Here is a 56,000-nt window from a genome sequence, read left to right as displayed (position 1 = left end):
GATGCAAAAGCCCCTCGCGGGGCTTTTGCATGCGGAATATGCTTACCTTAGCACCTGTCGTGGGTCGATGGGTTTCCCCCCCTGACGTAAGTCAAACAGCAGATCATAACGCTGTGTCGCGTTACTTTGTCCTACATCACACAGCTCATCACCTGTACTCACCTGGTCCCCTACGCGGACGAGAATCCGCTCGCAGAGCGCGTAAACGGTTTGCAAGTTATCGGCATGGTGCACAATCACGACATCGCCGAGCTGCCGCATGCTATCTGCAAAGCGTACTTCACCAGGAGCAACGGCCCTAGCACGAGCGCCTGCCTGAGTTGCCAACAACATGGGCTGTAGTGTGCCGCGGCTGTCGGCACCAAACTGACGAACCACACGATAATCCTCTAAAGGCCACGGCCATCGGCGTGCCGAAGCTGGCAAACTAGCGCTTGGCGCAGGGGCAGGCGTTGGTGCATTACGGTTATTGGCGCTACTAGCGGCTGAACTACTGCTTGATGATGCCGTTCTAGCGGTACTGCTAAGCGGTACGCTAATGATTTGCCCGACACGCAATGCCGTGGGGGAAGTGCCTTGGTTAGCACTCTGGATTCGCCCCGTTGTGGTGTTAAAGTGCCTGGCAATACCTGAGAAGGTATCACCGGGCCGGATTTGATAGCGATAAGGGCCGCCAGAAGGCGCTCGCTCCTGCTGGGTTGGGATCAATAGGCGCTGACCAACGGCTAAACGGCGAGAGTCAACCCCCGGGTTGAAGCGCTCTAGCCGTTCAAGTGGTACGTCAGCCCGTGCCGCGAGCTGCCCTAGCGTATCGCCACGTCTAACCTCTACCCAGTTGCCGCCAATAGCGCTGGCGCTGCTAGCGGCGGGCACCCGCTGGCTAGAGGAGGGGGCAGAGCTGGCGCAGCCAGTTAGCACGCTGGCCAATACACAAATGGTGAGCCAGTGGCTTAGTCGTGGTCGCTGAGGCGATCTAGCAAGGTATCTTTTTCCTGCCAGAGTGAGTTGATCCATGCGTGGAAGCGTTCCTTATGCTGCGGTTCGTCATGGTAGTTGGCAGTTTGCATCCATTCAGGAATGGCTAGCTGCCGGGCTTCAAGCGTAATGGGGGCTTCTTTACCGCATAAAAAACCCATAAACGTGGGTGATGGGTTGGTATAGCTAATAGTGACGTCAAGAATACCATCCAACTGATCACCCAGCAGGCTAAGTACTTGGGCAATTCCTCCTGCTTTAGGGCGAAGCAGATGCTGGAATGGACTTTGCTGCGACTCGCGTTTGGCGACGGTAAAGCGGGTTCCCTCGACAAAATTAAAAATAGCGATAGGGGCATGGCGAGCTTGGCGGCACATGCGCTCAGTGGATTCCCGGTCAACTGTGGCTAGCTTGGGGTTATTGGCGATCTGCTCACGGCTAAAGCGACGCATAAAGGGAAACTCAAGCGCCCAGAAGGCGAGACCAACAATCGGGATCCAGATAAGCTGGTGTTTGAGAAAAAAGCGCGGCATAGGAATGCGTCGGTGCAGTGCCATAAGCAGAATAAAGATATCGGTCCAACTGCGATGGTTGGAGATTACCAGCCACCACTGCTCAGGGCTTAATGTATCTGGCACGTTGATCGAGACATTAGGTTTTAACCAGTGCCGCATCCACCACAAATTGACGCCAATCCAGTTTAGTGCGACGGCACATAGCCCTTTAAGCAGCCACTCTTTTTGCCGCCGCCCAGGGACGATGACTTTGAGCAGCGTCAGAATAATCAGGGGGACACCCCAAACCAGCGTGTTCAACGTCAGCAGCAAGATGCTAACGCCCCCTTTAATAATTGGCATACCACAATCCTCACAGCAATTCGTCTGCGTGCTAAAGGCCTTTTAAACACGCGCTTAGCGATAAATGCTAATAGATCAGCGCCACGCTGCCCAGCATAACCGTATTAAAGCGTTATGCATCAATCGGTAGGGAAGGTGCTTTAACACTCTCAAGCAACACGCTACGCAGCGCATGCGCCGCCACGGAAAGCTCTTCCTGGGTCAGGATCCCCACTCGGCAAGCGATGCTTGGCTCGACAAGTGGTACGCAGCGCGCACCCAGCTCATGCATTTGCTGAATGCACATGGAAGGCACAGCGCTGACCCCTAGGCCTTCCGCGACCATTCGTCCGACGCTAGAGAGCTGGTGGCTTTCAAAGGCGACAGGGAGGTCTATATGGCGCTTTTCAAGCTCTTGCTCCAGTAAACGCCGTACCATGGAAGGGCGTTGTAGCGTGATAAAGTCATTCTCAAGCAGCTGCGTCCAGGGCAGTGTGTCGTGGTAAGCCAGGGGCGAGGTAGGAGGAACCACGGCGACAAACTGATCCTCAAACAAAGGTGTAAAACTTAAGCTTCCCTGGCCCTCCGGCGAGAAGGCAATGCCAATCTCTACCTGTCGGGAGCGCACCATATCCGTGACTTCTTCATTGATCACATCGTGCACCGTGACGTTGATTTTGGGGTACTGTTGTCGAAACTTAACCAGTGCACTGGGTAATAGATTGCAGGCAAAAGACGGCATGGCCGCAACGCTGAGTCGCCCTAGCTGTAACGTAAACCGCTGGCGCAGGCGTTCCTCGGTGTTATCCCACTGCGCCAGCAGATGTTTGGCAAGCGGGAGCAGCGACTCCCCCTCTGGGGTTAGTCGCACGCTACGGGTGCTACGGATAAGCAGTTTGCCGCCTAGCGAATCTTCTAACCCTTTGATGGCAAGGCTTAGGGCGGGCTGTGAAAGGTGCAGGCGCTCACATGCCTGGGTAAAGCTTAGGGTCTGTGCCACGGCTAAAAATGCACGAAGCTGCTTGACGGTCATGGCGTCTCTTTATAAGTTATTAAAATAAATTGATAAGAAAAACAAACTTAACAAATATATCATCTAGGACAACACTGGCAATACTGTTCTGATCGTCATACTCACTATGTATGGCGCGACATTCCAACAAACGCTTCTTGCACACTATTCTCGACAAACGCTCTCAACACCGATACGTACTCAACAACAATGTGAGGCATAACAATGGCAGGATTCGACAAGCGTGTAGCTTCTTACGAAGAAGCAATGGAAGGCATTGAAAGCGGCATGACCGTCCTCGCAGGTGGCTTTGGTCTGTGTGGTATTCCAGAAAATCTGATCGCAGAAATCAAACGTCGTGGTGTGAAAGACCTTACTGTTGTCTCTAACAACTGTGGCGTCGATGGTTTTGGCTTAGGCCTTCTGCTCGAAGATCGGCAAATAAGCAAAATCTTCGCCTCCTACGTAGGCGAAAACGCGCTGTTTGAGCAGCAAATGCTGAATAATGAAATTGAGGTGGTACTGACCCCTCAAGGAACGCTGGCAGAAAAAATGCGTGCTGGCGGAGCGGGCATTCCCGCCTTCTACACGGCTACAGGTTATGGCACCCCGATTGCAGAAGGCAAAGAAGAGCGTGTGTTCGATGGCCGCCACTATATTTTAGAAGAAGCCATTAAAGGCGATTTTGCGATTGTGAAAGGCTGGAAAGCCGACCGCTATGGCAACGTGATTTATCGCCATACTGCACAGAACTTTAACCCTATGGCCGCCACGGCAGGCAAGATCACCGTTGTAGAAGTTGAGGAGATTGTTGAACCAGGCGAACTGGAGCCAAGCCAGATTCATACGCCGGGTATCTACGTGGATCGTATTATCCAAAGCACATTCGAGAAGCGTATTGAGAAGCGCACGGTGCGCAGCTAAGCGCAACAACGCCAACAATCAACTAACTGCTAAGACAAGAGGTGGCACCATGGCTTTAACTCGCGAACAGATGGCACAGCGCGTTGCCCGTGAACTGCAGGATGGTTTTTACGTCAATTTAGGCATTGGTATTCCTACCCTGGTAGCTAACTATATCCCAGATGGTATAGATGTCATGCTCCAGTCTGAAAATGGCTTGCTGGGCATGGGGCGCTTCCCCACTGAGGAAGAAGTGGACCCCGATATGATTAACGCGGGCAAACAGACCGTTACCGCTCGTCCTGGCGCTGCCATTTTCTCATCCGCTGAGTCGTTTGCCATGATTCGTGGCGGACATGTGGACTTAACCGTACTGGGTGCGTTCGAGGTTGATCAGGAGGGCAATATCGCCTCTTGGATGGTCCCCGGTAAGCTCATCAAGGGTATGGGTGGAGCGATGGATCTTGTGGCTGGCGCAGAAAATATTATTTGCACCATGACCCATGCATCCAAACACGGTGAATCCAAATTGCTGGAAAAATGTAACTTGCCGCTCACTGGCGCCGGGTGCATCAATCGAGTGCTAACGGATCTGGCTTACCTGGAAATTAAAGATGGTGCCTTCATCCTCAAAGAGCGCGCGCCCGGCGTTAGCGTTGAGGAAATTGTCGAGAAAACTGCAGGCAAGCTGATCGTTCCTGACCACGTTCCAGAAATGACCTTCGACGAGTAACACTGAAAGCGAGCATGGTGAAATGGCGTGGGTCTTGGCTCACGCCATGCTTAGCTGTTTTTGGGTGAGTGCCAAGCCTCCCAAGTAATCCGGTAACAGTCAAAGCCTGAGTTAAGCGTCACCAGCGTTAAATATTCAGCAGTGGTGCTAAGAGGCCATTAATTGCTTATCACGGACAAACTGGTCGAATTCGGTAAAGCCGCCAATGTGCTGCTGGTCGACAAAGATTTGCGGTACGGTATGAATGGGTTTGCCCGCAGTTTTGGCGATATCTTCCTTGGTAACGCCTTCTGAGGGCATGTCTACATAGCGGTAGCCATCAATTTTGCCGTTACTCTCGAGGTGTTCGGCAAGATGCTTGGCACGTACACAGAATGGGCACGACATGCGCCCAAAAATGACCACAAACATGGCAACAACTCCTTTACGATACAGAAATAAGTAAGTGCTTGAATTAGGAATCAGCGCCCATTGTGGCGTAGGGCACAGGTTTTCGCCAATAGCACCACACTACGTGCCCTATAAAGCCGCACAATGAGCAATGGAACAGTAGGAGAAGCCATGCAAACCCTGGCTCCGCATGAATATGGTTATTTAGCTGAGCTTGCTAAGTGCTACCGCGATGAGCACTTAGCAGGACTTAAGCAGCAGGCGCACTTCAATCCGCGATTAGGCGTTGATGCGCTCTGTTTTCAGCATATTGAGTCGCGCATTAGCGGCGCCAGCGTGATGGCTGGCGCTTTAATTACGCCTTGTGAGCTATGGCTTGTCGCGCTGCCAGAGCAGTCTGCTTTACAAGCGCCACTTGAGTCACAGTGTGCGTTAACGCTTCCTTCAGGCCGTTACTCACTGCAACTAGAGCGTTTGCCCGCGGGTATCGAGCTTTATAAGCGAAAAATCTTAGAAGATCTAAGCGATCTTGAAACGCTTCAAGAGACAGCACGATTAGCACAGCGCATGATGGAACAGCTAATGACCCCGAACGCTGTACCGCAAGGGTAGAGTAGGCAGAAGCTACCGGCGACTCCTATACTCATGAGCGTTTATACATTCATTACCGTGCAGTTAATAAAAGGACGTCTGAATGTCATCCCAAAAAGCTTCAACCCCTCGGGTTGCCGTGGTGACTGGTACCAGCAGTGGTATCGGTGAAGCCGTTGTTAAACACTTTTACGAGCAGGGCCACCAAGTCCTGGCCGTCGATTTTAATCCTGCTGGAAAAGAGATTGCAGAAGCGGCAGGCGCGGCGTTTTACCAAGCGGATCTCACCGACGCAGATGCATGCCGTGGCGCGATTGCTGAGGCAGTGAAACGCTTTGGTAGCGTGGATATTTTGGTGAATAATGCCGGAATTCAGCATGTCGCTTCTATCGAGACTTTTCCCGAAGAGAAGTGGCGGCAAATTATCGACCTGATGCTGACCGCGCCATTCCTTCTCACCCAGGCCGCTTGGCCTTATATGCGTGAAAAGGGCTGGGGGCGAGTGGTAAATATTGCCTCAATCCATGCGCAGGTGGCATCGCCGGGTAAGGCGGCGTATATCAGCGCCAAACACGGCATGATTGGGTTAACCAAAACCGCTGCGCTGGAAGGCGGCGAACAGGGCATTACCGCCAATGCGATTTGCCCTGCGTATGTTAAAACCCCGTTAGTAGATAACCAGATTGCCGATCAGGCCAAGCTGCATGGTATGGATGAGCAAGAGGTGATCGAGAAAATCATGCTCAAAAACGCCGCGATTAAGCGCTTAATCGACCCCTCCGAAGTTGCTCAGTTGGTCGCTTACCTGACGTCAGATGCGGCGGGCGCAGTCACTGGCGCTAGCTGGAATATTGATCTCGGCTGGACAGCACACTAACCCAGCCCCCCGCCTGTTACGATGGCCAGTGGAGCTTGATAACGGGCGGGCTCAGCGGCGAACCGGGCGTTTTTGCAACTTGCGCTGTAGTGTGCGGCGGTGCATGCCTAGCGCCCGGGCCGTGGCGGAAATATTGCCATCATGCTCTTGCAGCACTTTTTGGATATGCTCCCAGGTAATCCGGTTGATGGAAGGGGGGTTATCCGCCAGCTCGATATTGGGGTCAGCGTCAGGGTGTTCAAAGGCCGCCATCACATCGTCGGCATCTGCCGGTTTACACAGGTAGTTGATCGCGCCAAGTTTGATAGCTTCTACCGCCGTAGCAATGCTGGAGTAGCCCGTGAGCACAACGATGCGACAGCTTGGTACTGCGGAGAGCAGTTCAGGCAGCAGCTTAAGGCCAGAGCTATGCTCCAGCTTTAAATCAAGCGTGGCCATGGTGGGCATAAACTGTGCCGCGATATTCAGCGCTTGGTCGGCGTCGTGAGCGACCATCACTTCAAAGCCGCGGCGGGTCAGTGCGCGGCTTAGCACGTGGCAAAACATTTCATCGTCATCGACAATCAGCAGACGTTGCTCTTGGTTCTGCATAGTACCCTCATTTGTCTAAATAGCTGCCGTCTCACCCTAGGTTGGTGCTGAGCAACGCGGCAGGGTGACCTCGGTCAGCGTTCCACCTTCTGGATGGTTATAAAGGCTAACGCCGCCGCCGAAGCGGTTAATCGTGGCGTGGGTGAGAAATAGGCCAATGCCCATGCCTTTGCTTTTAGTGGAGACAAAGGTATCGCCTAGCTGATCCGCAATTGACATCGCCACGCCTGGGCCGTGATCACGAATATCAATCACCACCTCCTCGTCTTGCCAATCCAGGCGAATAGCAATGTGCTCGGGGTTGGCATCGGCGGCGTTATTCAACAAGTTAGTCAGTGCTTGGTCTAAGGTGGCATCAACTGCCAGCCAAGGTCTGCCGCGGCGTTCAGCGACTTCAAAACGATGGCTAACATCGGGCCGAATTACGAGCCAGCGCTGTACCACGCCTGCCAGCCATACTTCCGCATCGAGTATTTCAGGTTCGGCCATGCGCCGACGGTCAGCATTGCTGACCAAGTGCTGCAGGCGCGATTTACAGATATCCACCTGCTGGCGCAGCAGCGCAATGTCTTGCCCTAGTGAGCTCTCTTGCTCCGCGTCCGCCTGCATCTCTTTCAATAGCACGGCCATCGTAGAAAGCGGCGTTCCCAGTTCATGAGCAGTACCCGCTGCTTGGGTGGCCACGGCGAGCACTTGCTCGTTGCGTAGCGCAGCCTCCCGGGTGCGGGAAAGCGCTTTATCCCGGCTGCGCAGGGCGTGGGCCATTTTATAAATAAAGAAGGTGACTAGGCCGGCAGAAAGTCCGAAGTTCAGCCACATTCCTAGGATATGTAGACTTAACGGGCCATCGCTACTGATATGTCCTAGCTGCGGTATCGGGTGGTAGTAAAACATCAGGAAGCTGTAGCCTGCCATGGCGCAGGCGGCGATGATCCACGCGTGGCGCCAAGGTAGGGTGGCTGCGGCAATAGTCACCGGCACCAAGTAGTAAGTGATAAACGGGTTGGTGGAGCCCCCTGAAAAGTAAAACAGCAGCGTGAGCCCTGCGATGTCGGCTAATAAATGCGATAAATACTCGCCATGGCTAACGGCTCTAGGCCTACCCAGCCGCCACCACGTGGCAATGTTCAACATGCCCATGGCAATGACTACGCTGACCACGGCTGTGACGGGCAATTTAAATGCTAGTAGTTCGATGCCTACAATAATGGCCATCAAAAACCCCGTCCAGGTGATCCCCCGAACGATGGTGAGCCGTACTAGATTGCGGTTAGGCGTAGAGAGCGGCAAGGGCAGAGCAGTAGGCATGAGGCGGCTTATTTACTTGATGTTTTGACGCTATGGATAACGAACTTAATAAATAGGGTCATGACAAACGTCATCCAACCCGCAGAGGCTAACAGGTTAAACAGCAGCATCTTAGGAGGGAGCCAGGCCGAGCCGAGCAACGCTTCCAACATAATGTGGAAAAACATCGCCAGTAGCAGCGGGAGCGCCAGCGTGTGAATCCACATGTCAGTGCGGCGCTTACGAATGTGGTAACGGCGCAGTAAATAGCGCATAGGTCGATGTGCCCAGCTAAACAGGACCAGCGTTGCCACCATAAATAGCATCGCCAGAGTAGGTTCGGTGCTTTGACGGTGCATTGATATAGAAATCGACCATGCGAGCCCCAGCCACGCCAATCCCTCGATGCTGGCGATAAAATCCGCATAGCGTCGTACGTTCTGCATAAACAACTGAATCCTTGATCTTACAGCGTGCCGCCATGATACGACACTTGCGCTTATCTGTGGGGGTGACGCGCAGATTTATCCTATCGCCGTATTGAGTATACTGTGGCAGCTCTCTGAACTCCCTTACCCAAGATCAGAATAGGATTTGCCGTGGACGCTATTACCATTACCCGCCCCGATGATTGGCACCTGCATTTACGTGATGACGAGGCGTTAAACGCCGTGGTGGGGCATACTGCTGCGCAAATGGGGCGCGCTATTATTATGCCTAACCTGAAACCGCCGGTGACGACGACAGAGCAGGCAATAGCATATCGCGAGCGAATCCTGGCAGCGCTACCAGAAGGTAGTGCGTTTGAGCCTTTGATGGTGCTTTATCTGACGGATACGACGCCACCTGAAGAAATTGAGCGCGCGGCAAAAAGCGGTATTGTTAAAGCCGTGAAGCTCTATCCAGCAGGGGCGACGACCAATTCTGCGTCAGGTGTGACGGATATTGCTCACTGTGACGCCACGGTTGCTATGATGGCCAAGCTAGGCATGCCGTTATTGGTGCATGGAGAAGTCACTGATCACGAGATCGATATTTTCGATCGGGAAGCGATGTTTATTGAGCGGGTGATGAAACCGCTGCTGGCGCGTCATCCTAGTTTGAAAGTGGTATTCGAGCACATTACCACTCAGCAGGCCGCTGAGTTTGTGGCCAGCGCCTCCGATAACGTAGCGGCGACTATCACCGCTCACCATTTGCTGTTCAATCGTAACAAAATGTTAGCGGGCGGCATTCGTCCTCACTACTACTGCTTGCCTATTCTCAAGCGTGAACAGCACCGCCAAGCCCTGCTGAAAGCGGCGACCAGCGGTAGCCCGAAATTCTTTTTAGGCACGGATAGTGCACCCCACGCGAAAGGCGATAAGGAGTCGAGCTGCGGCTGTGCAGGTGCCTATACCGCTCCCGCTGCCATCGAGCTATACGCGACGGCGTTCGAAGAGATGCAGGCGCTGGATAAGCTAGAAGCGTTTGCTAGCCTGAACGGCCCACGCTTCTACGGCTTGGCGCCGAATACGGATACGGTAACCCTTGAGCGCCGTCAATGGGTATTGCCCGAGAGTTACCCCTACGCATCGGGGCAAACCATTGTGCCGCTGCTGGCAGGTGAAACACTGCAATGGGCGATGCAAAAGTAACGCGCTGTATAAGTCTCAACGAAAACGGAGCCATTAAGGCTCCGTTTTCGTTAGCGCAGTTAGGCGATGACACTTACTTAGTTTCGCCCAGGGCGATGAGCATCTGATCCACCATCCGTGATGAGTGGTCGGCGGCAATATCGAGGAACTGCTCGAAAGAGAGGTGGTTGTCGCCACTGCCAGGGATGTCAGAGAGGGCGCGAATGACGACAAACGGGCAGTCATAGAGGTAGCAAGTTTGGGCAATCGCAGCGCCCTCCATTTCCACTGCCAGCATGGTGGGAAATTGGGCGCGTGTGGTGGCTACCCGCTCGGGGTCGGCCATAAAAGCATCGCCAGTGGCAATCATCCCTTCGCGTACGTTTACCTCGCCAAGTGCTGCAATCGCGCCGCGAGCGATGTCGCGCAAGCGGCTATCCGCATGATAGGCAGCAGGCATACCTGGTACTTGGCCTAGCTCATAGCCAAATACCACTGCATCGACATCGTGGTGGCGAACTTCATCGGAAATGATAACGTCGCCAATGGCTAAGTCGGTGGCAAACCCGCCAGCTGAGCCAGTATTGATGATCGCATCCGGCTGATGGCGCTCTAATAAAATCGCCGTGCCAACCGCCGCGTTCACTTTTCCAATACCCGATTGCAGAATGATTACTTCCAAGCCGTGGCGCGTACCGGTATGAAATACAAATCCGGCGTGCTCGTAGCGCTCGGCGTTATCAAGCTGCCCCGCTAAAATATTCACTTCCTGCGCCATTGCGCCAATAATTCCAATCCGTTGCACTGTCGCATTCTCCGTCGTAATTCGTGAGGTTTAATTGTTGAAACGCTCAGTGCTTAATGCTGCTGATCGTGTCGTTCGGCGGCTTCAAGAGTGTTTTCCAGCAACGTGGCAACGGTCATGGGACCAACGCCACCCGGTACGGGAGTGATATAGCTGGCGCGCTCTGCAGCTGCAGCAAAGTCGACGTCACCGACGAGGGTGCCGTCATCTTGACGGTTAATGCCGACATCAATCACCACGGCGCCTGGTTTGATCCATTCGCCCTTCACAATGCCGGGTTTACCGACGGCAACAACGACTAAATCTGCACGGCTGACATGGCCGGCTAAATCCTGGGTGAAACGGTGGCATATCGTAGTGGTGCAGCCTGCCAGCATTAGCTCAAGTGCCATCGGGCGTCCAACGATGTTAGAAGCTCCCACAATGGTGGCGTCCATGCCGCGTACCGCGATACCGCTTTGCGCCAGCATGGTCATAATGCCTTTTGGCGTACAGGGGCGTAGTGAAGGTAAGCGCTGGGCCAGGCGGCCAAGGTTGTAAGGGTGAAAACCATCGACATCTTTGTCAGGGCGGATGCGTTCCAGAATTGGCCGAGCGTCGAGGTGGGCGGGCAGGGGGAGCTGAACCAGAATGCCATCCACAGTTGCGTCGTTATTCAACTCATCGACCAATGCCTCTAACGCTTCCTGGGTGGTGTCCGCTGGCAGGGCATGTTGAAAAGAGAGAATGCCAGCCTGCTCACATGCGCGATGTTTATTGCTTACGTACACATGAGAGGCTGGATCTTCGCCGACCACAACAACGGCTAGTCCGGGTGCGCGAGCGCCAGCTTGCTGACGTGCGGTAATTTTCTCGGCAACGCGTTGACGGACATTAGCGGCGATGGCTTTACCATCGATGAGTTGGGCGGTCATGTAATGAGATCCCTATGAAGGTTGAAAAGCAAAGCAAACTGACAAGCGCTGGTGGTAGAACGCGCTTTTAAGGGGGGCAATTTTCGCATGGTAGGGCGGCAAGGCAAAGCGCCTATCGAATCAATCACTTTAAGTGTTGACTTTAAAATTAGAAATAGTAATATATGCCTCGCTTGAGACGGGACACGCAGCAACGTCTAAGGTAAGAAATCGGGATGTAGCGCAGTCTGGTAGCGCGCCTGCTTTGGGAGCAGGATGTCGGGGGTTCGAATCCCTCCATCCCGACCACGTACCTAGCACGGAAGGTGTTAATCTGCTTCTCCAAACTTTGGTTGTGGTCAAGTGCTCATCAGTATTCACTCTGGATACACTATGTGCGCCCATAGCTCAACCGGATAGAGCAACGGCCTTCTAAGCCGTAGGTTGCGGGTTCGAGTCCTGCTGGGCGTGCCAATCAAATACTTTTCAGTGTTTGTTCTCCAGTTGGGTATTCTCAAGTTTGCTTTTTGTCAGTGGTGGATGTAGCTCAGTGGTAGAGCCCCGGATTGTGGCTCCGGTGGTCGTGGGTTCGATCCCCATCATCCACCCCATTGACAAGGCAGCATTAAAAGTTTCAGGTTGTGGTGGATGTAGCTCAGTGGTAGAGCCCCGGATTGTGGCTCCGGTGGTCGTGGGTTCGATCCCCATCATCCACCCCATTAACCTGTAATTTACTCTCTTATATCTCTTCTTCTTTTACAAAGCTCTCCAGCGTCTCTGCTAGTTAAATAAGCATTTCTTTTTGGCTTTTTTAGCCATTGTCTGTTTTATACCCCTCTATCGCGGCATCACTTTAATCTGGTTACCTGCTGTACCAGCTCCTGACAAAAATCGCTGTCTGATAGCGAATCCCCAGATAAATTAATACCCCAGTGGCCTATGGTATGGTTCTCCGCGCAGCGATAACGGTCACCCAACCACGCCAACGTGTTGCGAACCATCCAGCGATCAATTCTCACCATAAAGTGATAGCGTTCGGCGGCGGGTAGAAAACTGCCGGGTGTAATGAGTATGCCGTTCTCCTCCAAACGCAGTAAAATTTCCCGATAGCCCGGCCCGTTGCCGCATACGGCGCTAATCGGTTGCGCGTAAAGTCGAAAGGCGTCGTTATCTAGGGCATTTTGTAGCCGCTGAACCCACTGCAGTTCGCCGTGACGTTCTAGCAGCAGGTGGTCGTTAGGTTGATAGCAGTGAATGCGGTTGCGACCAGCCTCTTTGGCGGTGTAGCACGCACGTGATATTGCCGCTGGCGTCGCAGGTAATAACGCCGTCGCCAATGGAAGCCAGCGTGGTACGGGCTGACGAAAACCAGCGCAGCTGCCCACAGTACCCAAAGCATATCCATGAGTGTTGTATCAAAGCTGTCGGTCATTGACGTGATCCTTGTGCTGATCTGGTGCAAGGTGAGCACTGACATAGTGCGTTGTTAGGAAATATGTCTTCTATTAATGCCGCACGGTGGCTTCTGTCGCGGAAGGTTTCTGGGGTGTTAAACGCAGTGTTAACTGAGATTAAGCAAATGTTATGCCGTGCTTAGCAAAGTCATCCTTAATTAGGCTTTTTGCGTCATAAAAGACTAAAAAAATGTCTAAAAATAGTGTTTATAACTGTGCATAAGCTATTTGATTGGTGATATTTTTCAATATGTTGCTTATGTGATTAGCAGCATGTGACTGGGCAAACAATAGAGCGAGAGGAGTGCATCATAATGGCGCGTCAAACGGTGGTTTTAGGAGCAGGCATGGTGGGTGTCAGTATTGCTTGGCAGCTGCAAAAGCGTGGCTATCAAGTAACGCTGGTAGATCGCCGCCAGCCTGGACGCGAAACCTCGTTTGGAAACGCGGGCATTATCCAGCGTGAAGCAGTTAGGCCTTATCCGTTTCCCCGTGATATGAAAACGATATTGAGTGTGCTTCCAAACCGTCGGGTCGATATCCGTTACCGGCCTGCCGGTATGGTCAATGCGGCCTCGCCACTGCTGAGTTACTGGCACCACTCTTCGTCACGGCTCTACAAAAAAATCGTGCCTGAGTACGCCTCGTTAATTCAGCTCTGTTTGGACGCCCACGCGCCGATGATTGAGGCCGCTGGTGCTGAGCATCTAGTGCGTAAGGAAGGGTGGCTTGAAATCTATCGCACGCCGGAAAAGCTCGCTAAGCGAGTTAAAGAGGCTGAAGAAGCCCGCGAGCTTTACGGCGTACAGTTCACCGTTCTTGATCGCGAAGCGCTGAGTGAGAAGGAGCCGCAGCTAGGCAATAAAATCATCGGCGCTATTCACTGGCTAGACCCCTGGACAGTCGCTGACCCGGGTGGCTTAGTGGCTGCCTATGCGGCGTCGTTTGAAGCGATGGGCGGACAACTGGTACAAGCGGACATCACTGGTATCACTCAGCAAAATGATCGCTGGAAAGTGACGACCAGTGCGGAGTCGTTTGAGGCTGAACAAGTTGTCATGGCCCTTGGCCCCTGGGCTGGCCAATGGATGAAACCGCTGGGTTACCACTTCCCCACGTTTGTGAAACGTGGCTACCACATGCACTACGCGACACAGCCAACGGCCAAATTAAACTACTGGTTGATGGACGCCGAGATCGGTTATTTGCTGGCACCGATGAATGCAGGTGTGCGGCTGACGACGGGGGCAGAGCTAGACCGCCTTGAATCTCCCGCGGATGAAGAGCAGCTGGGCGCTGCCGAAAAAGTGGCGCGGACAATTTTCCCGCTAGGTGAGCGAAAAGATAGCGCGGCGTGGAAAGGCGCACGGCCTTGCTTGCCAGATATGAAGCCCGTTATTGGCCCAGCGCCACGCCATCCTGGCCTGTGGCTAGCGTTTGGACATGGCCACCAAGGGTTCACCCTCGGTCCGGCGACAGGCCAGCTGCTGGCGGACATGATGGAAAACAAACCAACCGCCATTGATATGGCACCGTTTCGGGCAGACCGGTTTTAAATATGACGCCGCAGCCTGTTACATAATGAAAAAGTACAAACATGGCATAGGAAGGCTGGGTTTGCTAGGCTGAATGAGTCACTCAATAGATTGAGGTGCAATAATGGATGTCGCCGCAAGTAATGCAGTTAGCACGGCACTGTATATGAACCAGGCGCAAACTGCTGAGCAGGCACAAATGCAACTGTTCAAGCAAGCACTGGATATGCAGTCCGAACAAATTACCGAGGTGCTCGCCTCTGCAGATACCGGGGCACAGCCTAGCTTGGCTCAAGAAGGTAGTGTAGGCACCCAGGTAAACACCTACGCTTAACCCTTCTGTTGCTAGAGACCCCAAACGCCGACCCTGTCGGCGTTTTTTATATCTATCGGCACGGCGCCCCGCATGTGATGGTATGCCGTTGAAGGCGAGTTGCGTTACCATAGGCACACACAACGCCGAAGGTTTGGCGCTACGTTTTAAGTCATCACGTTGTACCATCTTAGAGAACTCCATGTCTGACGCCCAATTAGCGCGCGAAGCTGAGCTACGCCGTACCTTTGCGATTATTTCGCACCCTGACGCCGGTAAAACCACAATCACAGAAAAGATGCTGCTGTTTGGAAATGCCATCCAGTTGGCGGGGTCTGTGAAAAGCAAACGTAATGATCGTCATGCTACGTCTGACTGGATGAAGATGGAGCAAGAGCGGGGCATCTCGGTGACCACGTCGGTGATGCAGTTCCCCTATGGTGGGCGTATCGTCAACCTACTGGATACGCCGGGGCACGAAGACTTCTCTGAAGACACCTACCGCACGCTGACGGCGGTTGATTCCGCGCTGATGGTCATCGACGGTGCGAAAGGCGTCGAGGATCGCACCATCAAACTGATGGAAGTGTGTCGTCTGCGCACTACGCCTATCCTCACGTTTATCAACAAAATGGACCGCGATATCCGCGATCCTATTGAAGTGATGGACGAAGTAGAAACGGTATTGAACATCCAATGTGCGCCCATGACATGGCCCATTGGCATGGGGCGTCACTTTAAAGGGGTTTACCACCTCTATAATGATGTTATTCATCTCTATACCCAAGGTCAGGGTAGTCGCATACCTGATGACAAGCGTATTGAGGGGCTAGATAACCCAGAAGTTGACGCCGTGCTAGGTGAAGAGCAGGCGGAAGAGCTGCGTATGGAAGTAGACTTAGTACGGGGTGCTTCCCATGAGTTTGACTTGGAAGCCTATCGTCGTGGTGAGCTAACGCCGGTCTATTTTGGTACCGCTATGGGTAACTTCGGTGTGCGTGAAATGCTAGACGGCTTTGTCGAGCACGCGCCGGCTCCGCAGCCACGTGAAACTGATACGCGTGAAGTGACCGCCCACGATGATCGCTTCACTGGATTCGTATTTAAAATTCAGGCCAATATGGACCCGAATCACCGGGACCGTATCGCCTTCCTACGGGTGTGTTCCGGCAAGTACGAAAAGAACATGAAAATGCGCCATGTGCGCATTGGTAAAGACGTCAAAATCGCTGACGCCCTGACCTTTATGGCCTCAGACCGCTCTCAAGTGGAAGAGGCATGGCCGGGCGATATTATTGGCCTGCATAACCACGGCACTATTCAAATTGGTGATACGTTCACCGTGGGTGAAGATATGCGCTTTACCGGCATTCCTCACTTTGCGCCTGAACTTTTCAAGCGCGTGCGCCTGAAAGATCCGCTCAAGATGAAAGCGCTACAGAAAGGCCTGCAGCAGCTGTCGGAAGAGGGTGCCACCCAGGTCTTTATGCCGATGGATAACAACGACCTGATTCTAGGGGCGGTTGGTACGCTGCAGTTTGACGTTGTCGCTCACCGCTTGAAGGAAGAGTATAAGGTCGACTGTATTTATGAAGGCGTCAACGTGCAAACCGCCCGCTGGGTGTATTGCAACGATGCCAAAATGCTTGAAGAGTTTAAGCGCAAGGCCAGTACTAATCTCGCCATTGATGGCGGCGGTTACCTGACCTACATCGCGCCTACGCGGGTTAACCTGCAAATGACCCAGGAGCGCTGGCCGGATATTCGCTTCCAGTCTACCCGCGAGCATTAAACCCCTTAAAGAGAGCAATATGCTGATAGACGCCCACTGCCATTTGGATGTAGCGGAGTTCGATACGGATCGTGATGCCGTGATCGCCGCTGCCCAGGCAGTGGGCGTTTGCCGTTTTATTGTACCTGCCACGGTGCGTGCGCGTTGGCAAAAGGTATTGGCGCTGGGTGAGCGTGACGATGTCAGCATCTGCCTAGGGCTTCACCCGTACTTCATTGAGCAGCACCAGCCAGATGATTTGAAAGCGCTCGAAACCCTCATACTTCAGCAGCTTGCTGGTGCTTGCCCAGCCCGGCCAGTCGCCATTGGCGAATGCGGTATTGATGGTCGCTTTACGGATAGCCTGGACGAGCAATGGCACTACTTCGATGAGCAGTTAAACATCGCTAAACGCTGCAAGCTGCCTGTGGTGGTGCACTGCGTTAAGGCAAATGATACGGTCAGCAAGCGGCTTCGTCAGCAAGCGCTGCCAGGTGCCGGGCTCATTCACGCCTTTTCCGGTTCTTACGAGCAGGCCGTCAAGTTTTTGGACCTTGGTTATGTGCTGGGGCTGGGCGGCGCGGTGACCTATGAGCGCGCTCAAAAGTTACGCCGTGTGGTGGCAAAACTACCCGATGATGGGTTTGTGCTGGAAACCGACAGCCCCGATATGCCATTAAGCGGTTATCAGGGCCAGCGGAATGAGCCTTCTCGGGTAATGCTGGTGGCTCAGGAGGTGGCGAGGCGGCGTCGGCAATCTTTTGATACCGTGGCAGCGCTGAGCAGTGACAACGCCGCACGAGTGTTTAAGTTAACAGGCGATGAGACCAATTCCTGACCTCAAGCAAGCTGAGCCGCGATCTGCTCCGGGTCCAAGCGCTCAATGGGGTAGGGCATCTCATACAGCGTGATAGGCTGCTGTTGCCAATAAACTGCTAAATTATCTTCCATGACCTTGGTGTTCATCACCGCTAGCAACTCTACCTGCTGCTTGCCGCTAAATGCGCTGCTGACCACTTCTCCCAACGTCTTACCGTTGTCATCAAGCAGTGACTCGCCAATCTCAGGAAGGGTGGCCGCATTAATACTAGCGTGAACTAAGCGTTTTTTCACTTGGCCACGAAAGTGAGCGCGGGCGACGACTTCTTGGCCTGTATAGCACCCTTTTTTAAAGCTAATGCCGCCTAATGCTTCCCAGTTCAGCATTTGGGGGAGAAAGTGATCCTGCTGTTTAGCGGTAAGCCAAGCAAGACCGCTGCGAATATCTGCAAGCTGCCACTCGTTGTGTAAAGCATCATCACTGTTGACGAGGTCGCTGGCATCCTCTTCAAACATCAACAGCCAATGGGGTTTGCCGGGCATCCGCAACGCCGTTCCCTTTGAACTGGTAGTGTGGGTATAAGGTTGGTCGGGCAGCGTGATGTCTAGTTGATTGGCAAGCGTATCTGCAGGCTCGCTGGCGCCTGCAAACGTGACGCTGCCTACCACTGAAAGCTCTGCTTTATAGAAAGCGGCAAATTTTTTCAGATGGGTGAGCAGTCCGTCCGCAAGAGAGGCATCTAGTACCAAGCGGAAATGGTCGCTGCCGAGCCTCAATAACTGCCCATTGGCCAACATGCGCCCTTTAGGGGTACAGAAGCAGGTGAGCGGTGCGAAAGTGCCATTCGCCAATCCCACCTGTGCGCTAGCTTGGCCCTGTAAGAATTTCTCCGCATCGGCCCCTTTAATATCGAGCGCGGCATACTGGGTCAAACGTACGGCGCTGGGGGGCTGCGTGTTCGCGGTGGCCATAGTCACTCCTGGGCGTAGTTAGTGGGATGTGTCAGTAAAGCGTGCTTGTAAAAGTGTGGGCAGAATAGGCAGATTGCAAGGCCTTGGGAGCATGCTAGACTCTTTGTCCTGTATCAGGTTTGCATAGGTAATTTCCTGTATACAGTCCCATTGTATGTGAGTTGACAATTATTCAGCAAAGGACGCGGCATGGCAGTTCAATCATTAAGCTTTCAAGGCGTCACTACCGCCGAACAAGTTAACAAAATCACCACCGCACTGATGATGCTTGACGGCGTCGATAGCGCCGAAGTGGGGCGCTATGGGGCGGAAGTGGAGGGTCGTGCTAAGCGAGAAGCGCTAATTAAAGCGGTTGAAAAACTTAATCTTCGCGTCAAGGTATCGTAATGCATCCGCCTATCGTGGTGATTAGCGAACGAAATAGCGTTTTTCGTCAGCGTATCGAGGTAAGTGGTATGGAAGATCTCTATGCCGATGTACCCACTGCGATGGGGGGCGATGATAGTGCCCCGGACCCCCACGACTATTTCGATATCGCGTTGGGAACCTGTAAGGCAATTACGGTCCAAATGTACGCCAAGCGCAAACAGTGGCCACTGGAAGGCATCACCGTCAAGGTTCAACGTGACGATAGCGAAGAGCGCAAAGGCGTTTACAAGCTAGATGTGACGTTAGAATTGCATGGCATCAGCGATCCAGAACAGCGAGCAAAGCTGGAAGACATTAGCCACCGCTGTCCGATTCAGCGCCTGATGACCCAGGCAACGATAGAGATAGCGACCCATACCGCGTAGGCCTACTTCCTCAACAGGAGCAACGATGAGCAAGGAATTTCGTCTGCAGTCAAAATTTCAGCCTGCGGGCGACCAGCCTGCGGCCATACGCGGGTTGATCAGTGGTTTGGAATCCGGGCTTGCCCATCAAACGCTGCTCGGGGTCACCGGTTCAGGTAAAACCTTCACCATGGCCAATGTGGTGCAGCAACTTCAGCGGCCCACCATCGTGATGGCGCCGAACAAAACCCTGGCGGCACAGCTGTACGGCGAATTTAAATCGTTTTTCCCCGATAACGCTGTTGAGTACTTCGTCTCCTACTACGACTACTACCAGCCCGAAGCCTATGTGCCCTCGTCAGATACGTTTATTGAGAAGGATGCCTCAATCAATGACCATATTGAGCAGATGCGTCTTTCCGCTACGAAAGCGTTACTGGAGCGCCGTGATGCGCTAATCGTGGTATCTGTATCGGCGATCTACGGTTTGGGTGATCCAGACCAATACCTGAAGATGCGGCTGCACTTCACTCGTGGTGAGCTGATTGACCAACGCGCCTTCCTACGCCGCTTGGCAGAGCTGCAGTACACCCGCAACGATATGGATTTCCGTCGCGGTACTTACCGCGTGCGCGGCGACGTGATTGATATCTTCCCGGCGGATTCGGATGAGGAAGCGGTGCGCGTTGAGCTTTTCGACGACGAAATCGATTCTATCCGTTTATTTGACCCGCTCACTGGCGATGTGCGCGGGCAAGTCCCAAGGATGACGATTTACCCAAAATCCCACTACGTGACGCCTCGTGAGACCATTCTAGAAGCCATCGACTCCATCAAAGCAGAGCTCAAAGAGCGCTTGGAGTGGCTGCGTAAGCACGAGCGTTTAGTAGAGGCCCAGCGGCTTGAGCAGCGTACGCTTTACGATATTGAGATGATGCTGGAGCTGGGGTACTGCAACGGTATTGAAAACTACTCTCGCTACCTCTCTGGCCGTGCACCTGGCGAGCCACCGCCCACGTTTTTTGATTACCTGCCGGATGATGCGCTGCTGTTTATCGATGAGTCACACGTGAGCGTGCCCCAAGTAGGCGGGATGTACAAAGGCGACCGTTCGCGTAAAGAGACACTGGTCGAGTATGGTTTCCGCCTGCCGTCAGCGTTGGATAACCGCCCCATGAAGTTTGAGGAGTGGGAGGCTATATCGCCACAAACGATCTTCGTATCCGCAACACCAGGCAACTATGAAGCTGAGCACGCAAGCCAGATCGTCGAACAAGTCGTTCGGCCAACAGGGCTACTGGATCCGCAAGTTGAAGTACGCCCGGCCAGCACGCAAGTCGATGATCTGCTGTCGGAGATCGGTTTGCGAACAGCGGTAGGCGAGCGGGTGCTCGTTACTACTTTAACCAAGCGCATGGCAGAAGACCTGACTGATTACCTTGATGAGCATGGTATTCGCGTGCGCTACTTACATTCCGATATTGATACGGTCGAGCGGGTGGAAATTATCCGTGACCTACGCCTGGGCAAGTTTGACGTGCTGGTGGGCATCAACTTGCTGCGGGAGGGGTTGGATATCCCTGAAGTCTCTTTGGTGGCGATTCTGGATGCCGATAAAGAGGGTTTCCTTCGCGCCGAACGCTCGTTAATTCAAACCATTGGTCGTGCAGCGCGTAACGCCAACGGTAAAGCGATTTTATATGGCGACCGCATTACGGACTCCATGCGGAAAGCAATTGATGAGACCGAGCGTCGGCGCCATAAACAGATGGCGCATAACGAGAAGCACGGCATTACCCCCACGACGGTTACCCGCTCGGTTGCAGATATCCTAGAAGCCGCGCAGACGCCAGGTAAGAAGAGCAGTCGGCGTAAGGGCAATGAGCGTAAGGTGGCCGAGCCTGAAGGTGGTTACGATGTGGCTGCCATGAGTAAGCAAGACTTGCTCACGGCCATTAGTAAGCTTGAAGATGCCATGTTTGAAGCGGCTCAAAACCTCGAGTTTGAAGAAGCGGCGCGGTTGCGCGACCAGCTCCATCAAATGAAAGAGAAGCAGCTGGCGCTAGGATAAGCGATGTCTGAAGATCCAGAGATTCGCCGCGCAGCGATCGCATTGAAAAACAGATTGGCGGTTCAGCGTATTTGAGCGCGCCGGGCTCTCGTGCCATCGTTGCGGCAGTGTGATTGAGCGCATGATGGTCGGGTCTCGGCGGCTATACTCTTGCCCACAATGACAGCCTTCTCCTTAGGATAAATTTTATACCGTTATCTTAATAGCTATGTTCAAACAATCAGACCAAAGCGCTACGTAACAGCAAGCGGTTACTCGGTGCATTGGCTGCCGCGTGATTCTCAATACGGTATACTTCCTGCACACTTAGACGGCCGCGAAGGCTGCAGCCAAGACGATAACCGAGGAGCTGTTAATCCATGACCGTGATTCGCCAGGACGACGTGATCCAAAGCGTTGCCGATGCTCTGCAGTACATCTCTTACTACCACCCGAAAGATTTCATCGATGCAATGGCCGCCGCTTACGAGCGTGAAGAGAACCCCGCCGCAAAGGATGCCATCGCTCAGATTTTGATTAACTCGCGCATGTGCGCAACAGGGCACCGCCCAATTTGCCAGGATACCGGCATCGTGACAGTGTTCGTTCACGTAGGTATGAACGTCACATGGGACGCCGAGCTAAGCCTCGACGACATGATCAACGAAGGCGTGCGCCGCGCCTACCAACTGCCGGATAACGTACTGCGCGCCTCGGTCCTTGCCGACCCGGATGGCAAGCGCCAGAACACTAAAGACAACACGCCCGCCATCATTCACCACAAAATTGTGCCGGGCGATAAGGTCGATATTTATGTGGCAGCGAAGGGCGGCGGTAGCGAGGCGAAATCGAAGTTTGCCATGCTCAACCCCTCCGATAGCGTGGTCGACTGGGTGATGGAACAGCTTCCCAAAATGGGTGCTGGCTGGTGCCCGCCGGGTATGCTTGGCATTGGTATTGGCGGTACCGCTGAAAAAGCAATGGAAATTGCCAAAGAAGCGCTATTAGATCCTATCGATATTCAAGAGCTTCAGGCCCGTGGCGCAAGCAACCGTGCCGAAGAGCTGCGCCTTGAGCTGTTCGATAAGGTGAACAAAAGCGGTATTGGTGCCCAGGGCCTAGGTGGCCTGACCACGGTACTGGATATCAAAGTCAAAGATTATCCGACCCACGCTGCCAATAAGCCGGTGGCGATCATTCCCAACTGTGCAGCCACCCGGCATGCGCATTTCACGCTGGATGGCTCTGGCCCAGTAGCTTTACCGGCTCCGAAGCTGGAAGACTGGCCGGAGATTACCCGTGAAACGGGCGATAACGTCAAGCGTGTCAATTTAGACACTGTCACGCCCGAAGAAGTCAAAACCTGGCAGCCCGGTGATACACTGCTGTTAAACGGCAAACTGCTGACGGGCCGCGATGCTGCCCACAAGCGTATGGTGGATATGATCGCCAAAGGCGAGCCGCTGCCGGTCGACATGAAAGGGCGCTTTATCTATTACGTTGGCCCAGTCGACCCGGTCGGCAATGAAGTGGTTGGCCCTGCAGGCCCCACCACGGCCACACGCATGGATAAGTTCACTCGGACGATGCTGGAGGAGACTGGTTTGCTGGGTATGGTCGGCAAAGCAGAGCGCGGCCAAGCTGCCATTGAAGCGATCCGTGACAACCAAGCAGTGTATCTCATGGCGGTGGGTGGCTCTGCTTATCTGGTTGCCCAAGCGATCAAAAAGTCACGCGTGGTGGGCTTTGAAGACCTGGGAATGGAAGCCATCTACGAATTTGAGGTGGAAGACATGCCGGTCACGGTAGCGGTAGATAGCCAAGGCACCTCTGTTCACCAGACAGGCCCGGCTAAATGGAAAGAAATTATTGCCGAAAAAGCATGATACGCTGAGGTGATATAGGCGTTGCTTAACCACAGGAGCCCCGTTCTAACGGGGCTCCTGTTTATGGAGTAGTCAGAAATAACAGGTCCTAACGGATGGTGAGGAATAGCGAATGGCCTCTTGGTTGCTAGGGACAGGGATCATGCTGATTCACGTGCTGGGAATGATCTCGGCGGTGATGGCATTAATGTCGAGCCGTACGTCACAGGGTGCAGTGGCGTGGATTATCTCACTGCTAACCTTTCCCTATGCGGCGGTGCCAGCGTACTGGCTGTTTGGCAGGCCACGTTTTTATGGGTATGTGACGGCAAGAGGTGCCAGGGATTCGGTGTTGCGCCGAGTGCTCGTTCGCTATCGACATAACGTAAAGCCCCATGTCGCTATTTCCGAGAATACCGATATTCAAGCGGTTGAACAATTAGCGATGATGCCGCTGACGAAAGGCAATAGCACCGAGCTGTTAATTGATGGCGATGCCACTTTTGACAGCCTATTTGCAGGTATTAATCAAGCGCAGGATTATCTGCTGATCCAGTTCTTTATCGTTCGCGATGATGAGTTAGGCAGGCAGCTCCAGCAGCATCTGATTGCAGCGGTTAAGCGCGGTGTGCGCGTTTATTTTCTATATGACGAAATTGGTAGCCGTAAACTAAATGACGGCTATTTAAATGAATTAAGTACAAGTGGCGCAGAGGTCACACCTTTCCGCTCATCACGCGGGCTAAAACACCGCTTTCAGCTCAATTTCCGTAACCATCGAAAAATTGCCGTAGTAGATGGCAAGCAGGGGTGGATAGGCGGCTTTAACGTCGGCAACGAGTATCTTGGCAAAAGTGCTAAGCACGGCCCTTGGCGAGACACCCATTTGAAAGTGCAGGGGCCGTGTGTACTAGGGCTGCAAGAAGCCTTTTGGGAGGATTGGCACTGGGCAACAGGCGATGTCATTACCTTGAACTGGCACGCGGAAAGTCACCCACAGCAAGATCAGCAAGTGGTGATTGTGCCGTCAGGTCCAGCCGATAAGCAGGATACGGCTGGATTACTTGTTCAACAGCTGATTCATAGCGCCAACCAGCGGTTTTGGGTTACGAGCCCCTATTTCGTACCTGATCAGAGCGTCCAAGACTCTTTACGATTGGCAGCTATGCGAGGCGTCGACGTGCGCGTCATGATCCCGGAGCGCCCCGACCATTTGCTGGTATTCCTCTCTGCGTTCTCTTTTTTGCCGGATATGTTAAAAGCGGGTGTGAAAATATACCGTTATCAACCTGGGTTTCTACATCAAAAAGTCATGCTTGTCGACCATTCATCCGCCACTGTAGGTACGGTAAATCTGGATAATAGGTCGTTTCGGTTAAATTTTGAAATCACTGCGTTCATTCCCAGCGCCGATTTTGCCAACGATGTTGCCACCATGCTGGAAGCCGATTTTTCCAAGTGCCGCCGAGTGACTCTCGATGAAGTGAGTCAGCGCCCCATGTGGAAAAAAGTCGTGTCCCGTGCTGCTTATTTGATGGCACCCGTACAGTAATCGTTTGCCCCAACCAAATGACGCAAGCCATCAACGTTCAAATAACAGGAGTCATGGGTGAATCTAGAAACAAAATGGCTAGAAGACTTCGTCGCACTGGCGAATACCCGCAGTTTTTCTGCCTCTGCCCGACAGCGCCATGTCACCCAGCCTGCGTTTAGTCGGCGTATTCGGGCATTAGAGCAGGCAGTTGGCGTTACCTTAGTGGACCGATCAACGACGCCGATTGGCTTAACCTCAGAAGGGCAGCTATTTTTGGTGACCGCCCGCAACTTAGTTGAACAGTTAAACGAATCGCTCAGCCATTTGCGAGGGCTCTCCATTGCCAACGAAGCATTGGATATCGTCGCGGCGCACTCGTTAGCGCTCAGTTTTTATCCGCCGTGGATCTCTAGGCTACAAAAAGGGCTAGGGGAGTTGCCAACGCGTTTGGTTGCCATGAACGTCGGTGAAGCCATTCATGTGCTGCGTGAGGGGAACTGTGACTTAATGCTGGCTTACTACGACCCTTTCGCCACAATGCAATTAGATGCGGAGGTATTTCCTTCGTTTTCGATCGGCAAGGTCAAGATGCTTCCTGTTTCGCTGCCTGACGAGCATGGGAAACCGTTGTTCTCTTTGCAGCGCGATAGCTCCATTCCTTATCTGGCCTATACTCAGGGGGCGTTTCTAGGTCGCAGCGTGCGGATGCTGCTGAAAAACGACCCGCTGCGCATGAAGCTTAGAACGGTCTACGAAACCGCCATGGCTGAAGGTTTGAAGGGCATGGTATTACAGGGCGTAGGGGTTGCCTGGATTCCTGATTTCTGTATTCGTGAGGAGCTAAAAACCGGTAAGCTTGTGCGAGCAGGCGATGAGAGTTGGGACATTCCACTGGAAATTCGCCTCTATCGCTGCTCTCTGGTCCACAAGCCGGGAGTAGAGCGCCTATGGCGGCAGATGATGAAGCTGCCGCGTGATTTCCTGCAGGCTTAAAGGGACCCAAAATCCGCAGGCAGGCCGAGGAAATTCTGAATAATAAAGAAGTGATCCTCAAAGAGGCTCTCTGGCTCCAAGTCGGCGAGTGCCACCCAGCGGGCATGGTCGCCACCCTTAACGGGTTTAAGGCGCGGCAGCTGCTGGTCAGGCCGCAAAGCAAAGTAGAACGCTTCGGCCAGTGTGCGCCCTCGCCAGCTACGGTGGGGCTCATCAAACAGCCGCTGGCCACGCAGAGAGCCTTTCAATACCGGTTCTGGCACTTTTAAGCGCAACCGTTCACGCAGCTCACGCAAACAGGCATCTAGTAATCGCTCATGGGGATTGATAAACCCACCGGGCAGCGCGAATAGGCCTTTCCCTGGGGCCGCAGTACGCTTCACCAGTAATACGTGCCCTGATTGCACAACCACCGCGTTAACGGTGACAAAGATGGGTGGGTAGGGCGCCTGTGACCATGCTTGTCGATACTGATCGAGCAACTGCTGCTCTTCCAACAGTCGATGATAGGCCTCGCCTTTGCAGAATTTACCCACGCTTTCTACCACGCCAGGGGGCAAGTCATGGTAAGCCCCCGTACTGAGGTAATCATTGGTTGAGCCAGGTGAGCGGAAAAGCCGCTCTCTAATTTGGCTGGCCGAAATGCCCTCCACGAGCGGTACGCTCACCGACTCCCATTGGGGAAAAAGCGATAAATAGTAGCTGGACTGCCCACGACTTGCGCCGATGAGACCAATTCTTGGCAACCGTGCATTGGCGGGAGCAGCTAAATCGCGCACTTTCCGCTGCACGTCCCTGACCCATACATCATCGTTGTAAAGCGCATCCAGAAGCGGAGTGATTTCAAGTCGTTGATTATCCCCATTATCAAATCCTGAGCGGATCATGGCTTGGCGCTCATCAAAATGCCACGGGTTACGAAGCGAGCGCGCCTGCCAGGAGGAGCCCACCATGACGATTACCTGTCGAGCCTGTTTAAGGGCTTCGCGGATGATGGCAAGGTGGCCTAAATGGGGAGGCTGAAAGCGACCAATAAATACTAAGCAATCAAAGTCATAAGACGTTACAGACCGAGCTGCATCTGAGTTCATTGCGTGTCCTTGATTGCTGAAAATGTGAGAATAAAGCGTTGCCATTATGGTCGGCCCCATCAGCCTCTGCAACGCAATCATACCTGCGCTGAGCGTTTTCATTGGGTATGCTTATTGATTAATCAGTATATAAGCGTTGTATGAAAACTCTGTGATTTGCTTTTAAGGGAATGATGATGCTTAAGCGCACGCTCGTTTTTTGGTGGAAGGTAATTCAAGATGCAACGTCACTCTGGCTTGAGCGTAACGCGTTTAGCTACGCTGGGTCGCTGGCGTTCTACACGCTGTTCTCGTTAGCTCCCACGGTGATTATTGCGGTTACAGTGATTGGCGTGGTCCTCGGCGAAGAGGCGGCTCATGGTCAGATCGTGGCGCAGTTACAAGGAACCTTAGGCACAGAAGCTGCCTTGGCAATAGAGCAGGCGGTTGCCCAGTCTCGCATTGAAGAGTCGGGGGTTCTGCCCACAATTCTTGGCTTTATTGCCCTTGTAATCGGTGCAACGACCGTATTTGCGCAGATGCAGTTCTCGCTGAATACCATTTGGGGGGTTAGAGCGAAGCCAAATAGCAACAGCGCACTTATTTTTATCAAAAACCGTTTGTTATCGTTAACCGTTGTACTGTCTATCGGCTTTATTTTGCTGGTGTCGCTAGTGCTTGGAGTGGTGCTTCGCGGCATGCTAGACGCGACAAACGACCTGTTGCCATTTGCAAGCCTACTAACCACCACCGCCGAGTCGTTAATATCGCTTGCCATGGTCGCTCTGCTGTTTGCGACTATTTTTAAAGTGCTGCCCGATGTAGTGCTTCGCTGGCAGGATGTCTTCATTGGTGCGGTGGTGACAGCAGTGCTGTTTACCATTGGTCGCAGTGTTATTACCATTTACCTCGCCTACACGGCCACGGCATCCACCTATGGTGCGGCGGGTTCGGTGGTTATGATTTTACTATGGGTATACTACAGCTCGCTTATCTTACTCTTTGGTGCAGCGTTCACACGCTCGTTGCTACTACGACGTGGGCGTCCACTGGTGCCCCGCAATAGCGCTGTTCTGGTTAAGCATGAGCTGCTTTAACGACGGAGGAGTTTGTCATGGCCCATTGCTGCGTACGTGCCTACATAACAGGAAAAGTGCAGGGAGTATGGTACCGGCGTGCCACTCAAGAGCAGGCATTGATGCGTGGCTTAACCGGCTACGCTAAGAACCTGCCTGATGGCAGGGTTGAAGTGCTAATGTGCGGGCCCTCTTCAGCCGTTGCCGAGCTTAGCCAATGGCTTTGGCAGGGCCCAGAAGGGGCGCGGGTGACCCATGTCACACTTGAAACACTGGATGCTCATCACTACGCTCCTGACCACTTTTCGACCTATTAGGCACACGTTTAGTGTGCCTAGCTGGCAAGTTAGTGATTCTCTGTCTGCCACGCACGAATATTGTCGGCGGTTAAGCCGACGATGTTTTGCCGTGCTTCGGGCGTGATCCACGCGTTGTGCGGCGTTACGATCAGATTGAGGGGTTCTGCATTCGCCAGCGCATCTAATAGTGCGTGTCCATCTTTGGGTGGTTCGACAGGTAGCACATCGACGGCTAGACCACCGATGCTACCGCTACGAAGCGCTTCCAGCGCGGCTTCTTCATCAATAATACCGCCACGAGCGCAATTGACGATTAGCAGTGACGGCTTTGCTTTCGCTAGACGCTCTTTGTTGAGAAGGTGCTTAGTAGCATCGTTCAGTGGGCAGTGCAGGCTAATCACATCTGCCGAGGGCAGTAGGTCATCCAGCGAAGGTCGCTGATCGTTTTGCTCGTTGCCAGGACGGGCGGCAAACGTGACCTGCATACCAAACGCCTCTGCAAGCCGAGCCACTTCAGACCCCAGCTCTCCTTGACCCACCATCACCAACTGCTTGCCAGCAAGCTGGAGTGTTGGGTGATCTTGTAAGCAGAAAAAATCACTCGCTTGCCATTTCCCATCGGCAATATCCGCTTGATAGCGGGGTAAGCGATTCGCCAGTGATAACATCAGCATCAGCGTGTGCTGCGACACACTAGCGGTGCCATAGGCCGACACGTTTTTAACGGTAATGTTGTGGGCTTTGGCAGCATCTAGGTCAATGTTATTCAAGCCAGTGGCCAGCACGCAGATCAATCGTAACGAAGGCAGCTGTGAAAGCGTCTCAGCATCCAGCCTTACTTTATTGACGATGGCAATTTCGGCATCTGCTAGGCGTTCACGCGCCTGCGCTGTGGTGCTTTGCTGATGTATTTCTAAGTGCGTGACGGCATCACGAATAGCCGTCAAATCAATGTCAGGGCCAAGGCTTTGGGCATCCAGTATGACCGCATTGGGCATTTTATTTCTCCATTAACTGCCGAAAGCCGCTTGGCCTTGCTCGGCAGGGGGCACAAAAGGGTATAATGACCGCTCTATCGACCGCAGTCTTGGAATTTATCTCGACAGGCCACATATTGTCAGCCTGGTAACATTAAGTTTGCCACGACACTGTCAACATAAAACCTGTCGGAGTTGAGCTTTTCAGGAGCCATCAACATGCCCATCTATGAGTACGAGTGCAAGGCCTGCGGCCATCGCATGGAAAAACTTCAGAAAATTAGCGCCGATCCGTTAACAAGCTGTCCTGCGTGTCAGCAAGATGATCTAGAGCGCTTGGTCTCAGCAGCCGGGTTCCGCTTAGCGGGTGGCGGTTGGTACGAAACTGATTTCAAAACAGGTAGCAAAAAGAATTTAGCTGCCGACGGACAAGCAGCGGGTAGCGCGAAAAGCGATGTCGGCAGCACGTCAACGAAAAAAGGCGCCGCGGCGTAGCCGCGGCTGTCAGGGCCTTTAAAGGCTCAAGACAACTTAATTGCCACGAAACAGAACAGGATGTGACATGCGCAGCCATTATTGCGGCCAGCTTAACGAAACATTGGTGGATCAAACGGTCACCGTTTGCGGTTGGGTTCACCGCCGTCGTGACCACGGTGGGGTTATCTTTCTCGACATGCGTGACCGTGATGGTATCGCTCAGTTTGTCGTAGACCCCGATACCGCCGAGGCGTTTGCTAATGCCGACCGTGCACGCAGCGAATATGTTCTGCGCATTACTGGTCGTGTTCGGCTGCGTCCTGAAGGCACCCAGAACCCCAACATGCCCACCGGCATGATTGAAGTGCTGGCCAAAGAAGTTGAAGTACTGAATAGCGCAGCGACACCGCCTTTCCAGCTTGATGAGCATGGCAAAGTCGGTGAGGAAGTGCGTCTGAAACACCGCTATATTGATCTACGCCGCCCGGATATGATCGAAAAACTGCGGCTGCGTTCGCGTATTTCTCATAACGTACGTGCTTACCTAGAAAACCAAGGCTTTCTAGATATTGAAACGCCTGTGCTGACACGAGCCACACCTGAAGGTGCCCGGGACTACCTCGTGCCTAGCCGTACTCACGCGGGCAGCTTCTTTGCACTGCCACAGTCTCCCCAGCTGTTTAAGCAGCTGCTGATGGTGGCGGGTTTTGACCGCTACTACCAAATCGCAAAGTGCTTCCGCGATGAAGACCTGCGCGCTGACCGTCAGCCTGAATTCACACAGATCGATATCGAAGCCTCTTTCGTGGAAGAAGACGACATCATGGGTATTACCGAAGCCATGATTCGTCAACTGTTCCAGGAAGTGCTGAGCGTCGAACTGCCGGAATTCCCGCGTATGACCTGGCAAGAAGCCATGGATCGCTTTGGTTCGGATAAACCCGATCTGCGTATTCCGCTGGAGCTCACCGACGTTGACGACCTGATGCAGCAGGTTAGTTTCAATGTGTTCTCAGGGCCGGCCAAGGCAGAAGATGGCCGCGTGGCGGCTCTTAAAGTGCCGGGCGGTGCCAAGCTTTCCCGTAAAGAGATCGACGAATACACCAAGTTCGTAGGCATCTACGGCGCTAAAGGCCTTGCCTGGATCAAAGTCAACGAGCGTGCCAAAGGGCTAGATGGCCTGCAGTCGCCGATCGTTAAGTTCATGGAAAACGTGGTCGAAGAGCTGCTTGATCGTGTCGGCGCTGAAGATGGTGACATTATCTTCTTCGGTGCGGATAAAGCGCGTATCGTCAACGAAGCCATTGGCGCGCTGCGTGTCAAGCTGGGTGCCGACCTGAACCTTTACACTCAAGCCTGGGCGCCGCTGTGGGTCGTTGACTTCCCCATGTTCGAAGCCGACGACAATGGCCGTCTAAGCCCGCTTCACCACCCGTTTACAGCGCCCTCCTGCTCGCCGGAAGAGCTGAAAGCAGACCCGGCTAAAGCGCTTTCTCGCGCTTATGACATGGTGCTTAACGGTACCGAACTGGGTGGCGGCTCTATCCGTATTCACAATCAAACCATGCAAAGCACCGTGTTTGAAATTTTGGGTATTGGCGAAGAGGAAGCGCAAGAGAAGTTCGGCTTCCTGCTGGATGCCTTGCAGTACGGCGCACCGCCCCATGGCGGCTTGGCCTTCGGTCTGGACCGCTTAGTCATGCTCATGGCCGGTGCGAAAACCATTCGTGAAGTCATCGCCTTCCCGAAAACCCAAAGTGCTGCTTGTTTGATGACCGATGCACCGGGTGAAGTCAGCGCTGATCAGCTCAAAGAGCTGAACATTCGCTTACGCCAAAAAGCCAAAGCGGAAGCAGCGGGCGAGTAAGACCGCCTTCACGTTTTGACGAGTACAACACCGACGCTTAGCGTCGGTGTTTTTGTTTTAGGCAGTGCCAAGAGAAAAATCCATGGACGAAAAACAGCTGGCGACCACGGTCAGAATTTTAGGCATTGACCCAGGCTCACGTATCACCGGTTACGGCGTGATTGATCTAATAGGCGTGAAGCCTCGCTATGTGGCCAGTGGCTGCATTCGTACGGCTGATGGTGCACTGGAGCAGCGTTTGGCGCAAATATATGCCGGTATTAGCGAAGTGATTGGCCTGCACCGCCCTGATGCTGTTGCAGTAGAGCGGGTTTTTATGGCTAAAAATGCTGATTCGGCCCTCAAGCTAGGCCAAGCCCGCGGCGCAGCATTGGTTTGTTTGGCTAACCATGGGCTGAGTATCGCGGAGTACGCCGCTCGGCAGATTAAGCAAGCGGTAACCGGGCAGGGCGGCGCTGATAAAAGCCAGGTGCAGCATATGGTCACCACGCTGCTCGGCCTGTCGGCGACACCCCAGGCAGATGCCGCCGATGCACTAGCCATTGCACTGACCCACGCTTTTGCTGGCAACGCCCTGGTGGCGGCGACTCCTTCACGCAGTAAGCGCCGCTCATCAGGGCGATGGCGGCTCTAGGCATTACTGGTCATCTGTACAGAGTGGCTTTATAGTGGCTGCTGTTTTGATTGGCTGCGAGGCATATGATGATTGGACGTTTAACCGGCCTGTTGTTGGAAAAACAGCCGCCCTGGATGGTGGTAGATGTGCATGGCGTTGGTTATGAGCTTGAAGCCTCCATGAACACCTTTGTAGCGCTGCCCGCTCCCGGCGAGCAGGTGTCACTCTATACCCATCTCACCATCCGTGACGATGCGCATTTGCTCTATGGGTTTGGGCGAGAGCATGAGCGAGCGCTGTTTCGCGCCTTGATCAAAGTGAATGGCGTAGGGCCGAAACTTGCGTTAGCGATCCTGTCGGGTATGGATGAAGATGCCTTTATGCGCTGTATCAGAGATGACGACAGCAAAGCGCTGACAAAACTGCCAGGCGTTGGTAAAAAAACGGCGGAGCGGTTGATTATCGAAATGCGTGACCGCTTTCCTGAGTGGGAGCATGGCAACGATGCGCCGTTGGCTCTTGAAGCGACAAGCGGGCGAGCTGCTCCAAGGGATCATTTGGCGGATGCCGAAGCAGCCCTGGTGAGCTTGGGTTATAAGCTGACAGAAGCGACGAAAATGTTAGCCGACGTCGACCCCAATCAAACTACCGAAGCTTTGATTAAAGCCGCGTTAACCAAACGCATGTCCGGTTAGACCAGCACGAGTGCAATAGCGTGTACTCATTAGTCAGCACTCTAGAAGAGTCTTTATGTTAGAACACGACCGATTAATTGCCGCTGAGCCAGAGCAGGGCGAAGTGCGCATCGACTATGCTATTCGTCCGAAACATCTCAAAGACTATATTGGCCAGCCTCGGGTTCGCGAACAGCTTGAGATTTTTATTGGAGCAGCCAGGCTACGCGAAGAGAGCTTAGACCACACGCTGGTGTTCGGTCCGCCAGGCTTAGGTAAAACGACGTTGGCGAATATTATCGCTACTGAAATGGGCGTGGGACTTAAATCTACTTCTGGCCCGGTGCTGGAGCGCGCGGGGGATCTCGCCGCTATGCTGACCAATCTTGAACCGGGCGATGTGCTGTTTATCGATGAAATCCATCGCCTCTCGCCCGTGGTGGAAGAGGTCCTTTATCCCGCGATGGAGGACTTTCAGCTCGATATCATGATTGGCGAAGGGCCCGCCGCACGTTCTATTAAACTTGACCTGCCCAGATTTACGCTGGTGGGCGCCACCACTCGTGCGGGGTTGTTGACCTCACCGCTGCGTGACCGCTTTGGTATCGTTCAGCGTCTTGAGTTTTATAACCTGGAAGAGCTGACCGAGATTGTCGCCCGCTCAGCACGGCTACTAGGCGTTGAAACCAGCCATGAAGGTGCCATTGAAGTAGCGCGCCGCTCCCGTGGTACGCCGCGTATCGCCAACCGACTGTTGCGCAGAGTGCGGGATTACGCCGAAATAAAGGGCGATGGCGTTGTGGATGTGACATTAGCGGATGCGGCGCTCAATATGCTAAATGTCGATCACCACGGTTTGGATCACATGGACCGCCGTTTACTGCTGGCGATGATCGACAAATTCGATGGTGGCCCGGTGGGCGTTGACTCACTCTCTGCCGCCATCGGTGAAGAGCGCGATACCATCGAAGATGTGATTGAACCTTATCTGATTCAGCAGGGGCTAATGATGCGTACACCAAGAGGCCGTGTAGTGACTCGTCAAGCCTGGCTGCACTTTGATAAGACGCCCCACGAACAGTCAATTGATGTTGAGGGAGAACGTCGGCCATGACGGGCGAATTTAGCATACCAGTGCGTGTTTACATGGAAGATACTGACGCCGGTGGAATTGTCTACTACGTTAACTACCTGAAGTTTATGGAACGGGCGCGCAGCGAGTGGCTAAGAGAATTAGGCCTTAACCAGCAAACGTTGCTAGACGAAGGTACACAGCTAGTGGTATACCGCATGGCCTGCCACTATGCCAAACCCGCACGATTGGATGAGGCACTGACGGTAACTGCCAACATTGTGGAAAAAGGTCGTTGCCGGATGACATTTGAACAACTGGTTCGGCGCGACGAGGAACTCTTGTGCTCCGCAACAGTCGAGATAGCCTGCTTAAACGCTACGACACTGCGTCCAAAAGCGTGGCCATTGTCGCTTAACACCACACCCCAGTCGAAAACGACATTAATTGATTGATGAGGGCAACTGTGAACGATAACACCATGTCCATTCCCCACTTAATAATGAGTGCCAGCATTGTGGTACAGCTGGTCATGCTGCTGCTAGTGGTGGGGTCAATCCTCTCATGGGTGGTGATCTTTCAGCGCAGCATTGCGCTACGCCGAGCCAAGCAAGAGTACAACCAGTTTGAAGAGTCGTTTTGGTCAGGTGTTGACCTAAACGAGCTCTACCGTGAAATTCCCGCTGATGCCCCTCGTCATGGAGCGGAGCACATTTTCCAGGCAGGTTTTCGGGAATTTAACCGCCTGATGCCTAAAACCCGCAGTGCCGATACGGTACTGGAAGGTGTCCAGCGCAGCATGCGAGTCGCCTGGTCGCGGGAAGAAGACCGCTTGACCCAACATCTTGTTTTTCTGGCAACGGTTGCCTCCGCCAGTCCTTATATCGGCTTATTTGGTACGGTATGGGGCATTATGGGCTCATTCCAATCGCTTTCCATGACCCAGCAAGCCACACTAGCGACTGTTGCACCCTGGATTGCAGAAGCGCTGATTGCCACGGCAATGGGACTTTTCGCAGCGATTCCCGCTGTTATTTTCTACAACCGTCTATCCAATAACGCTTCTCGCTTACTGGGTAAATATGAAGACTTTGCTGAAGAGTTTCACGCAATCTTGCACCGTAACTTGCAAGGACGTGACGGCAAACCTAGCGCTAGTTAAGGGAGTCTGCCATGCAAGGTCCGTTCAATCGTAGTGGCAAAAGCAAGCCGATGGGGGAGATCAACGTTGTCCCTTTTATCGACGTGATGCTGGTACTGCTTGTCATTTTTATGATTACTGCTCCCATGCTGACACAAGGCGTTCAAGTAGATCTGCCTCAAGTCACCTCTGAGCCTATTGAAACCCAGGAAGATAATGACCCGATCATCATCTCGGTAGATCGCGATGGCGGCTACTTTATTACTCTGGGAGAAGATTCGACGGCGGTTTCTCTGGAGCAAATGTCGGAGCGAGTGACTGCTATTCTTCAGCGTCGTCCCGGTACGCCTGTGATGGTGCGCGGAGATCGCAATGTGCCTTATGGCCAGATTGTGCTGCTGATGAGCACACTGCAGAGTTCGGGTGTCGCCAACGTAGGGCTGCTCTCAGAGCCGCCCCAAGATGGTTAAGGGCGAGTCGCACATGGCTGTAAAACCACCGCGTGACCCACAAGACGTTGGCTACACGTGGCCAACGATTTTGGCTGTTGCCGTGCACTTGCTCGTGGTTATCTTTAGCTTGGTCAAGCTGCCCAGCATGTCGGCGGAACCAGACTCTTCTTCGATCGTACAAGCGACGTTCGTGAGCACGGAAACGTTCACTGATCAGGCCCAGCAAGTCACTGAGCAACAGGCCGCAATGAACAATGCCTCTGAACCCGAAGAGCCCGATCCAGAGCCGCCTAGCGATGAGCCTTCCGCGGCGGAGCAGCAAGCTGCCGCCGAGGCAGCCCAGCGCGAAGCAGAAGCTGAGGCAGCGGAACAGGCTCGCGCGCTAGAACAAGCCCAAGCAGAAGCTGAAGCCGAAGCCCAGCGTCGCGCAGAAGAAGCTGAGCGATTAGCCGAACAGCAAGCGGCAGAAGCCCAAGCACGTGAAGCGGAAGAGCAGCGTGCGCAGGCAGAGGCCGAAGCCCAGCGCCAGCGTGAAGCGGAAGCAGAGCGTGCACGGGCGGAAGCCGAGGCTCAGCGCCAACGTGAGGCTGAAGAGCAACGCGCTCGGGAAGAAGAGGCCCAACGTGCCCGTGAAGCAGAAGCCCAACGCCAGCGCGAAGCGGAAGAACAACGTGAGCGTGAAGCCGAAGCACAGCGCCAGCGGGAGGAAGAAGCTCGTCGCCAACGGGAAGCGGAGGAGCAGCGCGCTCGCGAAGCAGAAGCCCAGAAACAGCGTGAAGCAGAAGAGCGTCGTGCTGCTGAGGCAGCCGAAGCGGCCATGCAACGTCAGTTAGCAGGCGAGGCAGAAGCGGCCGCTAATGCACAGCAGGCCCAACAGGCGGCAAACAGCTTTATTAACATTGTCCGGCGTGCTGTAGAGCAAGCGTGGGTTATCCCTCCAGGAGCGAGCAACGCAATGAGTGCTACGATACAAGTGAGGCTTGGTCCATCGGGTGAGCTACTAGCGACCTCTGTCGCTTCATCCAGCGGTGATAGTGCTTTTGATCGCTCAGCTATGCAGGCGGTGGAACATGCAGCACCGTTTGGCGAGTTACGTGACTTGTCAGCGGAACAGCAGCGTACTTTACGTCAATTTAATCTGCGATTTACCCCGGGGGATGTTCGCTGATGCAAACGTTAAGCAAAATGTGGCTTTTTTGCGTACTGCTACTAATCAGCAGCGTAGCAAGCGCTAATTTAACCATTGAGATAACGCGTGGTAGCGATCAGGCGTTGCCTATCGGGGTCGTGCCATTCGCAGGCAGCGAAGGCCTACCTGAAGATGTCGCGCAAATTGTACAAGACGACCTTGAACGTAGCGGATTTTTCGCACCGCTAGAGCGTAGTGCTATGTTCGACCGTCCAAGCCAAGCGTCTGACGTAGAGTTTGGCACTTGGAGATCGCTGGACGTGCGTTATCTCGTCGTTGGGCGCGCGCAGCAGACAGGCAACGGTTATGAGTTGCAGTTCGACCTGGTCGATATTAGCGGCCAACGTCCCATGATCAGTGAAACCGTGACTGCCAGTGGCAACGACCTTCGTGGTGCGGCGCACTACATCAGTGACCAAATTTTCGAGGCGATTACCGATATTCGCGGCGCTTTCTCAACCCGCATTGCTTACGTTACGGCTCAGGGCCTAGGCGATAACATGCAGTTTGGGTTGTATGTGGCTGATGCCGATGGCCGTCGAAGCCAGCAGGTGCTGACCTCGGATCAGCCCATTATGTCGCCCGCTTGGTCGCCGGATGGCCGCAAGCTGGCGTATGTCTCTTTCGAAACAGGCAAGGCGTCTATCTACATCCAAGACGTTAATACAGGTCAGCGCGTTCAAGCCACCTCATTTGGTGGTATCAATGGTGCGCCAACATGGTCGCCAGATGGCCGTCGTATCGCCATGTCGTTATCCAAAGACGGTCAGCCAGAAATTTACGTGCTGGACGTAGCTAACCGTTCGCTGGACCGTATTACTAACAGCAACAGTATCGATACCGAGCCCGCGTGGTCTCCTGATGGTCGTAGCTTGATTTTTACGTCGGATCGCAGCGGTGGCCCGCAGATTTATCAAACCTCGTTAGGCAGTGGAGAGACCAACCGACTGACCTTTACGGGCAACTACAACGCCCGTGCACGCTTTTCGCCAGACGGTGAAGAAATCTTTTTGATTCACCGTTCCAGCCGCGGTTTTCAAGTGGCGAAGCAGAATCTTGAGAGTGGCCGCTTAGTGGTATTAAGCGAATCAACAAGAGATGAATCTCCTAGTGTTGCGCCGAACGGGACCATGGTAATCTTCGCTACCCAACAGGGTGGTAGCGGAGTACTAAGTGCCGTTTCAGCCGATGGCCGCTCGTCATTTAGGTTGCCCGCAGCACAAGGTGATGTACGTGATCCCGCGTGGTCACCTTTCTTAAATTAATAGATGAACAGCACTAACTTCTGTTTTCATGCAAGGAGTCTGATTATGCAACTTAAGCCGTTGGCTCGCTCATTAGCAGTCGCTTTATCTATCGTAGTTATCGCTGGCTGTTCCAGCACCGGCGGAACCCAAGACGGAGACTCGTACGGAAGCCAGGATGGCAGCAGTATGGGGTCTAGCACGTCTGGTGTTGGCACTAGTGGTCAGTATGGCTCAACGTCAGGTTCTGGCGCTGCTGGTCAGCAGGCGGATTCTCGTATTCCTGAAGTACGCACTATTTACTTCGATTACGATCGCGATACCATTAAGAGCGAATACGAATCTGTGGTAATGGCTCATGCGCGCTACCTGCGTGCTAACCCGAACGCCCGTGTTGTTCTTCACGGTCACACCGACGAACGCGGTACCCGTGAATACAACATGGCGCTAGGTGAGCGTCGTGCGGGAGCCGTACAGCGTTTCCTGAATACTCAGGGTGTATCTCCTTCACAAATGAGCGTGGTTAGCTACGGTGAAGAGCGTCCGGCAGTGAGTGGCCAAAACGAAAGCGCCTACTCGCAAAACCGTCGCGTCGTCTTTAACTACTGATAGTATTGGCGTGCCCTGGCACGCCAACTGTATCACTCGGAGCTATCATGAATCACAGTCTCAAACGCTATTTTGAGAGGCTGTGCGGTGCGGGAGCCATAGCGCTCCCGCTGTCCGTATTGCCCTTATCACTACTGCCTGTGTCCGCTCTTGCTCAGCAGCCGCTCGTTCAAGACCTCTCCTCAGGTTCGTCCAATAGCTTTTATCAGCAAACTCAGCGACAAGAGCCTTCAGGCGGTAACCTTGTGCTCTTTAACCAAGTCCAGGAGCACCAGCAAGAAATTCAGCAGTTACGTGGTCAAATTGAAGAGTTACGCCACCAGCTGGAGCAACTGCGCAATCAAACACAGCAGCAGTATTTAGATATCGAAGACCGCTTGATGACCAGCAGTGCACCAAGCCAGATAGAGCAGGCGACTCCTGATGTTGAGCCTGAAGCGGCTGAGCAGGTTGTGCAAGCGCCTTCCGCCCGTAATGTAAGTGAAGACGCACAAGCGGCTTATCAAGCTGCATTTGCCCACGTTCAGGCGCGCCAGTTTGAAGATGCTATTGCGGCCTTTGAGTCCTTTGTGGCCGACCACCCAGAAAGTAGCTTGACGGCGAACGGCCATTACTGGCTGGGCGAACTTTATGCTGCAGAGGGTGAGTTAGATGCAGCTGATCAAGCCTTCACGCGCGTTATTGAGCAGTACAACGGTAGTACCAAAGTACCCGATGCACTCTACAAGCTCGGCTTGGTTAAGGCGCGTAAAGGCGAAGCAGAGCGTAGCCGCGAGCTGTTGGAACAAGTGCGGGATGACTATCCCCAAAGCAGTGCCGCTGGGTTGGCCAATGACTTCTTACGCCAGTCGGCGGGTTAATACCGTTTACTTTTTTAGCTTCAAGGAAACCTCATGAGCTGCAAAATCGACTATCAACCAGCGCCCAATCTGCTAGAAAATCGCGTCGTGTTGGTAACCGGTGCGGGAGATGGGATTGGCCGCGCGGCGGCATTAACCTATGCCCGTCATGGGGCTACCGTTATATTGCTAGGCCGCACTATTGCTAAACTTGAACGCGTTTATGATGAAATTGAAGCGGCTGGCGGGCCACAGCCGGCTATTTTTCCGCTCAATTTTGAAGGGGCGACACTCAAAGATTTTCACGATATGGCAGAAACGCTGGATAAAGAGTTTGGCCGTCTAGATGGGTTATTGCACAACGCTGGGCTGCTTGGCCGCATTACTCCGTTCGAGCAGTATAATCCCGAACTGTGGGGTCAGGTAATGCAGGTCAATATCAATGGTCCCATCTGGATGACTCAAGCGCTGCTGCCATTGCTCCAGGCGTCTGATGATGCATCGGTTATCTTCACTTCCTCCAGCGTTGGCCGTAAAGGGCGTGCGTATTGGGGTGCCTATTCTGTGTCAAAATTCGCCACAGAAGGATTTATGGAGGTGCTGGCTGATGAATTAGAGAATCAGACGAATGTTCGAGTGAATACGCTGAATCCAGGTGCTACGCGTACCCAAATGCGCCGCACTGCTTACCCAGGTGAAGATCCGTTTACACTGCGTACGCCTGAAGAGGTCATGCCCACTTACCTATGGCTGATGGGGCCTGATAGTAAAGGCGTTAGCGGCCAGAAGTTTGATGCCCAGCCGCCACGCGTCTAACGTTTCCACACTGGCGAAGGCTAATCAGTGCGGTGGTCATGAAGAGCGGCTACCAGCTCATCACACGTTGTAAACCACAGGTCGGCAGGCCAGCTCTGGTAGTCGTCTTCTTCACTGATATAGCCATAGCCCACGGCGACAGCCGTCATACCGGCTGCTTTAGCCGCTTGCATATCGCGAACATGGTCGCCGATATACCAGCACGCCTCGGGGGAAACACCGAGGCGTTTTGCTGCTTCCCAAAGCGGCTCAGGCGCAGGTTTTTTAACACTTAAGTCATCAGCGCAGAGCAACGCCCCTGGCGTTAGCGCCAGCGCTTCCAAAAGCGGCAAGGTATAGCGCCGCGGTTTATTAGTCACAATTCCCCAAAGCCGCTCTTCACTGTGCCACTGCGTTAGCCACTCATTTAACGGCTCGAAAAGCTTGCTATGGACCGCCACTGCTTGCTCGTAAGCATCCAGCAAGAACTGCCTTGCCTCATCATGCTCGTCACTACCGCTTTCAAGGCCAAGCGCCAGCGTGACCAGGGCGCTGCCACCATTAGACACTTGCCCACGTATTTCCTGGAACGGCAGAGCCGCTAAGCCGTGATGGGCTCTTAACGCGTTAGTTGCAGCAGCCAAGTCGGGGGCGGTATCTACCAATGTGCCATCTAAATCAAACAGTATCGCCTGGGGGGAGGACATCAACATTTACTCGCTCGCTTTGCGGCAGTACATCATGTAATTGACGGATACATCATGAGGAACCAGACGATAGTGCCGTGTAATAGGGTTATAAGTAAGTCCCGTTTGCTCACGCACCTCAAGAGATGCCGCACGCGCCCAGTTCGCCATTTCGGAAGGGCGAATAAATTTAGCGTAGTCGTGGGTACCACGGGGCAGCAGCTTCAACACGTATTCGGCCCCTAGGATGGCAAAGGCGTAAGACTTCGGTGTGCGGTTAAGCGTTGAGAAAAATACATAGCCTCCAGGGCGAACCAGTGTACTGCAGGCACGGATAACCGAGGCGGGGTCGGGTACATGCTCCAACATCTCCATGCAGGTCACCACATCGTAGTGCCCGGGCTCTTCAGCGGCTAAACCTTCAACGCTGATATGCCGGTACTCTACCGTAACGCCACTCTCTTCAGCGTGAAGCCGCGCCACCCCTAGCGGTGCTTCCCCTAGGTCAATGCCCGTCACGCTGGCTCCTCGATGGGCCATCGATTCGCTCAAAATACCGCCACCGCAACCTACATCCAGCACTTTCTTACCAGCCAGCCCAGCCCGAGCATCGATAAAGTCCAAGCGCAGAGGGTTAATATCGTGAAGCGGTTTAAATTCGCTCTCTGGATCCCACCAGCGACTGGCAAGTGCTTCAAATTTCGCAACTTCTGCGGCATCGACGTTGTCTTGATAGCGGCGAGTGGTGCTATCCTGAAGTGTCACTGGCATGGTGTAACCCCCATCGGCAGTTGGTCTTGAGTGAAATGAATATGGTTTGCCATTTCGCGGTGGTTAGCGGCAAGGTGGCATCCACTCAAACGTTGAGTATTATGGTTATTCTAACCACTCCTGACGCGAAACGCATGGAAAGGAACTCAGCATGACGCCTAACACTTTATTTTATCGGCGCTTATTGGCCAGGGAGAGCATCTGAATGCGTGTATTGCTGCATGGTAGTGAATTAAGCGCCGCAACTGCGGCGGCGGCGCTTGCTTGGGTAGGTCATCACGTTGACTGGTTACTCCACGAGAGCGTTCCGTGGCCAACGCTGGCCAGTGCTGACTGGCTACGCCGAGAACCATCGCTGATGGCACAGATTGAGCAAGCTATGGCAGCAGGCAACTTAACCATCGTTGCTACTCCTGACGTCTCTGAAACGCCTGATATTGTTTGGTTAGCGCTTTCTCCTAGTCAGCGTCAGTCAGCCAATTCGCTTTTACAACACCCAATGTTTCAGGAATACAGCGGCGCGGTGCTGGTCAATAATTCAACATTCCCAGTGGGCGAGACCGAGCGTTTGCATTCGCTAATGGGACACCAGCATAGCCGTGTGGCACTGCCTGACACTCTGGAAGAAGGGCGAGCCTGGCTCTCTTTTACTCGTCCAGTGCGCTGGCTGCTCGGGTGCGATGACGCCATGGGTGAGCAAGTGACAAGAGAGCTACTGCGTGCCTTCAATCGTCGTAGCGAAGTGTTTCAATGCATGCCTTGTCGTGCCGCTGAACTGACCAAGCTGGCCATCAATGGTATGTTGGCTACCCGTATCAGCTATATGAATGAAATTGCAGGTCTTGCCGATACGTTAGGAGTAGACGTTGAGCATGTACGCCAGGGTATGGGCGCAGATACGCGGATAGGGTTTGAGTACCTTTATCCAGGATGTGGCTTTGGTGGCCCTAACTTCTCGCGTGATTTGATGCGCTTAGCCGATGTTCAGTCATCCAGTGGTCGCTACTCGGCGCTGCTTGAGCAGGTGATGGACATCAATGAGCAGAAAAAAGAGACGCTGTTCAGAAAGTTGTGGGGATTTTTTGAGGGTGATTTAGCAGGCAAAACGGTAGCGATATGGGGTGCCGCGTTCAAACCAGGCACCGCCCGGATTGATCATGCACCGGTGTTAACGCTGCTTGAAGCGCTCTGGGCACAGGGAGTCACGGTCAAACTACACGACCCGGCGGCTATTCCAGCGCTCTACTCGGCGGTTGGGCAGCGGAATGATTTAATGACGTTCGAGGATGATCCTTATCTTGCCTGCCAGGGTGCAGACGCCCTGATGCTAGTGACCGAATGGAAAGCCTACTGGAATCCTGACTGGCACCGCTTAGCCTCACTGCTACGCGAAAAGCTAATATTGGATGGACGCAATATCTACGACCCCACTTTTGTAGCCAGCTGCGGCTTACATTATCGGGGAATTGGACGACGCGCCGATCCAACGACGCCCTAAGGAAAACATATGTCCGATGCCACTTCATCTCAGCGTATTGTTCCCGACGTGGATCAAAGCCTGACAGCACAGCACTTACGCCATCGCAGGGGGCCGCGATTATGGCCGCTTTGGCTCGTATTGATTCTGTTGATGTTGCTATTAGGCGCAGCAGCAGTAGGGGTTTGGTACGAAAGAGAGAGGTTGCTAGCAGAAGTGCATCGTGTGAGTGGTGAGGTGTCTAATCTTCACGCAAGGCTCGACTCCGATGACACAGAGGCCCAAGATGCGATAACCTTTGTACAAGCTCAGATATCCACTCTATTCCAAGAGCAGGAGCAGCTGGCTGTGGCATTGACTAATACGCGTGAAGAGCTCTACGGGCTTCTCACAGAAAATGAAGAGCTTGTATCAAATGAGGCCCTTGAGACATTTTCACAACGATTCGAGCAATTTCAGGAGCAAGCAGCCCTTCGTGATAGCCAGCTAGCCGCTATTCGGACATCGCTAGATGCCTTAGAGCAAGCGGGTACCTCTGGTAGGCAAAATTTAGTGGAGGAGGTTACTCATTTAGAGGAGGTCATCAACCAGCGGCTCGATACCATGGAGCGCCAGGTAGCCAGCGACCGAACCGCTACTGAAGAGCAATTGAGTATCTGGCGGGAAAATATCGAGCAGCAGTTAACGCAGCTCTCTTCTACTGTCGCTGAAGTTAATACTCAAGAAGAGCCTGCTAGCCAAGCTGAATTAACAGCGCTGGAAGCGCAGTGGACCCAGCGCTTAAACACGCTTGAGAGCGACTTACGGCAGGTCCGGCAGGCGCAGCTAGCCTTTAGTGCGCAGATGGAAATGCTGCGCAATTAAATAGCAGCATCACGATGTGGAATAAACAAGCCACTAAGCCGGTGATAGGGTTAGGGATATAACGGTATGGGAAGACAACGGCGGTGGCCTACGGCCAAACAAGTGGCGTATTTACTGGTGCTGCCGCTGATGTCTGCTTCATCGGTCTCTTGGGCCCTTGAAGCAGACATCAGCGGTGTTGATGGGCGTGTGCTAGTTAATATTGAGGCCTATTTAGAAAATATTGAGGCCGACCAGTACACCGATGCCCGCTTGGAAGGTGAAATACGCCAGCGCACGCAAGAAGCCATGCGAGTATATGGCTATTACGAACCTGATATTACTGTCGAGCTAGATCAGCCGCCCATCGCCGTGCGTATTGAATCAGGGCCTCAGGTAGTGATTGAAGTACTCGACATCAGTATTGCAGGGGATGCGAACAATGACCCCCCTTTCCAAGACGCGCTTGATGATTTTCCTTTAAAGCAGGGGGAACCGCTGCGTCATGCCCCCTGGGACAGTCTACGTAGCCAGTTTGCCGGTCTAGCTATTGAGCGGGGCTACTTCGACTGGGGGTTTTCAGATCGACGGATGGAAGTGCGCCCTTACTTGGAAAGCGCTCGCCTCTATATGGCCTTTGATAGCGGGCCACGCTATCACTTTGGCGATACATTTATTACGGGCAGCCATATTGAACCTGAGCGGCTGCGACAAATGCAGACGTTTCGTGCTGGTGAGCCTTACCTAGCGGAATCCCTGGCCCGCTATAATCAGCGTTTAGCTGAAACAGGATGGTTTAGTTCTGTCTCCGTACGGCCCCGGCTGGAAACAGCTCAAGAATTGACAATCGCTCCGCCGAGCGGAGGGTCGCCCTGGTGGAACGAAGCCACTGCATCGCAGCCTGAACGCTCTAGAGTAAGTAGCGCAGCGCTTGCCAGTGCTCTCAGTATTAACAGCCGTGACGATACCCGCTTGCCCATCGATGTCAGTGTCGAGCCGGCAGATCGCCACCAGTTTGAGGTAGGTATAGGTTATGCCACAGATGTAGGCCCACGCCTGCGTTTTGGCTGGCAGCAGCCATGGATCAACCGGTTTGGTCACAGTCTGGATCATGATCTCTATCTTTCTGCCCCTGAACAGCGTTTTACGGGGGTATACAATATTCCGCTAGAGGACCCGATACGGGATAACTACCGCCTGCAGTATGGCGTGCGCAATATTGACGATGGCGACACAAAATCCTTGGAAGGCGCCGTAGAAGTGGCTCGGCGTTGGGAATTTGAGAACCGTTGGGTACAAACGCTCTACTTCCGCACAACGTATGAAGACTTTACCCAAGGCGGCCAAGCTGATGAGGTTTGGCTGTTTTATCCAGGGATTCAGTGGTCGCGAACCCGCACTCGTCCTCAACGTTTTCCTCTGTGGGGCGATCGTCAGCAGTTATCGATTGAGTACTCTGACAGAGCCTGGGGGTCTGACGCCAAATTCACCCGGCTAACCGGCGATACCGAATGGATTCGCACCATCGGCAATGACAACCGCTTTTTAGCTCGATTAAGCATTGGCGCTATCGAGACCAGTGACTTTGACAAGCTTCCGCCATCGCTGAGTTTCTTCGCAGGCGGTGATCGCAGCGTACGCGGTTACTCCTACAAGAGCTTGTCACCGCGTAATGAAGAAGGCCGCTTGCGTGGTGGCCAACAAATGCTGACCTCCACATTAGAGTATCAGCGTCGTGTTACGGGAGACTGGTGGGGCGCCACCTTTATTGATACAGGGGATGCGTTCGATAATTGGGGCCCGACTGGCCTTAAAACAGGCGCGGGCGTGGGCGTGCGCTGGGTGTCTCCCGTCGGCCCGATACGTTTCGACATCGCACATCCCTTTGATATCGACGACGCTTTCCGCGTGCACTTTTCGATTGGTCCAGAATTCTAGGAGAGCTCTTTGGCTAAGGTTGATTCAAAAGCGCCCCAAAACCGTCAGATGCTCTCACCTAAGCGCCGTACTTGGTTAGCGTTCTGGAGCCTGTTACGCCTTATCATCGTATTGCCGTTATGGCTGTTTGGGTTAATTGCCTTAGTTGCCGGGGTGGCGCTCTCCCCTTGGGGAACCGGGCAGCTGTTTTCCCAAGGTGAACAACGTGGTTTTTTCACCTACGAGCAGCAAGAGGGCGCGCTACTGGACAGCTTTCGTCTGCAAGGCTTTCAAATGGCTGTTGGTGGCACTCAAATTACGCTAGCGGATTTTGAGCTTGCCTGGGCAGAAGATTGCTTGCTATCCGGTCAGTTATGCTTAGACACGCTACGCGTTGAAGGTGCAGATATTCGCTTAGCTGAAAGCTCAGCAACCGAGGAGCCGCCACAGGAAAGCAATGCACCGTTCAGCATTTATCTGCCGTTTCCGATTGAACTGCGCGATATCGCTCTCAATAACGTACAGCTGACGCTGGCCGACGGTACACAAGTGGGCTGGGAAGCATTTGCTACTTCCATAACCGCCGAGCAGCAGCAAGTCACTATCGCACCTACCACACTGGAAGAGCTTTCTCTCTACTTGCCGCCATCTCCCGGCGTGCTGTTGACGCAAAAGATAGATACATCGCTAAACGCCGCCGGTATAGACGGCGCTATTCAGCTAGCTCAGCCGGCGAAGCCTGCGGCTGACAATGAGGCTATTGCCCTTAGCGAGCGTGAGCGGCTTACGCTTCCCGAGATTCAGCTGCCGATTAACGTAGAGCTGGCATCACTGTTAGTCACTGACGTAACAATAAGTGGCGCTGCTGAGTATCAGGTTGAGCGACTGCTTGTAGAAGCTCGGGCCGAGGGCAGTGACATAACGCTAAGCACTCTGGAGCTTGCCACACCTGATGCTGACGCCACCTTATCTGCCAATGTCACTCTAAGCGGCGACTACCCACTGGATGCTGCGGTTCGTGCAGAACTATGGCTACCCGAGTTATTCCCAGCACTTAGCGGTGAGCAGGTGGCACTGAATCTTTCTGGTAGCCTTGCTGACCTGACCGCGAATCTCAACGCAACCGGGCCCGTTAATGCGTCATTGACTGCGCAAGTAGATGCGTTAGCTCCCACGCTCCCATTTGAAGCGCAACTAGAGAGCGACCGTTTGCAGTGGCCGCTATTTGACAACAGCGAGATTCCAGAGGCGTCATCGGAAGAACCTGCCACTACAGCTGAGAGCTACGTGCTGGAAAACCTTAGCCTTGGTGTCAACGGCAGCCTGGAGGCCTATCAAGTAACGCTTGAAACGAATGCCGAAGGCCCACAAGTGCCTGCCACCGCCATCCGTTTGAGTGGAGAGGGCGATTTAGCCTCTTTCCATTGGTCACCTCTCACCCTCACTATTAATGATAGTGCGCTTAGCAGCGAGGGCCGGGTAAGCTGGGAAGAGGCGATTGAGGTCGATACCAACGTGCGCTTGGAAAATGTAGATCCATCGCTGTTTGTTCCGCAGCTAGCTGGCAATCTAAGTGGTGATATCGTCGCCAGCGTACGCCAGCGCGGCGAGCGCTGGGACATTAGCCTGCCGGAGCTAGATATCCAGGGGCAGCTACAGGAGTACCCACTCACACTCAAAGCTTCTCTTGAGGCTAACAGCGAACTGGAAGTTGATATTGAAGAGCTGCTCTTTACCCAAGGTGATAACCGTCTAACGGCATCAGGACAACTCAGCCAAGAGGCGATGTCTCTTGAGGCCAATATCGCGCTGAATCAGCTCCAAAGCTTACATCCTGATCTAGCAGGGACATTAACCGGTGATATTCAAGCCCAAGGCAGTTTCTCCCGGCCAGAAGTGGTAGTAGAGCTGAATGGTCGCAGTTTACGCTTTGCTGAAAATAGGCTAACTACGCTCTCTCTATCGGGTAATGTCGAGGGTCTTGACGACCCCGATCTCAATATCGAACTGGATCTGCAAGGCGTTAATGCAGGTGGGCAAGCGCTAGCGTCGGTCGCCCTTGACCTCACCGGGCGACTTTCCGAGCATGCCTTGCAACTCAGCACCACAGGCGAAGCCGATAACGTTCTGAGCCAAGCTAATTTGGCCTTAGACGGGCGCTTTAACCAGCAGACTCAACAGTATCAGGCGCGATTAACCCCGCTGGAAGTTGATTCAGAAGCGGGGGACATTCGCTTGGAAGCGCCGCTGGATATCACTTACAACCTTGCTAGCGGCCAGGCACGCTTAACACCTTTCTGCCTGCGTCGGTTGCAGGGTGGCCTCGTATGCTCTGAAGAGCCCATTACCGCGTCATCCGACCAGGGGCGTGCAGTGCTGAGTGTTCGCGAAGTGCCCATGGAGATGCTGGAACCTTTCTTGCCAGAGGAGTGGAGCTTTGAAGGTGATACCACGGCGGATCTAGTAGCCAACTGGGGGCAGGGAGGCGCCCAGTGGCAAGCCAATCTTCAGCTGCTCAGTGAGTTAGCCATCACGGCAGTCAATGATTATGGTCAGCCAGTAGAGCTTCCCACTATTAATCTGGATGCGAAAATTGAAGCCAATCAAGCACAGGCCCAAGCGGATGTACTGCTTGCTCTGTCGGAAGCAGGTGAGCTTACGCTTAATCTAGCGGTAAACGACCCATTGGGTCAGGGAGCGCTTGATGGTCAGCTACGGGCAAATAACATCACGTTAGCACCCTATCGCCCTATGTTGGTGGGTATGGATGAGCTTGAAGGCGGCTTAAATGGCAGCGTGCAAATTGGTGGCACCACAAGCCAGCCTGATTTACAGGGTGAACTAGCCTTACGCAGCCTGCGTATTAGCGGGCCCGATATTCCCATTACTATTGTGGATGGCGAGCTGGCGGTAGCCTTTGATGGCGAAGAGGGAAATATAGACGGTTTTCTCGCTGCCGAGCGAGGCCGGCTTTCGATTAGCGGTAACGCTTATTGGCCTACCGATGAAGCGTGGCGTATTGGCATAGACCTAAACGCAACTCAAGAGCCTTTGTTGGTGGTATTACCGCAGTTCGGTCGCCTGGAAGCCGCGCCAGATATTCGCATTCGTATTACCCCAGAGCGTCTGCAGGTACGGGGCAATGTGGATCTTCCCTGGGCTCGCTTAGAGGTGGGTGATCTACCTTCGTCAGCAACATCGCCAAGCCCGGATGAAATTATCATTACCGAGCGCGATGATCGTGAGGCTGAACGACAAGCACGTCTTGCGGCAGAGGCTGGGAATGATCCCAGTGCAGCTGATGAACTGGCAGACACCGGTATGGCTCTGGATGTGCTGATTACACTGAATCTTGGGCGCGATATGCAAATTTCCGCCTATGGCCTGGAGTCAGGATTGGGCGGTAGCCTGGAGATTCGTCAGGATAGCGGAGCGCTTCAGCTGTTTGGCGACGTCAACTTAGTAAATGGTCGTTTCCAGGCATTCGGGCAAGATCTGTTGATTCGTCGTGGTCAACTGATCTTTAGTGGTCCTCCGGGCTTGCCAGTGCTAGATTTTGAGGCCATCCGCAACCCGGATGTCACCGAAGATGATGTGATTGCGGGGCTGCGCGTAACAGGCGATGCCGAACAGCCCAATGTGATGATCTTTTCAGAGCCCGCGATGGACGAGACCCGTGCGCTATCGTATTTGCTACGCGGCCGCGCGCCGGATGCTTCAGGCGGTGGTGTTGATAGCGCACTAACCACTGCGCTCATTGGTATGTCCCTTGGCCGCACCGGTGGGGCCGTTGGCTCTATCGGGGAAGCGTTTGGGATTGATGACCTGACACTTGATACCACTGGGGCGGGTGACGACAGTCAGGTAGCGGTGAGTGGCCAACTGTCTGATGATCTTCGCATTAGCTATGGCGTAGGTATTTTCTCTCCAATTGCAGAACTAACCTTACGCTATACGCTATGGCGGAACCTGTATCTACAGGCGGTGTCTGGTGCTAACCAAGCCGTTGACCTAATTTACACGTTCACGCGCTCAGGCGATCCTTATATTTATCCGCAGCAATAGAATAGAAGAGGGTGTTATGACGCTATTTACGAAACATCAAGCACCAGAAGGGCGCGATACACCCATTGAGACCAGCGACCTTCATACCATTACCGGACACTCTATACACCCACCGTTTCCTGAAGGTTATGAGGAAATTGTGTTGGGTATGGGATGCTTCTGGGGGGTAGAACGGCTGTTTTGGCAGCAGCCGGGGGTGTATGTGACGGCAGCGGGCTATGCTGGGGGCATCACACCCAATCCAACGTACAAAGAGACTTGTACAGGCTTAACAGGGCACGCCGAAGTTGTCAAAGTGGTGTATGATCCACAACGGGTAAGTCTGACCACACTGCTGAACATCTTCTGGGAACAGCACGATCCTACGCAAGGTAACCGTCAAGGTAATGATATTGGTAGCCAGTATCGCTCTGCTATTTTCACCACTACCGAGGCCCAGCTGGCGGCTGCTAAGCAAAGCGCAGAGGCGTTCCAAGCAGCATTGCAACGCGCAGGCAAAGGGCGTATCACCACAGAGATCAAGCCACTCGACGTGTTCTATTACGCCGAAGCGTATCACCAGCAGTATTTAGATAAAAATCCTGGCGGTTACTGCGGTTTAAAAGGTACTGGTGTTACGTGTCCCATTGGTTGAGGTCCAAAAATATGCTGCTTCATCGCCCCCTTCAAAGTCAGGTTGCCCGTTCTGCCGGAACCTTCGTGGTGTTCGGTTTATTTAGCCTTGGGGCTCACGCTGAACAAGCGCCCGCAATGCCACAATCGGTTGATGACACACCTTTTGGTAGTGAGCGTGAAGCAGTTATCTGGCGACAGGATGAGCTAAAAGATCTAGAACGCCTGCTTCGTCAGCTGCGCTTTGACTTAGTCAATAATCAAGACGCTCGTGGTGCAGCCCCGCGCCTAGCGGAGCTGCAGGAGAAGGCTACTCAAGCCCACTTATTACCCGCATTTATTGCTGGAACCCATGGGCGAGGCTCTGATGCGAAACCAGAAATATGGGAAGAATGGGATGACTTTTCCGCTGGGTTTGTCGATTTGGAAGAGAAAGTAGGTGTCTTAATAGACGCTGCGGAACAGGAAGATTATCGAGCAGCTACACGGGCTTTTTCTGAGGTGGGTCTTAGCTGTCGAAGTTGTCACCGTGCCTACCGCTACGATTAACGAAGCGGTAGGCATCAGCGTTTAGTCGCTGGATTGAACGCGATCAATGCGATAAAGCGTTTCAACCTGCTCAAGACCACTGATAGTGCAGTTTAAATCCTTCACGCGACCGTCGCTCAGGCCGTATACCCAGCCATGTACCGAGATGGATTGGCCGCGCTGCCAAGCGCGCTGAAGGATTTTAGTGCGGCACAAACTGTTGACCTGGGCCTTCACATTCAACTCACACATGCGATCAATTTGATCTTCAATGGGCAAGTGATCGAGTGTGTCTCGATGGCGGTTGTACTGTTCACGGACTGAGTGAAGCCAATAATCTACCACGCCACATTCACCACCCGTGACAGCTGCTTTAATACCACCACAGCCATAATGCCCAACAATCATGATATGGCTTACATTGAGGACATCCACCGCATATTGAACAACCGACAGCGCATTCATATCGGTGTGGTGGAGAAGGTTAGCGACATTGCGATGCACAAATACTTCGCCTGGTGGTAGCGCAATAATCTGGTTAGCCGGTACACGGCTGTCCGAACAGCCAATCCATAGATAGTCGGGGTTTTGCTGGCTAGAAAGGCGTTTGAAATAGTCCGGATCCTCTTCACACATCCGTTCAGCCCAAACGCGATTATTATCCAGCAGCGTAGCAATTTGATCAGACATCGAATCTCCGTGAGATAACATTATTCAGGGGTTGAGGGAGTCCATGCGTAGCGCAGCAGCATTTTTGTTACAAGGTAGGGCGTTTTAACCCCCCCTTGCACAGAAGGTCAATCTTAGCGCTTACCTTAGCAGAGGGTAAGCACGGCAGTGGATAGGAGATAACCATGTCAGCGGATGCTGCATATGACTTCGATTTATTTGTAATTGGAGCGGGCTCAGGTGGGGTTCGCGCGGCACGTATGGCAGCAGCTACCGGCGCACGCGTTGCTGTTGCGGAAGATCGCTATTTAGGCGGTACTTGTGTCAACGTGGGCTGTGTACCCAAAAAGCTATACTCGTATGCTGCTCATTTTCATGACAGCTTTGATGATGCGGCAGGTTTTGGCTGGCGGCTGGCCTCACCAGCAACCTTCGATTGGCCTACGTTAAGAGATAATAAAACCAGCGAAATCAAACGGCTTAACGGCATCTACCAGCGCATGCTAGAAGGCGCAGGGGTAACACTGTTTAACGCTCGGGCCCGCGTTGTTGATCCGCACACAGTGACACTAACCAATGCAGATGGCGAAGTGAGCGTCAGCGCCGAAAAAATCTTACTCGCGACAGGCGGCTGGCCCTGGGCACCCGAGTTTCCAGGGAGCGATCTTACCTTAACCTCTAACCAAGTATTTGACTTAGATAGCTTTCCTGAAAGGTTTTTAGTACTGGGTGGTGGCTATATTGCCGTCGAGTTCGCCAGTATTTTTAACGGATTGGGCAGCGAGACACATTTGATTTATCGAGGAGACCTGTTTTTAAAAGGGTTTGACCAGGAAGTCCGCGAGTTCACGTGTGATGAAATGGCCAAAAAGGGCGTTAACCTCCATTTTTCTGCCAACATTGCGCGCATTGAACGGAAAGAGGGTGCTCTGCAGGTTGAGCTAACCACTGGGGAAACCTTAGAAGTGGATGCGGTGCTTGCCGCAACTGGGCGCAAGGCGAATACAAGCGGCCTGGGTATCGATGTACTGGGGATTGAGCTAAACAGCGAAGGCAAGCTGTCCGTGAATGAGCGTTATGAGACGCAGATTCCTTCAATACTAGCTTTGGGTGACCTAATCGCTGGGCCTGAATTAACGCCCGTCGCTCTGGCAGAGGCGATGCAACTGGTGGATATTCACTTCCATAAAAAAACGCCTAGGCCATTGGACTATGACACCATTCCTACTGCCGTTTTCTGTCATCCCAATATCGGTACGGTCGGCTTATCTGAAGAGGCGGCTAGGGAGAAGTTTTCCAAAATACGGGTCTACCGCACTGATTTCAGAGCCATGAAGCACACGCTTTCCGGTAGCCAGGAGCGCATGTTGATGAAGCTGATTGTCGATGACGCCAGCGATGTTGTTGTCGGTGCTCACATGGTAGGTGAAGAAGCAGGCGAGCTGATTCAGGGTATTGCCATCGCCGTTCGAGCAGGCCTTACCAAAGAAGATTTCGACCGTACGGTAGGCATTCACCCCACTGGGGCCGAAGAGTTCGTCACCATGCGAACCCCCGCACGCTATTAACGTTATTGATCAACGACTAAAGGCGAGCTTCGGCTCGCCTTTTTTGTCTCGCGCATCGGTATCACTGATCTAAACTCTGATGGTAGCCAGAAACTTGATGCTAGAGTACGTAACGCTCGTTTGATAACCAAAAATTATAGAAGATGCGAGGATGAATAATATGGTTTTTGAATTGCTCATAATCAGCTGTTATAATGATTCTCAAATTCGCTACAGCGAAGCATAACCATGAGTACGCCTATTAAGCCTTTTACACCTTCTGCCGAGCTGGCTCGCCCAACCGTTGCTGATGCCGTGGTAGGCCATGCCGAAATGCCGCTTTTTATTCGTAAGCCCAATGCTGATGATGGTTGGGGGATTTACGAACTCATCAAAGCGTGCCCGCCGCTCGATGTTAATTCAGCCTACGCTTATCTGCTGCTAGCAACGCAGTTCCGCGATACCTGTGCTGTGGCTACCAACGAAGAGGGTGAAGTAGTTGGTTTTGTATCCGGTTATGTCAAAGATAATGCCCCTGACACCTATTTTTTATGGCAAGTCGCCGTAGGTGAAAAAGCTCGGGGCACAGGTCTGGCACGCCGTCTGGTGGAAGCGATTATGTCGCGCCCTGAACTTGACGACGTTCACCACTTAGAAACCACGATCACCCCTGACAACCAAGCATCGTGGGGGTTGTTCCGTCGCCTAGCTGCACGCTGGCAGGCACCTTTGAACAGCCGTGAATACTTTTCGACAGAACAGCTTGGGGGAGAGCACGACCCGGAAAACTTAGTACGTATTGGGCCATTTCAAACCGATCATATTTAACGGTTGGTAAGTAATACCCTATAGGCTTGTTAAACCGTTTTCCCGCTCGTGTTGCCTTAGCTATCACTGTTTTACTCGCTTGGCTTACACACTTAATAAGGAGGTCGCTAATGCAGACCCAAACATTCGAACGCATGGAATCCAATGTTCGTACCTATTCACGCTCGTTTCCTGTTGTCTTTACCAAGGCACAGAATGCGCGGCTGACCGATGAGAATGGTCGTGAATATATAGATTTTCTCGCCGGTGCTGGCACGCTGAACTACGGTCATAACAATCCGCATCTAAAAGAAGCGATGATTGACTATCTCTCCAGTGGTGGGGTGGTTCATGGCTTAGATATGTGGACAAGCGCTAAGCGTGACTACCTGGAAACCCTAGAGAACGTCATTCTGAAGCCCCGTGGACTTGATTATAAAGTCCACCTGCCTGGCCCGACCGGCACAAATGCAGTGGAAGCGGCCATCCGTCTGGCCCGTGTTGCTAAAGGTCGCCATAACATTGTGACCTTCACCAACGGCTTCCACGGTGTGACCATGGGCGCCCTGGCAACCACCGGTAACCGTAAGTTCCGCGAAGCGACGGGTGGCATCCCTACACAAGGCGCAAGCTTTCTGCCATTTGATGGCTACATGGGTGAGCATGCCGACACGCTGGACTACTTTGAAAAGCTCTTAAACGATAAGTCAGGCGGCTTAGATATCCCAGCGGGCGTGATTGTTGAAACTGTGCAAGGCGAGGGCGGTATCAACGTCGCAGGCCTGGATTGGCTCAAGCGCCTAGAAAGTATCTGTCATGCGCATGACATCCTTCTCATTGTGGATGATATCCAGGCAGGCTGTGGTCGCACGGGTAAATTCTTCAGTTTCGAGCATGCAGGCATTACGCCAGACATTGTCACTAATTCGAAATCGCTCTCAGGCTTCGGTTTACCGTTCGCACATGTGTTGATGCGTCCTGAGCTCGATAAGTGGAAGCCTGGCCAGTACAACGGTACGTTCCGTGGCTTTAACTTGGCGATGGTGACGGCGACCGCAGCGATGAAAAAGTATTGGTCTAACGACACCTTTGCGCGTGATGTTCAGCGTAAAGCGCGTATCGTCGAAGAGCGCTTCCAAAAACTGGCCGCTATGCTGACAGAAAATGGCATGCCGGCGACCGAGCGTGGTCGTGGTCTGATGCGCGGTATTGACGTGGTATCTGGCGATATCGCCGATAAGATCACCAGCCATGCGTTTGAGCACGGTCTCATCATCGAAACCAGTGGTCAGGATGGTGAAGTGGTTAAGTGCCTTTGTCCGCTAACTATTCCGGATGAAGATCTGCTGAAAGCCTTAGATATCCTTGAAGCGTCAGTTAAGTCTGTTATTAAGGCATAGTGTAGCGTTACGCTAAATCGTCACACGCCATTACGTCCCTTACAGGAATAGGCAGCCAACAGCTGGCTGCCACGCAACGGAGCACGTTTATGATCGTTCGTAATCTCGAAGAAGCACGTAAAACAGATCGCCTGGTCACTGCTGAAAACGGTAATTGGGACAGCACGCGCCTTGTTCTGGCCAACGATAATGCAGGTTTCTCTTTCCATATCACCCGCATTTTTCCTGGCACTGAGACGCACATTCATTACAAAAATCACTATGAAGCGGTATTTTGTTATGAAGGTGAAGGCGAGGTAGAGACCCTGGCCGACGGCAAAATCTGGCCGATCAAGGCGGGCGACATCTACCTGCTGGACCAGCACGATGAGCACCTGCTGCGCGGCAAGGAAAAGGGCATGACCGTAGCTTGTGTCTTTACTCCGCCAATCACTGGTAACGAAGTCCATCGTGAAGACGGCTCCTACGCAGCGGCAGACGACTAAGCACTACTGTATGCTAAGTACTACTGTATAATCCGTATGAAAGCAGCCTAGCAAAATGCTAGGCTGCTTTTTGTTTGCCCGGCGAAGCCGGCAAACCCGGCCATCTGAAAGAAGATGGCGTCACCCCGACTGAGGGGAAGACAATCCGACTGGCAAGGGCGTCACTGGCCAACGGTGGGGTCTGAAGGAAGCCATAGGAAGTTAACGG

Annotated in this window: 56 protein-coding genes, 4 tRNA genes and 1 pseudogene; 45 read left to right on the top strand and 16 right to left on the bottom strand. The window is 53.3% G+C overall.

Annotation, left to right across the window (positions count from 1 at the left end; all coding sequences use genetic code 11):
- Positions 1-42 precede the first annotated feature (42 nt).
- The 3 genes from AC13CN_RS04180 to AC13CN_RS04170 all read right to left on the bottom strand — a co-directional run bounded on the left by AC13CN_RS04180 (position 43) and on the right by AC13CN_RS04170 (position 2,844).
- Positions 43-1,014, bottom strand: a complete 972-nt coding sequence (locus tag AC13CN_RS04180; RefSeq protein WP_172514455.1) for a LysM peptidoglycan-binding domain-containing protein — start codon at positions 1,012-1,014, stop codon at positions 43-45.
- The gene (locus AC13CN_RS04175; protein WP_089674429.1) at positions 951-1,832 is read right to left on the bottom strand and encodes an acyltransferase; all 882 of its coding nucleotides are present in this window, start codon (positions 1,830-1,832) and stop codon (positions 951-953) included. Before AC13CN_RS04175 ends, AC13CN_RS04180 begins: the two co-directional genes overlap by 64 nt.
- A gap of 112 nt (positions 1,833-1,944) precedes the next feature.
- Positions 1,945-2,844 (bottom strand): LysR family transcriptional regulator, encoded by a 900-nt coding sequence (locus AC13CN_RS04170; RefSeq protein WP_172514456.1) that lies wholly within the window; start codon positions 2,842-2,844, stop codon positions 1,945-1,947.
- 204 nt (positions 2,845-3,048) lie between these two features.
- Here AC13CN_RS04170 and AC13CN_RS04165 point away from each other — a divergent pair, with 204 nt between their 5' ends.
- Entirely contained in the window at positions 3,049-3,747 is a 699-nt protein-coding gene (locus tag AC13CN_RS04165) for a CoA transferase subunit A (protein ID WP_044630541.1), read from the top strand.
- A 49-nt stretch (positions 3,748-3,796) separates the two neighbouring features.
- Positions 3,797-4,459: a CoA transferase subunit B gene (locus AC13CN_RS04160; RefSeq protein ID WP_044630542.1), complete on the top strand. Its 663-nt coding sequence runs from the start codon at positions 3,797-3,799 to the stop codon at positions 4,457-4,459.
- 147 nt (positions 4,460-4,606) lie between these two features.
- Here AC13CN_RS04160 and AC13CN_RS04155 read toward each other — a convergent pair whose 3' ends face one another.
- Positions 4,607-4,870 (bottom strand): GrxA family glutaredoxin, encoded by a 264-nt coding sequence (locus AC13CN_RS04155; protein WP_044630543.1) that lies wholly within the window; start codon positions 4,868-4,870, stop codon positions 4,607-4,609.
- Positions 4,871-5,020: 150 nt separating this feature from the next.
- Between AC13CN_RS04155 and hybE the strand changes: the two genes are divergently transcribed.
- Positions 5,021-5,461 (top strand): [NiFe]-hydrogenase assembly chaperone HybE, encoded by a 441-nt coding sequence (gene hybE / locus AC13CN_RS04150; RefSeq protein ID WP_044630544.1) that lies wholly within the window; start codon positions 5,021-5,023, stop codon positions 5,459-5,461.
- Between the two features lie 82 nt (positions 5,462-5,543).
- Complete coding sequence (locus AC13CN_RS04145) at positions 5,544-6,317, top strand: 3-hydroxybutyrate dehydrogenase (protein ID WP_062359867.1); 774 nt, start codon at positions 5,544-5,546, stop codon at positions 6,315-6,317.
- Positions 6,318-6,368: 51 nt separating this feature from the next.
- Here AC13CN_RS04145 and AC13CN_RS04140 read toward each other — a convergent pair whose 3' ends face one another.
- The 3 genes from AC13CN_RS04140 to AC13CN_RS04130 are packed head-to-tail and all read right to left on the bottom strand — an operon-like array spanning position 6,369 to position 8,641.
- Positions 6,369-6,908, bottom strand: a complete 540-nt coding sequence (locus AC13CN_RS04140) for a response regulator transcription factor (RefSeq protein WP_054641584.1) — start codon at positions 6,906-6,908, stop codon at positions 6,369-6,371.
- Positions 6,909-6,944: 36 nt separating this feature from the next.
- Positions 6,945-8,216: an ATP-binding protein gene (locus AC13CN_RS04135; RefSeq protein ID WP_058577964.1), complete on the bottom strand. Its 1,272-nt coding sequence runs from the start codon at positions 8,214-8,216 to the stop codon at positions 6,945-6,947.
- Positions 8,217-8,224: 8 nt separating this feature from the next.
- Positions 8,225-8,641, bottom strand: a complete 417-nt coding sequence (locus AC13CN_RS04130; protein ID WP_054641585.1) for a hypothetical protein — start codon at positions 8,639-8,641, stop codon at positions 8,225-8,227.
- A gap of 153 nt (positions 8,642-8,794) precedes the next feature.
- Between AC13CN_RS04130 and pyrC the strand changes: the two genes are divergently transcribed.
- The gene (pyrC, locus tag AC13CN_RS04125) at positions 8,795-9,832 is read left to right on the top strand and encodes a dihydroorotase (protein ID WP_253557074.1); all 1,038 of its coding nucleotides are present in this window, start codon (positions 8,795-8,797) and stop codon (positions 9,830-9,832) included.
- A gap of 73 nt (positions 9,833-9,905) precedes the next feature.
- Here pyrC and mtnN read toward each other — a convergent pair whose 3' ends face one another.
- Positions 9,906-10,616 carry a 5'-methylthioadenosine/S-adenosylhomocysteine nucleosidase gene (gene mtnN / locus AC13CN_RS04120; RefSeq protein WP_044630550.1) on the bottom strand — a complete coding sequence of 237 codons (711 nt, stop codon included), beginning with the start codon at positions 10,614-10,616 and terminating at the stop codon, positions 9,906-9,908.
- Positions 10,617-10,669: 53 nt separating this feature from the next.
- Positions 10,670-11,530: a bifunctional methylenetetrahydrofolate dehydrogenase/methenyltetrahydrofolate cyclohydrolase FolD gene (folD, locus tag AC13CN_RS04115; protein WP_062359863.1), complete on the bottom strand. Its 861-nt coding sequence runs from the start codon at positions 11,528-11,530 to the stop codon at positions 10,670-10,672.
- Between the two features lie 211 nt (positions 11,531-11,741).
- Between folD and AC13CN_RS04110 the strand changes: the two genes are divergently transcribed.
- From AC13CN_RS04110 to AC13CN_RS04095, 4 genes are all read left to right on the top strand, one after another.
- A tRNA-Pro gene (locus AC13CN_RS04110) sits at positions 11,742-11,818 on the top strand.
- An 88-nt stretch (positions 11,819-11,906) separates the two neighbouring features.
- Positions 11,907-11,983 (top strand) — tRNA-Arg (locus tag AC13CN_RS04105).
- A gap of 62 nt (positions 11,984-12,045) precedes the next feature.
- A tRNA-His gene (locus AC13CN_RS04100) sits at positions 12,046-12,120 on the top strand.
- 33 nt (positions 12,121-12,153) lie between these two features.
- A tRNA-His gene (locus tag AC13CN_RS04095) sits at positions 12,154-12,228 on the top strand.
- Positions 12,229-12,357: 129 nt separating this feature from the next.
- Here AC13CN_RS04095 and AC13CN_RS04090 read toward each other — a convergent pair.
- Positions 12,358-12,894, bottom strand: coding sequence for an EAL domain-containing protein (locus AC13CN_RS04090; protein ID WP_233420274.1), 537 nt, complete (start codon positions 12,892-12,894; stop codon positions 12,358-12,360).
- Between the two features lie 383 nt (positions 12,895-13,277).
- Here AC13CN_RS04090 and AC13CN_RS04085 point away from each other — a divergent pair, with 383 nt between their 5' ends.
- The 4 genes from AC13CN_RS04085 (at position 13,278) to AC13CN_RS04070 (ending at position 17,420) form a co-directional block, all read left to right on the top strand.
- On the top strand, positions 13,278-14,519 hold the full coding sequence (locus tag AC13CN_RS04085) for an NAD(P)/FAD-dependent oxidoreductase (protein ID WP_044630092.1): 1,242 nt from the start codon (positions 13,278-13,280) through the stop codon (positions 14,517-14,519).
- A gap of 103 nt (positions 14,520-14,622) precedes the next feature.
- On the top strand, positions 14,623-14,832 hold the full coding sequence (locus AC13CN_RS04080) for a putative motility protein (protein ID WP_054641201.1): 210 nt from the start codon (positions 14,623-14,625) through the stop codon (positions 14,830-14,832).
- A gap of 181 nt (positions 14,833-15,013) precedes the next feature.
- Complete coding sequence (locus tag AC13CN_RS04075; RefSeq protein ID WP_044630090.1) at positions 15,014-16,603, top strand: peptide chain release factor 3; 1,590 nt, start codon at positions 15,014-15,016, stop codon at positions 16,601-16,603.
- Positions 16,604-16,622: 19 nt separating this feature from the next.
- The gene (locus AC13CN_RS04070) at positions 16,623-17,420 is read left to right on the top strand and encodes a TatD family hydrolase (RefSeq protein WP_253557073.1); all 798 of its coding nucleotides are present in this window, start codon (positions 16,623-16,625) and stop codon (positions 17,418-17,420) included.
- A 2-nt stretch (positions 17,421-17,422) separates the two neighbouring features.
- Here the strand turns inward: AC13CN_RS04070 and ygfZ are convergent, their stop codons facing one another.
- Complete coding sequence (gene ygfZ, locus AC13CN_RS04065) at positions 17,423-18,373, bottom strand: CAF17-like 4Fe-4S cluster assembly/insertion protein YgfZ (protein WP_253557072.1); 951 nt, start codon at positions 18,371-18,373, stop codon at positions 17,423-17,425.
- Between the two features lie 189 nt (positions 18,374-18,562).
- Between ygfZ and AC13CN_RS04060 the strand changes: the two genes are divergently transcribed.
- The 7 genes and pseudogenes from AC13CN_RS04060 to AC13CN_RS04030 all read left to right on the top strand — a co-directional run bounded on the left by AC13CN_RS04060 (position 18,563) and on the right by AC13CN_RS04030 (position 25,588).
- Complete coding sequence (locus AC13CN_RS04060) at positions 18,563-18,760, top strand: hypothetical protein (protein ID WP_062374460.1); 198 nt, start codon at positions 18,563-18,565, stop codon at positions 18,758-18,760.
- Positions 18,760-19,167: an OsmC family protein gene (locus AC13CN_RS04055; protein ID WP_062374462.1), complete on the top strand. Its 408-nt coding sequence runs from the start codon at positions 18,760-18,762 to the stop codon at positions 19,165-19,167. Before AC13CN_RS04060 ends, AC13CN_RS04055 begins: the two co-directional genes overlap by 1 nt.
- A 25-nt stretch (positions 19,168-19,192) precedes the next feature.
- Positions 19,193-21,217, top strand: a complete 2,025-nt coding sequence (gene uvrB, locus AC13CN_RS04050) for an excinuclease ABC subunit UvrB (RefSeq protein WP_054641202.1) — start codon at positions 19,193-19,195, stop codon at positions 21,215-21,217.
- 46 nt (positions 21,218-21,263) lie between these two features.
- A pseudogene (locus AC13CN_RS04045) lies at positions 21,264-21,380 on the top strand (endonuclease VIII); the annotation flags it as partial.
- 196 nt (positions 21,381-21,576) lie between these two features.
- On the top strand, positions 21,577-23,082 hold the full coding sequence (locus AC13CN_RS04040) for a fumarate hydratase (RefSeq protein ID WP_253557071.1): 1,506 nt from the start codon (positions 21,577-21,579) through the stop codon (positions 23,080-23,082).
- 112 nt (positions 23,083-23,194) lie between these two features.
- Positions 23,195-24,613 carry a cardiolipin synthase gene (gene cls / locus AC13CN_RS04035; protein ID WP_062359700.1) on the top strand — a complete coding sequence of 473 codons (1,419 nt, stop codon included), beginning with the start codon at positions 23,195-23,197 and terminating at the stop codon, positions 24,611-24,613.
- 57 nt (positions 24,614-24,670) lie between these two features.
- Entirely contained in the window at positions 24,671-25,588 is a 918-nt protein-coding gene (locus AC13CN_RS04030; protein WP_044630082.1) for a LysR substrate-binding domain-containing protein, read from the top strand.
- Here AC13CN_RS04030 and AC13CN_RS04025 read toward each other — a convergent pair.
- Positions 25,585-26,679, bottom strand: a complete 1,095-nt coding sequence (locus AC13CN_RS04025) for a bifunctional nicotinamide-nucleotide adenylyltransferase/Nudix hydroxylase (RefSeq protein ID WP_253557070.1) — start codon at positions 26,677-26,679, stop codon at positions 25,585-25,587. The genes AC13CN_RS04030 and AC13CN_RS04025 overlap by 4 nt on opposite strands.
- A 176-nt stretch (positions 26,680-26,855) precedes the next feature.
- Between AC13CN_RS04025 and AC13CN_RS04020 the strand changes: the two genes are divergently transcribed.
- Complete coding sequence (locus AC13CN_RS04020) at positions 26,856-27,755, top strand: YihY/virulence factor BrkB family protein (protein WP_044630080.1); 900 nt, start codon at positions 26,856-26,858, stop codon at positions 27,753-27,755.
- A gap of 17 nt (positions 27,756-27,772) precedes the next feature.
- Entirely contained in the window at positions 27,773-28,051 is a 279-nt protein-coding gene (locus tag AC13CN_RS04015) for an acylphosphatase (RefSeq protein ID WP_044630079.1), read from the top strand.
- A 29-nt stretch (positions 28,052-28,080) separates the two neighbouring features.
- Here the strand turns inward: AC13CN_RS04015 and AC13CN_RS04010 are convergent, their stop codons facing one another.
- On the bottom strand, positions 28,081-29,031 hold the full coding sequence (locus tag AC13CN_RS04010) for a D-2-hydroxyacid dehydrogenase (protein WP_044630078.1): 951 nt from the start codon (positions 29,029-29,031) through the stop codon (positions 28,081-28,083).
- Positions 29,032-29,229: 198 nt separating this feature from the next.
- Between AC13CN_RS04010 and AC13CN_RS04005 the strand changes: the two genes are divergently transcribed.
- The 13 genes from AC13CN_RS04005 to AC13CN_RS03945 all read left to right on the top strand — a co-directional run bounded on the left by AC13CN_RS04005 (position 29,230) and on the right by AC13CN_RS03945 (position 40,006).
- Positions 29,230-29,505, top strand: coding sequence for an FmdB family zinc ribbon protein (locus AC13CN_RS04005; RefSeq protein WP_044630077.1), 276 nt, complete (start codon positions 29,230-29,232; stop codon positions 29,503-29,505).
- A gap of 67 nt (positions 29,506-29,572) precedes the next feature.
- Positions 29,573-31,354 carry an aspartate--tRNA ligase gene (gene aspS / locus AC13CN_RS04000; protein WP_062359694.1) on the top strand — a complete coding sequence of 594 codons (1,782 nt, stop codon included), beginning with the start codon at positions 29,573-29,575 and terminating at the stop codon, positions 31,352-31,354.
- An 82-nt stretch (positions 31,355-31,436) separates the two neighbouring features.
- Entirely contained in the window at positions 31,437-31,988 is a 552-nt protein-coding gene (ruvC, locus tag AC13CN_RS03995; RefSeq protein ID WP_062359692.1) for a crossover junction endodeoxyribonuclease RuvC, read from the top strand.
- A 68-nt stretch (positions 31,989-32,056) separates the two neighbouring features.
- Positions 32,057-32,665: a Holliday junction branch migration protein RuvA gene (ruvA, locus tag AC13CN_RS03990; protein WP_062359690.1), complete on the top strand. Its 609-nt coding sequence runs from the start codon at positions 32,057-32,059 to the stop codon at positions 32,663-32,665.
- Positions 32,666-32,720: 55 nt separating this feature from the next.
- Positions 32,721-33,758, top strand: coding sequence for a Holliday junction branch migration DNA helicase RuvB (gene ruvB / locus AC13CN_RS03985; protein ID WP_044630073.1), 1,038 nt, complete (start codon positions 32,721-32,723; stop codon positions 33,756-33,758).
- Positions 33,755-34,171: a tol-pal system-associated acyl-CoA thioesterase gene (gene ybgC / locus AC13CN_RS03980; RefSeq protein WP_301272748.1), complete on the top strand. Its 417-nt coding sequence runs from the start codon at positions 33,755-33,757 to the stop codon at positions 34,169-34,171. The genes ruvB and ybgC overlap by 4 nt, the downstream gene beginning before the upstream one ends.
- Before the next feature lie 11 nt (positions 34,172-34,182).
- On the top strand, positions 34,183-34,878 hold the full coding sequence (gene tolQ, locus AC13CN_RS03975; protein WP_054641207.1) for a protein TolQ: 696 nt from the start codon (positions 34,183-34,185) through the stop codon (positions 34,876-34,878).
- 11 nt (positions 34,879-34,889) lie between these two features.
- Positions 34,890-35,327 (top strand): protein TolR, encoded by a 438-nt coding sequence (gene tolR / locus AC13CN_RS03970; RefSeq protein WP_054645020.1) that lies wholly within the window; start codon positions 34,890-34,892, stop codon positions 35,325-35,327.
- A gap of 13 nt (positions 35,328-35,340) precedes the next feature.
- Positions 35,341-36,477 (top strand): cell envelope integrity protein TolA, encoded by a 1,137-nt coding sequence (gene tolA, locus AC13CN_RS03965; RefSeq protein ID WP_172416147.1) that lies wholly within the window; start codon positions 35,341-35,343, stop codon positions 36,475-36,477.
- Positions 36,477-37,763, top strand: coding sequence for a Tol-Pal system beta propeller repeat protein TolB (gene tolB / locus AC13CN_RS03960; RefSeq protein ID WP_054641209.1), 1,287 nt, complete (start codon positions 36,477-36,479; stop codon positions 37,761-37,763). Before tolA ends, tolB begins: the two co-directional genes overlap by 1 nt.
- Before the next feature lie 45 nt (positions 37,764-37,808).
- Positions 37,809-38,351: a peptidoglycan-associated lipoprotein Pal gene (gene pal, locus AC13CN_RS03955; RefSeq protein ID WP_054641210.1), complete on the top strand. Its 543-nt coding sequence runs from the start codon at positions 37,809-37,811 to the stop codon at positions 38,349-38,351.
- 47 nt (positions 38,352-38,398) lie between these two features.
- Positions 38,399-39,211 carry a tol-pal system protein YbgF gene (gene ybgF, locus AC13CN_RS03950; protein ID WP_483053029.1) on the top strand — a complete coding sequence of 271 codons (813 nt, stop codon included), beginning with the start codon at positions 38,399-38,401 and terminating at the stop codon, positions 39,209-39,211.
- 33 nt (positions 39,212-39,244) lie between these two features.
- Positions 39,245-40,006 (top strand): YciK family oxidoreductase, encoded by a 762-nt coding sequence (locus tag AC13CN_RS03945; RefSeq protein ID WP_062359686.1) that lies wholly within the window; start codon positions 39,245-39,247, stop codon positions 40,004-40,006.
- Between the two features lie 20 nt (positions 40,007-40,026).
- Here AC13CN_RS03945 and AC13CN_RS03940 read toward each other — a convergent pair whose 3' ends face one another.
- Both AC13CN_RS03940 and ubiG read right to left on the bottom strand, forming a co-directional pair.
- Positions 40,027-40,698, bottom strand: a complete 672-nt coding sequence (locus AC13CN_RS03940; RefSeq protein WP_074210595.1) for an HAD-IA family hydrolase — start codon at positions 40,696-40,698, stop codon at positions 40,027-40,029.
- Complete coding sequence (gene ubiG / locus AC13CN_RS03935; RefSeq protein ID WP_483053028.1) at positions 40,699-41,442, bottom strand: bifunctional 2-polyprenyl-6-hydroxyphenol methylase/3-demethylubiquinol 3-O-methyltransferase UbiG; 744 nt, start codon at positions 41,440-41,442, stop codon at positions 40,699-40,701.
- A gap of 205 nt (positions 41,443-41,647) precedes the next feature.
- Here ubiG and AC13CN_RS03930 point away from each other — a divergent pair, with 205 nt between their 5' ends.
- The 6 genes from AC13CN_RS03930 (at position 41,648) to AC13CN_RS03905 (ending at position 50,905) form a co-directional block, all read left to right on the top strand.
- The gene (locus tag AC13CN_RS03930) at positions 41,648-42,940 is read left to right on the top strand and encodes a nucleotide sugar dehydrogenase (protein ID WP_044630062.1); all 1,293 of its coding nucleotides are present in this window, start codon (positions 41,648-41,650) and stop codon (positions 42,938-42,940) included.
- Between the two features lie 9 nt (positions 42,941-42,949).
- The gene (locus AC13CN_RS03925; protein ID WP_483053027.1) at positions 42,950-43,783 is read left to right on the top strand and encodes a hypothetical protein; all 834 of its coding nucleotides are present in this window, start codon (positions 42,950-42,952) and stop codon (positions 43,781-43,783) included.
- 66 nt (positions 43,784-43,849) lie between these two features.
- The gene (tamA, locus tag AC13CN_RS03920) at positions 43,850-45,700 is read left to right on the top strand and encodes an autotransporter assembly complex protein TamA (protein WP_483053026.1); all 1,851 of its coding nucleotides are present in this window, start codon (positions 43,850-43,852) and stop codon (positions 45,698-45,700) included.
- Positions 45,701-45,748: 48 nt separating this feature from the next.
- Complete coding sequence (gene tamB, locus AC13CN_RS03915) at positions 45,749-49,744, top strand: autotransporter assembly complex protein TamB (RefSeq protein WP_483053030.1); 3,996 nt, start codon at positions 45,749-45,751, stop codon at positions 49,742-49,744.
- Between the two features lie 16 nt (positions 49,745-49,760).
- Positions 49,761-50,378, top strand: coding sequence for a peptide-methionine (S)-S-oxide reductase MsrA (gene msrA / locus AC13CN_RS03910; protein WP_287147952.1), 618 nt, complete (start codon positions 49,761-49,763; stop codon positions 50,376-50,378).
- 11 nt (positions 50,379-50,389) lie between these two features.
- Positions 50,390-50,905, top strand: coding sequence for a c-type cytochrome (locus tag AC13CN_RS03905; protein ID WP_083602206.1), 516 nt, complete (start codon positions 50,390-50,392; stop codon positions 50,903-50,905).
- Positions 50,906-50,926: 21 nt separating this feature from the next.
- Here the strand turns inward: AC13CN_RS03905 and can are convergent, their stop codons facing one another.
- Positions 50,927-51,574, bottom strand: a complete 648-nt coding sequence (can, locus tag AC13CN_RS03900; protein ID WP_074210590.1) for a carbonate dehydratase — start codon at positions 51,572-51,574, stop codon at positions 50,927-50,929.
- 164 nt (positions 51,575-51,738) lie between these two features.
- Here can and gorA point away from each other — a divergent pair, with 164 nt between their 5' ends.
- From gorA to AC13CN_RS03880, 4 genes are all read left to right on the top strand, one after another.
- Positions 51,739-53,121: a glutathione-disulfide reductase gene (gorA, locus tag AC13CN_RS03895; RefSeq protein ID WP_074210589.1), complete on the top strand. Its 1,383-nt coding sequence runs from the start codon at positions 51,739-51,741 to the stop codon at positions 53,119-53,121.
- 228 nt (positions 53,122-53,349) lie between these two features.
- Positions 53,350-53,928 (top strand): diaminobutyrate acetyltransferase, encoded by a 579-nt coding sequence (ectA, locus tag AC13CN_RS03890; RefSeq protein ID WP_062359677.1) that lies wholly within the window; start codon positions 53,350-53,352, stop codon positions 53,926-53,928.
- A gap of 110 nt (positions 53,929-54,038) precedes the next feature.
- Complete coding sequence (ectB, locus tag AC13CN_RS03885; RefSeq protein ID WP_074210588.1) at positions 54,039-55,307, top strand: diaminobutyrate--2-oxoglutarate transaminase; 1,269 nt, start codon at positions 54,039-54,041, stop codon at positions 55,305-55,307.
- Positions 55,308-55,396: 89 nt separating this feature from the next.
- Positions 55,397-55,792 (top strand): ectoine synthase, encoded by a 396-nt coding sequence (locus tag AC13CN_RS03880; protein WP_044629107.1) that lies wholly within the window; start codon positions 55,397-55,399, stop codon positions 55,790-55,792.
- Positions 55,793-56,000: the final 208 nt, after the last annotated feature.

The sequence above is a fragment of the Vreelandella sp. L-25 genome, from assembly GCF_056857535.1.
The sequence above is the reverse complement of the archived record's forward strand: the minus strand, read 5'-3'. Positions and strand labels throughout refer to the sequence as shown.

Bases quoted from the DNA above. Each gene is read 5' to 3' on its own strand.
- AC13CN_RS04175 (WP_089674429.1), bottom strand. From the start codon at position 1,832: ATGCCAATTATTAAAGGGGGCGTTAGCATCTTGCTGCTGACGTTGAAC.
- AC13CN_RS04170 (WP_172514456.1), bottom strand. From the start codon at position 2,844: ATGACCGTCAAGCAGCTTCGTGCATTTTTAGCCGTGGCACAGACCCTA.
- folD (WP_062359863.1), bottom strand. From the start codon at position 11,530: ATGACCGCCCAACTCATCGATGGTAAAGCCATCGCCGCTAATGTCCGT.
- AC13CN_RS04040 (WP_253557071.1), top strand. From the start codon at position 21,577: ATGACCGTGATTCGCCAGGACGACGTGATCCAAAGCGTTGCCGATGCT.
- AC13CN_RS03880 (WP_044629107.1), top strand. From the start codon at position 55,397: ATGATCGTTCGTAATCTCGAAGAAGCACGTAAAACAGATCGCCTGGTC.
- ectB (WP_074210588.1), top strand. From the start codon at position 54,039: ATGCAGACCCAAACATTCGAACGCATGGAATCCAATGTTCGTACCTAT.
- tamB (WP_483053030.1), top strand. From the start codon at position 45,749: ATGCTCTCACCTAAGCGCCGTACTTGGTTAGCGTTCTGGAGCCTGTTA.
- tamA (WP_483053026.1), top strand. From the start codon at position 43,850: ATGGGAAGACAACGGCGGTGGCCTACGGCCAAACAAGTGGCGTATTTA.
- ubiG (WP_483053028.1), bottom strand. From the start codon at position 41,442: ATGCCAGTGACACTTCAGGATAGCACCACTCGCCGCTATCAAGACAAC.
- hybE (WP_044630544.1), top strand. From the start codon at position 5,021: ATGCAAACCCTGGCTCCGCATGAATATGGTTATTTAGCTGAGCTTGCT.
- AC13CN_RS03905 (WP_083602206.1), top strand. From the start codon at position 50,390: ATGCTGCTTCATCGCCCCCTTCAAAGTCAGGTTGCCCGTTCTGCCGGA.
- ruvC (WP_062359692.1), top strand. From the start codon at position 31,437: ATGGACGAAAAACAGCTGGCGACCACGGTCAGAATTTTAGGCATTGAC.
- AC13CN_RS04015 (WP_044630079.1), top strand. From the start codon at position 27,773: ATGGCCCATTGCTGCGTACGTGCCTACATAACAGGAAAAGTGCAGGGA.
- AC13CN_RS04005 (WP_044630077.1), top strand. From the start codon at position 29,230: ATGCCCATCTATGAGTACGAGTGCAAGGCCTGCGGCCATCGCATGGAA.
- AC13CN_RS04025 (WP_253557070.1), bottom strand. From the start codon at position 26,679: ATGAACTCAGATGCAGCTCGGTCTGTAACGTCTTATGACTTTGATTGC.
- AC13CN_RS04145 (WP_062359867.1), top strand. From the start codon at position 5,544: ATGTCATCCCAAAAAGCTTCAACCCCTCGGGTTGCCGTGGTGACTGGT.
- ruvB (WP_044630073.1), top strand. From the start codon at position 32,721: ATGTTAGAACACGACCGATTAATTGCCGCTGAGCCAGAGCAGGGCGAA.
- ruvA (WP_062359690.1), top strand. From the start codon at position 32,057: ATGATTGGACGTTTAACCGGCCTGTTGTTGGAAAAACAGCCGCCCTGG.
- AC13CN_RS04060 (WP_062374460.1), top strand. From the start codon at position 18,563: ATGGCAGTTCAATCATTAAGCTTTCAAGGCGTCACTACCGCCGAACAA.
- ygfZ (WP_253557072.1), bottom strand. From the start codon at position 18,373: ATGGCCACCGCGAACACGCAGCCCCCCAGCGCCGTACGTTTGACCCAG.
- AC13CN_RS04020 (WP_044630080.1), top strand. From the start codon at position 26,856: ATGCTTAAGCGCACGCTCGTTTTTTGGTGGAAGGTAATTCAAGATGCA.
- aspS (WP_062359694.1), top strand. From the start codon at position 29,573: ATGCGCAGCCATTATTGCGGCCAGCTTAACGAAACATTGGTGGATCAA.
- tolR (WP_054645020.1), top strand. From the start codon at position 34,890: ATGCAAGGTCCGTTCAATCGTAGTGGCAAAAGCAAGCCGATGGGGGAG.
- uvrB (WP_054641202.1), top strand. From the start codon at position 19,193: ATGAGCAAGGAATTTCGTCTGCAGTCAAAATTTCAGCCTGCGGGCGAC.
- ectA (WP_062359677.1), top strand. From the start codon at position 53,350: ATGAGTACGCCTATTAAGCCTTTTACACCTTCTGCCGAGCTGGCTCGC.
- AC13CN_RS04135 (WP_058577964.1), bottom strand. From the start codon at position 8,216: ATGCCTACTGCTCTGCCCTTGCCGCTCTCTACGCCTAACCGCAATCTA.
- pal (WP_054641210.1), top strand. From the start codon at position 37,809: ATGCAACTTAAGCCGTTGGCTCGCTCATTAGCAGTCGCTTTATCTATC.
- AC13CN_RS04180 (WP_172514455.1), bottom strand. From the start codon at position 1,014: ATGGATCAACTCACTCTGGCAGGAAAAAGATACCTTGCTAGATCGCCT.
- can (WP_074210590.1), bottom strand. From the start codon at position 51,574: ATGTCTGATCAAATTGCTACGCTGCTGGATAATAATCGCGTTTGGGCT.
- AC13CN_RS04010 (WP_044630078.1), bottom strand. From the start codon at position 29,031: ATGCCCAATGCGGTCATACTGGATGCCCAAAGCCTTGGCCCTGACATT.
- AC13CN_RS04140 (WP_054641584.1), bottom strand. From the start codon at position 6,908: ATGCAGAACCAAGAGCAACGTCTGCTGATTGTCGATGACGATGAAATG.
- AC13CN_RS04085 (WP_044630092.1), top strand. From the start codon at position 13,278: ATGGCGCGTCAAACGGTGGTTTTAGGAGCAGGCATGGTGGGTGTCAGT.
- ybgC (WP_301272748.1), top strand. From the start codon at position 33,755: ATGACGGGCGAATTTAGCATACCAGTGCGTGTTTACATGGAAGATACT.
- AC13CN_RS03925 (WP_483053027.1), top strand. From the start codon at position 42,950: ATGTCCGATGCCACTTCATCTCAGCGTATTGTTCCCGACGTGGATCAA.
- AC13CN_RS04055 (WP_062374462.1), top strand. From the start codon at position 18,760: ATGCATCCGCCTATCGTGGTGATTAGCGAACGAAATAGCGTTTTTCGT.
- cls (WP_062359700.1), top strand. From the start codon at position 23,195: ATGGCCTCTTGGTTGCTAGGGACAGGGATCATGCTGATTCACGTGCTG.
- ybgF (WP_483053029.1), top strand. From the start codon at position 38,399: ATGAATCACAGTCTCAAACGCTATTTTGAGAGGCTGTGCGGTGCGGGA.
- AC13CN_RS03930 (WP_044630062.1), top strand. From the start codon at position 41,648: ATGCGTGTATTGCTGCATGGTAGTGAATTAAGCGCCGCAACTGCGGCG.
- AC13CN_RS04075 (WP_044630090.1), top strand. From the start codon at position 15,014: ATGTCTGACGCCCAATTAGCGCGCGAAGCTGAGCTACGCCGTACCTTT.
- AC13CN_RS04080 (WP_054641201.1), top strand. From the start codon at position 14,623: ATGGATGTCGCCGCAAGTAATGCAGTTAGCACGGCACTGTATATGAAC.
- AC13CN_RS04155 (WP_044630543.1), bottom strand. From the start codon at position 4,870: ATGTTTGTGGTCATTTTTGGGCGCATGTCGTGCCCATTCTGTGTACGT.
- tolA (WP_172416147.1), top strand. From the start codon at position 35,341: ATGGCTGTAAAACCACCGCGTGACCCACAAGACGTTGGCTACACGTGG.
- AC13CN_RS03945 (WP_062359686.1), top strand. From the start codon at position 39,245: ATGAGCTGCAAAATCGACTATCAACCAGCGCCCAATCTGCTAGAAAAT.
- AC13CN_RS03940 (WP_074210595.1), bottom strand. From the start codon at position 40,698: ATGTTGATGTCCTCCCCCCAGGCGATACTGTTTGATTTAGATGGCACA.
- tolB (WP_054641209.1), top strand. From the start codon at position 36,477: ATGCAAACGTTAAGCAAAATGTGGCTTTTTTGCGTACTGCTACTAATC.
- msrA (WP_287147952.1), top strand. From the start codon at position 49,761: ATGACGCTATTTACGAAACATCAAGCACCAGAAGGGCGCGATACACCC.
- AC13CN_RS04160 (WP_044630542.1), top strand. From the start codon at position 3,797: ATGGCTTTAACTCGCGAACAGATGGCACAGCGCGTTGCCCGTGAACTG.
- AC13CN_RS04165 (WP_044630541.1), top strand. From the start codon at position 3,049: ATGGCAGGATTCGACAAGCGTGTAGCTTCTTACGAAGAAGCAATGGAA.
- gorA (WP_074210589.1), top strand. From the start codon at position 51,739: ATGTCAGCGGATGCTGCATATGACTTCGATTTATTTGTAATTGGAGCG.
- AC13CN_RS04070 (WP_253557073.1), top strand. From the start codon at position 16,623: ATGCTGATAGACGCCCACTGCCATTTGGATGTAGCGGAGTTCGATACG.
- AC13CN_RS04130 (WP_054641585.1), bottom strand. From the start codon at position 8,641: ATGCAGAACGTACGACGCTATGCGGATTTTATCGCCAGCATCGAGGGA.